This is a genomic window from Nocardioides sp. (assembly GCA_037045645.1).
Taxonomy (GTDB): Bacteria; Actinomycetota; Actinomycetes; order Propionibacteriales; family Nocardioidaceae; genus Nocardioides.
The window spans coordinates 113,312-170,982 of record JBAOIH010000004.1 but is presented as its reverse complement, the minus strand read 5'-3'; the positions used below and the strand labels follow the sequence as shown (position 1 = coordinate 170,982).

Genomic DNA, 57,671 nt, shown 5'->3' with positions numbered 1-57,671 from the left:
GCTCACGTCGATCAACAGCACCACCCGACGCGGGCGCCTGCCACGGCGCCGCCAGGCGATCCGGCCCGGCTCACCGAGATGACGCAACGAGTTGCGCAGCGTACGCGTGGCGTCGACGTCGCCGCGGTGCCAACGCTGGTGGCGAGCCGTACGCCGGCTCGGTGGCCTCAGACTGAGAGTCGCAAACATACCTGCGAGTCGCTGTTTCTCCGCCGCATCCATCGCGGCGACGTCACGCTGGCGCAGCACCTCGGCCGCCGAGGCCTGGGCTCGGATCACGTCGTCGTCGGTCTCACCCGAGCCGCTGCCCTCGTCCTCGCCAAGGGTGAGGGCACTGGGCGAGGGGGTGTGCGTACGCGGTCGAGCGCGCGGCAGGCCGTCGCGAGAGTTGAAGTACGCCTCGAAGACCTGGTCGAAGCGGATCAGGTCGTCGGGCGAAGCGCACAACGTGGCGCGCCCGGCTATCCGCACGTCGTCCGGGCTGCCCAAGCCGACGATCGAGGCTGCCTCCAGAAAGGTGTGCGCACGATCTGCCGTGACCACGACCCCGGCGGACCGCAGGGCGCCGGCGAACCCGAGGAGGATCTCGTCAGGGTCTCGACGTGGCTCGACCGATTCCATGTCAGGTGGTCAGCACTCGGTCGAGGGCGGCCTTCACCCGGTCGCTGTCCTCCCGATATTTGATCAGCGCGCCGAGGGTCGCGGAGGCGGATTCGAGGTCGAGGTCGGCCGCGCCCAGATAGGTCAGCGCCCGCGCCCAGTCGAGGGTCTCGGCGACTCCGGGCGGCTTGAGCAGGTCGTCGCGCACCCGCAGTTGCTGCACCACACCGACCACCTGGCGAGCCAGGGATTCGCTCACCTCGGGCGCACGACTTCGGACGATCTCCACCTCGCGGTCCAGGCCCGGGTGGTCGATCCAGTGATAGAGGCATCGCCGCTTCAACGCGTCGTGGAGTTCGCGGGTGCGATTGGAGGTGAGGACGACCAGCGGCGGCTCGGCGGCCTTGATCGTGCCGAGCTCGGGGATGGTCACCTGGTAGGTCGAGAGCACCTCCAACAGGAACGCCTCGAACTCGTCGTCGGCCCGGTCGACCTCGTCGATCAGCAGGACCGCACGGTCGTGCTGTAGTGCGGCCAGCACCGGACGAGCGAGCAGGAAGCGTTCGTCGTACAGGCTCTTCTCGGTCTCCTCCACGGTCCCCTCGCCACCCACGGCTTCGAGCGTGCGCAGGTGCAGGATCTGCCGGGGGAAGTCCCAGTCGTAGAGTGCCTGGGTGGCGTCGATGCCCTCATAACACTGCAGCCGGATCAGCGGTCGGCGGAGGGCTTGCGCCAGTCCTTCGGCCAGCGCGGTCTTGCCGGTGCCGGGCTCGCCCTCCAAGAGCAGCGGGCGCTCCATCCGCAGCGCCAGGTAGGTGACCGTGGCAAGCGCCTCGTCCGCGAGGTAGCCGGTCGACCCCAGCAGGTCGGCGACGTCGGCGGGCGAGGTGAGCGACATGGGTTCAGGCTACGGCTCAGCGTGTTGGTCGGCCGTAGGTTCGCCTCATAACTCGGCGATCGCCTCGTGGCGCGTGACCGCGTTCCACGGCTTCAACGAGACAACCTCGACACCCGGGGTGGAGTAGTAGGGGTCGTTCTCGACGTACGCCTGGGCCTCCCGCGCGTCGTCGGTCAGGAAGATCAACAAGGCGCCAGAGTCGTCGGCGTACGGTCCCCCGGCCAGCACCTTGCCCTCGCTCCTGAGCCCGGCCATCAACTCCCGATGCGCGGGGCGGGCGTCGAGGCGGGCCGGGTTGTCGGAGAAGGCGAGTTCGAGGACGTACATGTCCCTCACCCTAGGTGCCGTCAGGCCACCGAGAAGCCGCCGTCCACCGCGAGGAGATGACCGGTCACGAAGCCCGAGGATGGGGCCGCGATGAAGATGACCGCGCTGGCAAAGTCGGCAGGGACGCCGTTGCGCTTGACCAGATGGCGCTCGGCAAGCGCCTCTTCGCGGCCGGGCTCGGCGATCGTGGCCTGAGTCATCGGCGTGACCACGAATCCGGGGATCAGAGCGTTGCTGGTCACACCTCGGCTCGACCACGCTTCGGCCTGAGAGCGCGTGAGTCCACCAATAGCCGCCTTGGCCACGCCATAGACACCAGAGTTCCCGAACGCGCTCCACGTCTGTTGTGAGCCCACGTTGATGATCCGGCCCCAACCGCGCTCAGCCATGCGTGGGCCGGCAGCCTGCCCGAGTCGCAGGGGTGCCATCAGGTTGACGTCGAGCGTCTCCTGGATCGCGGGCTCGGTGGTGTCTTCGAGTCGCGGTCGGTGATTGACGCCCGCGCAGTTGACCAGGATGTCGGCTCGTCGCAGATCGTCGGTGGCGCACAGCTCCGCCAGTTGCGCGGCGTCGGCAAGGTCGTACGACGCGGCACTCGCCTCGACACCCAGGTCGGTCAGGTGCGCCACTGTCGCGTCGAGGTTTTCCTGGCCACGGGCGACCACATGCACGCTGGCGCCCGCGCGCCCCAAGGCCTCCGCGGCCGCGGCACCGATGCCGGATGAGCCGCCGGTGACGACGGCGTGCTTGCCGCGCAGGGAGAACAGTTCGTCGAGGTAGGACACGTGCGTCAGTGTGGCGTGTCCTGATCGGCTCCGGTCGCGAGGTCACCGCATTCGATCTCCTCGACCAGCTCATCGTGCCTGCGTAGATAGTCGCGCGCGCCCTGATCACCCTGGGCCGTCGCGATGACGCCCGCCCAGTGATCTCGGCCCAGGAGCACGGGATGGCCGGGGACGCCGTCGTACGTCGCCCTCCGCAGCGTGGCGGCCGTGATCGGCGTTCTGAGCATCCGCTGGGTCACGGCCGCATCGACGTCGGGCAGGTCGACCAGGGAGACCAGGCAGGCGGTCTCGCCATCTAAGGATTCCAGGCCGGCCTTCAGCGATGCCGCCATGCCGTCCACCCAGTCGCGCGCGAGCACCCGGCGTACGGACATCGGCAGCATCGCCGCCGCCTCGTCGGCTCCTGCACCGAGCACGACGGTGATCGCATCACAAGGCTTGAGGGCGACGACCGAACGCAGCAACCACGCCGACCCGTCGGGGTCACGGGCCAGTGCCTTGGGGCCGCCGTATCTGGTCCCCGATCCGGCCGCGAGCAGCAGACCGTGGACCGTCATCGGTCAACCCCCGAAGGCATCGACGAACATCTTGCGCTGCTTCTTGGTCGAAGGGGCACTCAGGCCACAGGGCAGCACCGTGTCGCCGTCACCGACGGCGACCAGATACTGCTTGCCCTGCTCGAACTTCACCGCGCTGATCAACGCTTGCAGGTCCGCGCTCGGTGCGGTGATGTGGACCAGGTCGGCACCATCTCCGCGATACCACTGCGCAACCTCCAAGGTGACCTGTCCGTCGGTGATGTCGAGAACGGTGCCCTCGAACGCGTAGGTCGCATTGTTGGTGAGGAACTCGGCCGTCGGCATGGCGCACCGCGAGTTGAGCTGCCCCTCATTGGGACCCTTGAACTCCACAGCGTTCGTGTCCGGCGATTCCTGGGGTTGAGTCGTCGCCTCAGCCGGTGGCGGATCGCCCACGTCGTTGCTGCCCCCCGAGTTGGAGCAGCCCGCCAGTGCGAGCACCACGGCAAGAGCAACCAAAGTGCGTTTCATGTTCATCTGACGCTCAGACCTCGTCCGTCGTTCCCGCGGGCACCTCGGCCTCGGGCACGGACCTGCGCGCGAGTCGGCGTACGACCGCCATCAGCACGCCGCCCAGGGCGACGGCACCCAGCACCGCGCCGCCCGCGATCAAACCTGAACTGCTGTCATCTGCCATGTCGATGAGCCTACGGTCTGGCGGGCTGGCCCACGTAGGTATGCCGGGCCGGCAGCCAGGTGCGTATCCGCTGACGCAACGGATCGGTCGCCGGGAGCGCCGGTGGTCGCATAAGCCAGTTGAGTTGCCGACGGTTGAGGCTCCCCTGCCGCGGGAATGCTGCCGCGATGGCGTACCCCTATCCCTCTCAGTACGCGCCCCCACCACGCAAGCCGCGCGGCGGAAAGGTCCTGCTGGTGGTGATCTTGGCTGTCGTCGGGCTCTGCGGGATGTGCGGCATCGGCCTGGTCGCTGCGGTGCTGTCGGGCGCCTTCGGGACCAGTCACGACGACCTGCGTGCGATGCGAGATCGCGACCTCGGCGGATTGCCCGACGTACGTGTCGCGCGCGAGGAAGAAGGTGGGACGGCATCCTGCTTGCCGGTGTGCGCCTTCGTGACGACGTATTACGACCTCGACTCACCCGGCGGCTTCAAGATCATGGTCGAGCAACGGTTGGAGGAGGCCGGCTTCCGCTACGTCCCCGACGAGGATCAGTGGCGACGCGAGGGGATCGGCGTGGTCGTACGCAGTTCGACCGACGGCACTGGGTCCATCCGGTACGACTCTGGCTTCGACGACTGATCCGCGCGAGTTCACGCGCACGCTCGAACTCGTACGGCTGGACGTCCCCTGGGCGCGCGAGTTCACGCGCACGCTCGAACTCGTACGGATCGAGGGCTTCAGTCGGCGATCAGTTCCTGTCCCGGATGCGCGGCCTGCCAGGCCGCGATGGCCTGGTCCCATTCGGCGCCAGAGAACTCCACCAGCGTTGCCGGGAAGATCCCGTCCTCCTCCTTGGCGATATGGACGCCCAACTCGATGACCTGCTCGCGCAGGACCGCCTGGTCCGCGGCCCGCGACAAGTCCAGCGACCGCAGGATGACCTCGAGTTCGCGGTGCTCGGCGATCAACGGCTCGATATGTTCGCGATAGGTCGGGTCGTCGATCATCAACGCGAAGACGCCCTTCTCCTCGCCCTGCCAGTGCGTACGCAACTCCTCGGCCATCGCGTCCACATGCGCAGTTGCCGCCTCGACATCACCGCGATCCAGCGCGCGTACGGCGTGGTCACCGTGCTCGGTCACCCGCTCGTGCTCGGCGATGTAGTCCCGGATCAACCGGATATGACGACAGCCGCAGTAGTGGCACACGCCTACGAGCCGACCTTGTCCCAGCCACGTCGACCCGCCGTGCTGCCGTACGCCGAGTCGTCACGCGAGCGATAGACGATGTAGGGCCGCGTCAGATAGCCCACCGGCGCGGAGAACACGTGCACCAACCGGGTGAAGGGCCAGAGCGCGAAGAGGCCGAAGGCCACCAGCGCGTGCAACTTGAACCCGATCGGCGCGACGGGGATCCCGGGGCCACCTGCCATCTTCTCCGGCATCGGCTGGAAGGCCAGGAACGAGCGGTACCACTCCGAGACGCCCGTACGGTAGTTGTACTCCTCCACGCCCGTGGCACCCAGGATCGTGTTCCACATGCCCAGCAGGATCACCAGGCCGAGGAACACGTACATCACCTTGTCCATCGGCGTCGTGGCCGAGAAGACCGGGCCGACCGTACGCCGCCGGTAGATCAAGATGAACATGCCGATCATCGCTGCGGCGCCGGCGGCGAGGCCACCGATGACCGCCGCGAGGTGGTAGGTGTGGTCGGAGATCCCTAGCCCGTCGGTCCAAGACTTCGGGACGAGCAGCCCGATGACGTGGCCGCCGACGACTCCCATCATGCCGAAGTGGAACAGCGGCGAGCCCAGCCGCAGCAGCCGGTCCTCGTACAACTGCGACGAACGGGTGGTCCAGCCGAACTTGTCGTAGCGGTAGCGCCAGATGTGGCCGACCACGAAGGTCGCCAGGCACAGGTAGGGCACGATGACCCAGAGGAAGGTGCTCATGACGGCATCCCGATGAACTCGGGGTGGTTTCGAGACGGCCGCTGCGCGGCCACCTCCACCACCGGTGGATTGAACATTGCGAGGGCAGGATCGGGGGCGGTCGGGCCGCCATAGCCGTCGAGGCCGACCTGCTCACCAGGCGGGCCTTGCTCGACGAGGCGGCGTACGGCATCGGCCTGGTCGCCTTGGAGTTCGGGCAACGTGGCACACAACGCGATCAGCGCGTGCGCCCAGGGTGAGCCGGTCGTACGGTCGTCGTTGCGCCACGAGGTCAACGCCAGGCGCAACATCTCGATGCCCGCGCGATGGTCGTTGAGCAGCTTCCAGGCACCGTCGGCGTCGAGGGTGGCGCCGAACTGGAGTACGGCGCACAGATGGTCGGGAAGTTCGCCCTCGGCCTCGTCCCACTCCACTCCCGCCTTGCGGTAGGCCTGCTTGAACTCCACCAGCGCGACACCGCGACGACGGGTGTCGCCGTAGGCGAAGTAGGTGAGATAGAGCGCGCACTTGCGGGTGTGGTCGAAGGTCTCGACATAGTCGCGTTGCAGGTCACGCAGAGGCGTACGGCGGTAGTGCTCGACGAGGGCCTCGAGGTCGGACCCCGCGGGCACCAGGCCAGCGACCTCGTCGAGATTCTCGACCAGTTCGTCGCTGGGGTAATCGAGCAACGCAGAGCAGGCCGCCCAGATCCGGCGGCGTTCCTCGACGCCGATCTTGTGGTTTCGAGACGCTCGTTCGCGCTCGCTGCGCCGCCATCTCACGACTGGCCGCCCGCGGGAGGCTGGGTCGGGTCCTCGATCACCGAAGCGTCGTCCGGAACGTCCGCCTTGGGCGGGAACAGGCCCTCCGGCGTGCCGCGGCCGTCCCAGTTGAGCAGGTTGACCCGCGAGGACTTGTCGGGCGGAGCGGCGACCGAGTCGGCCGTCTGGCGCCGACGCAGCATCTCGAAGTTCTCGACCGCGACCGGGGTCAGCGCGCCGGAGCCCTCGCCGAAGTACTGCTCGTTGTCGTCGTACGACGAGACGGGGCAGTCGGTGGCCAACTCCTCCAACGCGTGCGCCTGCTCGGCGTGCGCGGGCGGGATGACGTACCGCTCGGCGTACTTCGCGATCGCGAGCAGCCGGAACATCTCGTACATCGACTCCTCGGTCATGCCGACCGCCTCCGGGATCGAGGGGTCGCCGTCGCGGCCGAGGTTGATGTCGCGCATGTACGACCGCATCGCCGCCAGCTTGCGCAGCACGTTGTTCACCGGCTCCACATCACCGGCAGTGAACAGGTTGGCGAGGTATTCGACGGGGATCCGGAGCGCCTCGATCGCGGCGAACAGGTTGCCGCGGTCCTCGGCGTCGTGGCCGGTCTCCTTGATCACGTCGACCACCGGTGACAGGGGCGGGATGTACCAGACCATCGGCATGGTGCGGTATTCCGGGTGCAGCGGCAGCGCCACCTTGTAGTCGGTGATGAGCTTGAGTACGGGCGACTTCTTGGCCGCCTCGATCCAGTCACCGGGGATGCCGGCCTTCTCGGCCTCGCGCGCCACCGCCGGGTCACGCGGGTCGAGGAAGACCGAACGCTGGGCCTCGTACAGGTCGTGTTCGTTCTCCACCGCCGCGGCCTCGAGCACCTTGTCCGCGTCGTACAACATCAAGCCGATGTAGCGCAGTCGCCCGACGCAGGTCTCCGAGCACACGGTCGGGATGCCGACCTCGATGCGCGGATAACAGAAGGTGCACTTCTCGGCCTTGCCGGTCTTGTGGTTGAAGTAGACCTTCTTGTACGGGCACCCCGACACGCACATCCGCCAGCCGCGGCAGCGGTCCTGGTCGACCAGGACGATGCCGTCCTCCTCGCGCTTGTAGATCGCACCGCTGGGGCACGACGCCGCGCACGACGGGTTCAGGCAGTGCTCGCAGATGCGCGGCAGGTAGAACATGAAGGTCTGCTCGAACTCGAACTTGACCTTGTCCTCGATGCCCTTGAGCATCACGTCGCGCGCGGCGTGCTCCTTGGAGCCACCCAGGTCGTCGTCCCAGTTGGCCGACCACTCGACGTTCATGTCCTTGCCGGTGAGCAGGCTCTTGGGCTTGGCGACCGGGAAGTTCTCGGTCTGCGGCGACGACGTCAGCGTCTCGTAGTCGTAGGTCCAGGGCTCGTAATAGTCCTGGATCGACGGCAGCTTGGGGTTGGAGAAGATGTTCAGCAGCTTCTTGATCCGGCCACCGGCCCGCAACGCGATCCGGCCGTTGGACTTGCGGACCCAGCCGCCCTCCCACTGCTCCTGGTCCTCGTACGTACGCGGGTAACCCAGGCCAGGCCGTGTCTCCACGTTGTTGAACCAGACGTACTCGGTGCCGGCCCGGTTGGTCCACGCCTGCTTGCAGGTGACCGAGCAGGTGTGACACCCGATGCACTTGTCCAGGTTCATCACCATGGCCATCTGTGCCATCACGCGCATGTCAGATCTCCCGTCCGCTGGTTGAGGAGCGAGCGCCAGCGAGCGTCTCGAAACCAAGGACAGTCATCAGTACTCCACCTTCTGGTTGGTCCGGCGCCGGATCATCGTGACTTCGTCACGGTTGTTGCCGATCGGGCCGATGTAGTTGAAGAAGTACGCCAACTGGGCGTAGCCACCCACGATGTGGCTCGGCTTGAGCAGGATGCGCGTCAGCGAGTTGTGGATGCCACCACGCTTGCGGTCACGCTCAGTCAGGGGGACGTCGATCAACCGGTCTTGGGCGTGGTGCATGTAGACCGTGCCCTCGGGCATCCGGTGACTCACGATCGCGCGCGCCGCGACCACACCGTTGCGGTTGACCATCTCGATCCAGTCGTTGTCCTTGATCCCGACCTTCTCGGCGTCCCGATCGCTCATCCAGACCGACTGGCCACCGCGAGACAGCGACAACATGAAGAGGTTGTCCTGATATTCGGAGTGGATCGACCACTTGTTGTGCGGAGTCAGATAGCGCACCGAGACACCGAGCTCGTTCTGTTCGCCGATCGGGGCCTCCCCGAACAGGGCCGACATGTTCAACGGTGGTCGATAGACCGGCAACCCCTCTCCCATGCCGAGGAACCAGTCGTGATCGACGTAGAACTGCTGGCGGCCCGTGAGGGTGTGGAAGGGCTTGAGCCGCTCGATGTTGATGGTGAACGGCGAATAGCGCCGCCCGCCGGACTCCGAGCCGGACCACTCCGGCGACGTGATCACGGGCACCGGCTGGATCTGGGTGTCGGCGAAGGTGATCTGCTTGCCCTCGTGCTCGGCCGAGAGGTCGTGCATCTGGGTGCCGGTGCGCTTCTCCAGGAACTTGAAGCCCTGGGTGGCCAGGTGGCCGTTGGAGACGCCCGCCAGGTGCAGGATCGCATCGGCCATCTGGATGTCGGTCTCGACGAGCGGCTGACCATCCCCAGCGCCACCGCGGGCGACGCCGTTGCGGTTGCGCAGGATGTCGATCTCACGCTTGACGTCGTACGCGACCCCCTTGGTCAGCATGCCGGCCTTCTCCATCAGCGGGCCGATGGAGATCATCTTGTTGTAGATCTGGGTGTAGTCGCGCTCGGCCACGGCGATCACCGGCATCGTCTTGCCGGGCACCGGGTCACACTCGCCAAGACGCCAATCGCGCACGACCCCGTGCTCGGTCGCCATCGCCTCGGGGGTGTCGTGCCACAGCGGCTTGGCGACCACGTCCTTGCGGGTGCCGAGGTGATCCTCGGCCAACTCCGAGAAGCGCTTGGCGATCACCTTCCACGCGTCCCAGTCGGACTTGGTCTGCCACGGCGGCGCGATCGCGGGGTTGAAGGAGTGCACGAACGGGTGCATGTCGGTGGTCGAGAGGTCGTGCTTCTCGTACCACGTCGCGGCCGGGAGCACGACGTCGCTGAGAATCGTCGAACTGGTCATCCGGAAGTCGATCGTGGTGAGCAGGTCGAGCTTGCCCTCGGGCGCCTCGTCGGCCCAACGTACGGTCCGTGGACGCTGGTCCTCGCTGGCCTCGACCGCGGTCGCAGCGCTGTCGGTGCCCAGCAGGTGCCGCAGGAAGTACTCGTTGCCCTTCGCGCTGGACCCGAGCAGGTTGGAGCGCCACAGCGACAGCACCCGCGGGTGGTTCTCTTCGGCCTCGGGGTCCTCGACCGCGAACTTGAGCGAGCCCTCCTTCAGCGACTGGGCGACATAGGCAGGCACTTCCATGCCAGCCTCGGCTGCGTCGTCGGCCAGCTGCAGCGAACTGCGGTCGAAGGTGGGATAGGACGGCGACCAGCCCAGGCGTACGGATTGGGCGAGCAGGTCCATCACCGTCTTGTCCTTGAACACTCCGGTGCCCGCGTCGAGGTCGTCGGCGTCGAAGGTGTCATAGCGGTATTGGCTGGTGTTCACATACCAGTACGCCGTCTGGTTCATGTGCCGCGGCGGGCGGTGCCAGTCGAGCGCGAACGCCATGTGCTGGAAGCCCATGATCGGCCGGATCTTCTCCTGGCCCACATAGTGCGCCCAGCCGCCGCCGTTGCGGCCCTGCGTGCCCGTGATCGTGGTGAGCACCAAGATCGCGCGATAGATCTGGTCGGAGTGGAACCAGTGGTTCACGCCCGCTCCGAGCAGGATCATGCCGCGACCCTCGGTATCGATCGCGTTCTGCGCCCACTCCCGAGCCAGGCGGGTGACCTGGGCCGCGGGGACACCGGTGTGGTGCTCCTGCCAGGCCGGAGTGGCCGGCACGCGCGGGTCTTCGTACGACTCGGGCCACTCGCCGGGCAGGCCCTCGCGGCGTACGCCGTATTGGGCCAGCATCAGGTCGAAGACCGTGGTGACGAGCTTGTCGCCGACGCGCGCGACCGGGACGCCGCGGCGCTCGTACGACACCTTGTCGCCGTCGAGGTCGAAGCGCGGCAACTCGACCTCGACCGCCTCGCGGACGCCGTCGAGCATCGTCAACGCCGGGTCGATGTCGCCGAGATCGAGGTTCCACTGCCCCAGGCCCTCATCGCCGTAGCGGTGCCCGATCGAGCCCTTCGGGATGCGCACCTCACCGGTGTTGACGTCGATGACGGCCGGCTTCCACATCTGGTTCTCCGAGCCACCCTCGGGGTGGTCGATATCGCCGGCGACCAGGAACTTGCCGGGGCGATAGACGGTGCCTTGGTACAGCTCCAGCGTCACCAGGTGAGGCAGGTCGGTGAACTGCTTGTTGTAGCCCTCGAAGAAGTCGACCTTGGAGTCGACGAAGTACTCCTTGAGGATCACGTGCGCCAACGCCATCGCCAGCGCCCCGTCAGTGCCGGGAGCAACGGTGAGCCACTCGTCGGCGAACTTCACGTTCTCGGCATAGTCGGGCGCGACCGCGAGCACCTTCTGGCCGCGATAACGCGCCTCCGTCATCCAGTGCGCGTCGGGCGTACGCGTCATCGGGACGTTCGAGCCCCACATGATCAGGTAGCCCGCGTCCCACCAGTCGCCCGACTCGGGCACGTCGGTCTGGTCGCCGAACACCTGCGGCGAGGCGTTGGGCAGGTCGGCGTACCAGTCGTAGAACGACAGCATCGGCGCGCCGACGAGTTCCAAGAAGCGCGCACCCGAGGCGTACGACACCGGCGACATCGCCGGGATCGGCGAGAATCCCGCGATCCGGTCGGGACCCCAGCGCTTGACGGTGTAGACGTGGGCCGCCGCGACGATCTCGGCGACCTCCTCCCAGGTCGCGCGAACCAGGCCACCCTTGCCGCGCGCCTTCTTGTACGCCCGCGACTGCTCCTCGTCCTGCACGATCGAGCCCCAGGCCACGACGGGGTCACCGAAGCGCTGCTTGGCCGCGCGATACATGTCCAGCAGCACCCCGCGGACGTACGGATAACGCACCCGGGTCGGCGAGTAGGTGTACCAACTGAACGCCGCACCTCGCGGGCAGCCGCGAGGCTCGTACTCCGGCCGGTCGGCGCCCGCGGAGGGATAGTCCGTCTGCTGAGCCTCCCAGGTGATGATCCCGTCCTTGACATAGACCTTCCACGAGCACGAGCCGGTGCAGTTGACGCCGTGGGTGGAGCGGACGACCTTGTCATGGGCCCAGCGGTCGCGATAGAAGGAGTCGCCCTCGCGTCCGCCCTTCTTGAAGACGGCGCGATCGTCTTCGGACACCTGCACCTTGGTGAAGAACCGGCGCCCTCCGATCAGTGCCTTCTGGATGGGGCTCTCGAGGTCGGTCACGACGACTCCTCACTGGTAGGTGCTTCGGGGGACACGGAACGCAGGCGGAACGGGGTGCGGGTGCGGACATGGGCCTGGCACAGCTCGGGGCCGACGAAGGGCTCGAGCGACACCTCGGTAGCGGTCTCACCGAACTGGTGCATCGCTCCTGCGATCAGGCCACGGTGGATGCCGCAGACGACGGCTGGGTTGGTCTTGGCGAGTTCGAGGAACGGGCACCGGACCAGGTCGACGCGACAGTTGCGGCCGCCCTCGGAGGTGGTCAGGTCGGGGGTGTAGCCCCAATCGCGCAGCACGTCGATCATCCGGCCGACCTTGGTCAGCCAGGCGCCCGCAGTGTCAGCAGGCGGTGAGGTGTCGGCGGGGATGTTGCGGCGCGCCCAGTTGGCGCCCGCGTCCGCGGGGGTGATGTCAGTGCCGAACGACTCGGCGAGCAACTCGGTCAGCACCTTCAGCCCGGCCTCGGTCGGGTCCTGCTGCAGCGAGCCGGCCGCGAGCGCGTAGTGCTTGCTGGGGCGGCCCACAGCGCCGCGTACGAACTCTGCGTCGAGGAGGCCGTGCGCGACCAGTTGGTCGAGGTGGAAACGCACGGTGGTGACGTGCAGGTCGAGCATCTCCGCCAATTGTGCGGCGGTCAGCCCCTGGGGCTCGCCGGACTCGGAGAGGTGATTGGCGATCGCGTCGACGATCGCCCGGCGTACGGGTGACACCAGCAGCGCGGCACCCTCATCGGGCACCGCAAAGGCACTCGATCCGAACGACGCTCCGACTGACACGGCTCCCACTCTGGCACACCTCCTCGCCGGGCATCCTGCCGCGGCCCCCTAAGTTTAGAGGAATCTGTTCCGTGTTAACAATGCCACAACGTGTCGGTTTGCACGCCGCTGGGCCTGCGGGTATAGCGTTCTTCTGTGACTTTAACGGAAACCGCTCCCTCTAAAACGGGAGCCAACCGAGTCCTCTGGCTCTCCACGATCAGCTTCACGCTGATGTTCGCTGTCTGGCTGATGTTCGGCATTCTCGGCAAGCCGATCAGCAAGGAGTTCGACCTCTCCGAGGTGCAACTCTCGTGGATCATCGCACTGGCCGTGCTCAACGGTTCGATGTGGCGTCTGCCCGCCGGGATGATCACCGACCGCATCGGCGGTCGCAAGGTGATGACCTTCCTGCTGGCCGCCTCGGCCGTCCCGGCGTACCTGGTCTCCAAGGCGCAGTCCTACGAGATGTTGCTCGTGCTGGCCTTCTTCGTCGGCTTCGCCGGCAACGCGTTCTCGGCCGGCATCGCGTGGAACTCGGCCTGGCAGCCGCGCGAGCGCCAGGGCTTCGCGCTCGGGCTCTTCGGCGCGGGCAACGTCGGCGCCTCGGTCACCAAGTTCATCGGCCCCCCGATCATCGCGGGCACCACGGTCGGAGTCACCTACTTCGGCGTGTTCCCGGGTGGCTGGCGCTTCATCCCCGTGGTGTACGCGGTCCTGCTCGTCGTGATGGCGCTGGCCACGTGGTTCCTCACACCGAGCCAAGACCAGGCACCTGGCAAGTCGCAGCCACTCTCCGCGCAACTCGCACCACTGAAGAATGTCCGAGTGTGGCGGTTCAGCCTCTACTACGTTGCGGTCTTCGGAGCGTACGTCGCCTTGTCGGCCTGGCTGCCGCTCTACTACATGGACAACTTCGGGGTCAGCCTGCAAAGTGCGGCCTACCTGACCGCGACCTACATCTTCCCGGCGTCGCTGCTGCGGCCCCTGGGCGGTTCGCTCAGCGACCGCTTCGGCGCCCGAAGGGTGATGTATTGGACCTTCGGCGCGATGATCGTGATCAGCGGCATCTTGATGATGCCCAACGGTCACATCGTGATCTCGCAGCCCGACGGCGCGCAGAGCGAACACCTGGCGTACTCCATCGCCCTGGCGCCCTTCGCGTTCCTGGTCTTCCTGCTCGGTTGCGCGATGGGTGTGGGCAAGGCGGCGGTCTTCAAGCACATCCCCGAGTACTTCCCCGACAACGTCGGCGCGGTCGGGGGCCTGGTCGGCATGCTGGGCGGTCTGGGCGGCTTCTTCCTGCCGCCGCTGTTCGCCTACACCAAGGCCTGGTCCGGCTTCCCGTCGAGCACGTTCTTCGTGCTTTTCGTCCTCACTGTTGTCTGCGCGGTGTGGATGCACTGGACTGTCGTACGGATGCTTCACGAGCAGTCACCCGAATTGGCTCGACACATCGAGAACCCGACCGATGCCCCTGAGGAGACAATGGCATGAGTACCCAAGCGGCACGCTCCAGCGAATGGTTGGAGAGCTGGGACCCCGAGAACGAGGAGACCTGGGACTCCAAGCTGGCGTGGAAGACCCTGTGGGTCACCACGTTCTGCCTGACCCTGGCCTTCGTCGCGTGGTTCCTGCCTAGCGCGATCATCCCCAAGCTGAACCCACTGGGCTACTCGTTCACCACGACGCAGCTCTATTGGATGGCAGCCATGCCCGGCCTCTCGGCCGGTCTCTTCCGGCTGGTGTGGATGGTGCTGCCGCCGATCATGGGCACCCGCAAGATGGTGGCGCTGACCACGCTGCTGCTGATCTTCTCCACGCTCGGGTGGGGCGTACGCGTCCAGCAGCCGACCGCTCCCTACTGGGAACTGATGGTGCTGGCGTTCCTCGCCGGTGTCGGTGGTGGCGCGTTCTCGGGCTTCATGCCGAGCACGTCGTACTTCTTCCCCAAGTCCAAGCAGGGCACGGCCCTGGGTCTGCAGGCGGGCCTGGGCAACTTCGGCGTCTCGCTGGTGCAGTTGCTCACGCCGTACCTGATCGCGTTCTCCGGCCTGGCGATCTTCGGTGGCAGCCAGATGCTGTCGATGCCGGGCAAGCCGTCCAGTGAGGTCTTCTTCCAGAACGCGGCGTTCATCTGGATCCCGCTGATGGTGATCGGCGCCGCGATGGCCTGGACGATGCTGAAGTCGGTGCCGATCAAGGCCAACATCAAGCAGCAGTTCGACATCTTCGGCAACGTCGACACCTGGCTGATGACGCTGCTCTACATCATGACCTTCGGCACCTTCTCCGGTCTCGCCGCGCAGTTCGGTCTGCTGATGGCCAACCTCTATGGCATCGGCAACGCTGACATCGTGTCGGGTTCCGGCGCGGACGCGACGGTATTGATCGACGGGTACGCCGTGCCGGACGTGGTGAAGTTCGTCTTCCTCGGCCCGCTGGTCGGCGCCGGTGCGCGCGTGTTGTTCTCGCCGCTGACCGACCGGATGGGCGGTGCTATCTGGACGCTGATCTCCGGCGTCGGCCTGATCGGCTCGATCGCGTACACGATCCCGGCGCTGACCCCCGACACCACCTCGGCCGACACCTTGCACGCAGGCTTCAACCAGTTCCTCTGGGGCATGCTCGCGATCTTCCTGTTCGCCGGCATCGGCAACGCTTCGACGTTCAAGCAGATGCCGATGATCTTCGAGAAGCGGCAGGCCGGTGGCGTGATCGGGTGGACGGCGGCCATCGCGGCCTTCGGACCGTTCTTCTTCGGCGTCGGTGTGACCACGCTCGGCCCGACCACCTTCTATGCGATCGGTATCGCCTGGGCGGTCATGTGCGTGGCCCTCACCTGGTGGCGCTACGCGCGCAAGGGTGCACCCAAGCCCAGCTGAGCATCCGGTGGTTGAGGAGCGCCGAAGGCGCGTCTCGCCGGTGGTTGAGGAGCGCCGCAGGCGCGTCTCGAAACCAAGGGGCCGGTCGTCTTCGGACGGCCGGCCCCTCTGTCTCCCCCGGTGGTTGAGAAGCGCCGCAGGCGCGTCTCCCCCGGTGGTTGAGGAGCGCCGCAGGCGCGTCTCGCCGGTGGTTGAGGAGCGCCGCAGGCGCGTCTCGAAACCAAGGGGCCGGTCGTCTTCGGACGGCCGGCCCCTCTGTCTCCCCCGGTGGTTGAGGAGCGCCGCAGGCGCGTCTCGCCCGGTGGTTGAGGAGCGCCGCAGGCGCGTCTCGAAACCTCCGCCGCCTGTCTAGGCTCATCGCCGTGACCGATCTCGTCTGGCTGCGCCGTGACCTTCGGCTGCGCGACAACGCAGCGCTCGCGGCGGCCGGCGACTCCCCCGCGCTGCTTTTCGTGATCGACCCGGTCTTGTGGGCGTGCGTCGGGCCGATCCGGCGGGCCTGGCTCGGCGCGTCGTTGCGCGCACTCGAGGCCCCGCTGATCCTGCGCCTGGGCGACCCGGCCGTCGAAGTCGCGCACGTCGCGACGTCACTCAATGCCTCTCGCGTTCACGTCGCGCGCGAGTTCACGCCGTACGCGGTGCGACGCGACCGCGCCGTGGCCACCTCGCTGCGCGACGGCGGCGTCGAGCCCGTCGTGACCGGGTCGGCGTACGCCGTGGACCCCGGCACGCTGACGACCAAGTCGGACACCGCGTTCAAGGTGTTCACGCCCTTCTCCCGGCCCTGGCTCGAGTCGGCCGCCGAGGTAGTCCAGTGCGAAATGGTCGACATTCCGCCCCAACCACGACCATTTCGCACTGGACTATCGGAAGAGGCGGCCTGGCACGAGGTCGACCGAGCCATCGCCGAGTGCCCGATCGACCTCCCACCGGCAGGCGAGGAGGCAGCACACGCGCGGTGGCGCACCTTCCTCGACGAAGGGCTGAAGGCGTACGACACCGCGCGCGACCTCCCCGGAGCCGACGGCACGTCTTTCATGTCCCCCTATCTCCGGCTAGGCGTCGTGCACCCGACCACCCTGCTGCACGATCTGCGCGACCGCGAAGACGAGGCCGCACATCGCTTCCGGTTGGAGTTGGCCTGGCGGGAGTTCTATGCCGACGTGTTGTGGAACAACCCCGACTCGGCCTGGGCAGACCTCAACCGCCTCGGCGTCGCGTACGACGAGCCCGGGCCGGAGTTCGAGGCCTGGCAACGAGGAGAGACCGGATTCCCGATCGTCGACGCAGGCATGCGTCAGTTGGCCAAGACCGGCTGGATGCACAACCGGGTTCGGATGATCACCGCGTCATTCCTGACCAAGGACCTGCACGTGTGGTGGCCCCATGGCGCCCGGCACTTCCTCGATCTGCTGCTCGACGGCGACCTGGCGTCGAACAACCACGGCTGGCAGTGGGTCGCGGGGACGGGCACCGACGCCTCGCCGTACTTCCGCGTCTTCAACCCGGTGACGCAGGGACTGAAGTTCGACCCCCACGGCGCTTACGTACGCCGGTGGGTGCCCGAGTTGGCGGACCTGCCCGGCAAGACCGCCCACGAGCCATGGAAGTACGGCGGCGCTCCGGGCTATCCCGACCCCATCGTCGATCATGCCTCGGAGCGCACCGAGGCGTTGCGTCGTTATCAGGCGCGGGTGACCTGAGTTCCCGCCGTGCCCGCCACGATCTGGTCGATATCGGCCAGCGAACCGATCGCGGCCCGGCCACCGGTGTGTTCGACGAAGCGCACCGCCGCCTGCACCTTGGGACCCATCGAGCCCGCCGGCAGGTCGAGATCCACGATCTCGGCAGGCGTCACGGCACCCAGGCGTCGTTGCGTTGGGGTGCCCCAGTCGAGATAGACCCCGTCGACGTCGGTCGCGATCACCAAGAGGTCGGCCTCCAGTTCCTCGGCCAGCAACGCCGACGCGAGATCCTTGTCGATCACCGCTTCGACGCCATGCAGCCGTTGCTGCTCGTCGTACATGGTCGGGATGCCGCCGCCACCCGCGCAGATCACGATGGTGCCGAGATCCAGCAATTGCCGGATCGGCTTGATCTCGAAGATCCGTTTGGGCTGCGGGCTGGCCACGACCCGACGGAACCCGTCCCCGTCAGGCGCGATCGTCCAGCCCTTCGACACCGCCAAGGCCCGCGCGGTCTCCTCGTCATAGACCGGGCCAATCGGCTTCGTCGGCGTCAGAAACGCCGGGTCATCGCGGCTGACCTCGACCTGCGTCAACAAGGTCGCGAGTGGCTGCTCCGTCGGAAGCAGGTTGCCCAGCTCCTGCTCGATGACATAGCCGATCATCGCCTCGGTCTGGGCGCCGAGGACGTCGAGCGGATAGGGCTCGACATCGACGTACGCCGCCGCCTGCAGCGCCAGGAGACCTACCTGCGGCCCGTTGCCGTGCGCGACCACGAGCTCGTTGCCCGGTGCGACGGTGGCGATCCGCTCACACGCGACCCGGATGTTGTCACGCTGGTTGCCGGCGGTCATGGGTTGACCGCGTCGCAGCAACGCGTTGCCACCTAGGGCGATCACGATCCTCATGGCGACTCAGCCCAGCGCGGCCACGAGGACCGCCTTGATCGTGTGCATCCGGTTCTCGGCCTGCTCGAAGGCAATGTTGGCCGGGGACTCGAAGACCTCCTCGGTCACCTCGATGCCGTTGCTCAGCTGGGGGTACTGCGCCGCGATCTGGGCCCCGACCTTGGTCTCGGAGTTGTGGAACGCCGGCAGGCAGTGCATGAACCGCACGCGGGGATTGCCACTGGCAGCCATCAACTCGGGCGTCACCCGGAAGGCCATCAACTCGTCGATCCGCTCGCCCCAGCTCTCGATCGGCTCGCCCATCGACACCCAGACGTCGGTGTGGATGAAGTCGACACCCTTGACCGCTTCGAGCGGGTCGTCGGTGATCGTGATCCGCGCCCCGGACTCCTTGGCGAAGCCTCGGCACAACTCGACGTGCTCCTCGGTCGGCCACAGGTGCTTGGGTGCCCCGATGCGTACGTCCATCCCGAGCTTCGCGCCGACCAGCAGCAGCGAGTTGGCCACGTTGTTGCGCCCGTCGCCGACGAAGGCGTACGAGATCTGGTGGATCGCCTTGTCGGAGTGCTCGGTCATGGTGAGCACGTCCGCGAGCATCTGGGTGGGGTGGAACTCGTCGGTCAGGCCGTTGAAGACCGGGACCCCGGCAAACTCCGCCAGCGTCTCGACGTTCTCCTGCGCCGATCCGCGGTATTCGATGGCGTCATACATCCGCCCCAGCACCCGAGCGGTGTCCTTCATCGACTCCTTGTGCCCGATCTGCGACGACGTCGGGTCGATATAGGTGACGTGCGCGCCCTCGTCGTACGCCGCGACCTCGAAGGCGCAGCGCGTGCGGGTCGAGGTCTTCTCGAAGATCAGCGCGATGTTCTTGCCTTCGAGCGTACGCCGGGAGTTGCCGGAGTATTTCGCACGCTTGAGGTCGCGGGAGAGTTCGAGCAGATAGCGCAGGTCGCGCTCGGAGTGGTGCACCAGGCTGAGCAGGCTGCGGTTGTGGTTGTTGAAAGGCATGGTCGTGTCCTTACGAAAGAGAGTGTGTGGTCAGTAGTCGAGGGAGTCGCGGACGACGGGGCAGGTCATGCAACGCCCGCCGCCACGTCCGCGGCCGAGCTCGGAGGCGTCGATCGTGATGACCTCGACGCCCGCCTTACGCAGCGCGGTGTTGGTCTGGGTGTTGCGGTCGTAGCCGACCACCACGCCCGGCTCTAGGGCGACGACGTTGTTGCCGTCGTCCCACTGCTCGCGTTCGATGCCGTAGAGGTCGCCGCCGGTGTTGACCTCACGGAACTTCACGCCGAGTGCCTCGCTGAGGGTGTCGACCAGTCCGCCCTTGTCGGCGCGTACGTCCAACCCACCGTCGCCGTCGGGTCGGATGCTGAAGGGCTTGATGCCGTGCGTGACCGGGGCGTACGCCGTCACGACGTCGCGGTCGCAGAAGGTGAAGACCGTGTCGAGGTGCATCGCCGACCTGATCCGTGGCAGCGCGGCCACGATGACCCGCTCCGCGGCGCCCGCATCGAAGAGGTTGCTGGCCAACTGCGTGATCGCCTGCTGCGAGGTGCGTTGGCTCATCCCGATCAACACGATGCCCTTGCCCAGCGGCATGATGTCGCCGCCTTCCAGGGTGGCCAGGCCATGATCCTCCGGCACCAGGCCGGGGTCGAGGTCACCGAACCAGACGGGGAACTTCGCGCCCGCGAACGTCGGGTGGAATTTGTAGATCGCGGTCGTCAGCAGAGTCTCCTGGCGTCGCGCGGGCATGTACATCGGGTTGAGCGCGACCCCTCCGAAGATCCACGCGCTGTTGTCACGCATGAAGAGCGTATTGGGCAGCGGGCGTACGACGAACCCAGCTGGTTCGAGGTCGCGCAGCGTGGCCAGCAACGAGCCGCCGACCGACTTGGGCACGTCCTGGTAGGAGATGCCGCCCACGAGGAACTCCGCAAGGTGCAGCGCAGGGAGTTCATCGAGCCAGCCGCGGATCTCGCCCGCCAAGCCGTCGCCGACGAGATCGGGGATGATCTTGCGATCGAGCAACCAGGCACGACCGGCCTCGTCTTCCAACACCTGGGTCAACGACTCGTGCAACTCCAAGACCTCGATGCCGCGCTCTCGCAACTTGGCGGTGAAGTCGAAGTGGTCGCGCTTGGCCTGCTGGACCCAGATCACGTCGTCGAAGAGCAACTTGTCCGACGTCTCCGGGGTGAGTCGCTGGTGCGCGAGCCCGGGGCTCGCCACCAGCACGGTTCGCAGTCTTCCTGCCTCGGACCAGACACCGGGGGTGATGGGGGTGGTCATCTGAGGTTCCTTCTCTCTTTGCTGGTAAGCGGTTCGATCAGGGTGGGTGCTGACTCAGATCACGCTGAGCCAGCCAGCGGCGATGCCGATCACGGCGATCACCGAAGTGATGGCGACGACGCTCACGGCGCCGACTTCGACCGGAGTGAAGACGGTCTGCTTGCTCTCCTTGCGCGCCCATACATAGGCGGCGGTACCGATCAGGTAGAACAGCGCAGCGACCAGGACGTACTGCCAGCCGCCCGCGTAGACCAGCCACACGGCGTACACGAGAGCGACGCCACCGATCAGCAGGTCGCGGGCGCTGCTCTGCCCTTCGTACGTCTCGCCGGTCGCGGCGAGCTTGACTTGATACAGCGCCGACCACAGGTAGGGCAGCAGGATCAGCGAGGTCGCAAGGTAGACCAGGTTGTTGTACGTCGACGCGTTGACCAGCGTCCACAACAACATCGCTTGGACGCAGGCGTTCGTCACCCAGAGCGCGTTGACAGGGGCGCCGTGGGCGTTCTCTTTGGCCAAGAACTTGGGCATCACGCCTTCGTGAGCGGGCAGGCGCAGGATCTCGACGCAGAGCAGCACCCAACTCAGCAGCGCGCCGAGCACGGAGACCAGCACGCCGATCGAGATGAAGGTCGCGCCCCAGGCGCCGACCTGGTGCTTCATCAGTTGCGCCATCGACGGGTCCGCGAGACCGGCGATCTTGGCTTGAGCCATCAGGCCGTACGACAACAGGTTGACCGCCATCAGCAGCGCCAGCACGCCGACGAATCCGAGCACGGTGGCCTTGCCGACGTCCGTACGCGACTTGGCGCGCTGGGAGTAGACGGCCGCACCCTCGATGCCGATGAAGACCCAGACGGTCACCAGCATCATCGACTTGACCTGGGTCAGAGTGCTGCCGAGGTCGGCCTGGCCGCCCCAGACGTCAGCGGTGAAGATGCCAGCCTTGAAACCGACTGCGGCGATCGCGACGAAGGTCAGGATCGGCACGACCTTGGCGACTGTGACGATGGCATTGATAACGGCCGCACCTTGGATGCCGCGCAACGTGAGCACGTGGATCGCCCAGAGGATCACCGAGGCGCCGATGATCGCGGGCACGGTGTTGCCGCCCTCGAAGGTGGGGAACCACACGCCGAGGGTGGCCATCACGAGCACGAGGTACGACACGTTGCCGACCCAGGCGGAGACCCAGTAACCCCAGGCCGAACTGAAGCCGATGTAGTTGCCGAAGCCCGCGCGGGCGTACCCGTAGACGCCGCCGTCGACCTCGGGTTTGCGGACCGCCAGGGTCTGGAATACGAACGCCAGCATCAGCATGCCGACGCCGGTGATCAGCCAGCCGATCAACAACGGACCGGGGGCGGCACTCCCGGCCATCTGCGAGGGCAGCGCGAAGATTCCGCTGCCGATCATGGAGCCGACCACCAGGGCCGTGAGCGCGGCGAGGGAGAGCCCCTTCATCGCGGTGCGCGGACTCGGGGTGGAGGGCGATTCGATGTCCTGCACTGACATGACGATCCCTCTTGTCCCTGTTTTTGCAACGTCGTCGTTGCGTTACTACTGATTGTAGTAGGCAGGAACTGTCAGAGTGACTAAATCCCCCTGCTGGAGGTGTCGATCCGGTCACAACGTCCGGGCTGGACTGGCTAGCGGGCCGGGTCGGGCGAGCACGCCGAACACGCTCAGCGCAGCGGGTCGAACGGCCGCAACGGCTCCGGCAGCGTGCCCGTGATCATCCGCTCGGCGAGCAACCTGCCCGTCGCGGGACCTAGCGTGATGCCCCACATGCCGTGACCGCCCGCGACAAAGACGTTGCTCGACTTGGTCGGGCCGATCAGCGGCAGCCCGTCAGGCGTACACGGACGCGCGCCAACCCACTCGTCACGTCGGGAGCCGAGTTCCGCACCTCGCAGCAGCGGCCGGGCGGCATCGACGATCGCCTCGATCCGACGCGTGTCGAGCCCCGCGTCCGCGGGGCGGAACTCCATCATCCCGGCGACGCGGAGCCGGTCACCGACGGGCGTACACGCCACGCGTTGCGCCGGGAAATAAACCGGACCCGTCGGCACCTGCTCGATCGGGATCGTGAAGCTGTAGCCGCGCCCGGCCTGCACCGGCGTCTTCACACCGAACGGCCGCGCGAGCTTGCTCAGCCAAGCACCGCTCGCGATCACGACCGCGTCGTAGTCCTCGCCCGCGACGCTGACACTGCGGCCACGATCCTTGATCGAGCTGACCTGGACGCCGCTGACGATCCGGGCGCCGCGCTCCCCCACCGCCTCGGCGAGCGAGGCGACGTACTCACTCGGGGTGATGTAGCGCTGGCCGTGCAGCCGCAGCGCCGCCCCGATCGCGGGCGAGAGCGAGGGCTCGATCGCGCGCGCCTGGTTGCCGTCGAGGACGTCGTACTCCAACTCCTGACCGCTCGCGCGGATGTGCTCGATCTCTTCGAGCAGCACCTTGCGCTCCTCGGGTGAGTGATAGGCGGCGATGAAGGAGTGGGCGTCGTACGTCGGCGCCTTCACGCCGCCGTCATGCAAGACGTCAAACGACTCCAGCGCCAGGCCGTTGATCGGCACTAGCGCCTTCATCGCGACACGCCATTGGGCCATCGTGGAGTTCTTAGCGAACTTCACCAGGAACTGAAGCAGCCGACGATCAGCCGTGACGGGGACATAGACCGGCGACTTCGGCGAGATGACCGCGCGTACGCCGTACTTCAACACCGCAGGCTCGGGCAGCGGCGTTGCCAGTCCCGGCGTCAACCAGCCGGCGTTGCCCCACGAGGAGCCCGCCGCGACGCCCGTACGATCCAGCACCGTGACCTGGACCCCGTGTTCCTGGAGGAACCACGCTGTTGACAGGCCGACCATGCCGGCCCCGACGATCGCCACCTTCTCCATATTCGGACCGTAGCCCTTCCGGCGCTCGTCCGCATATGGATGCGCTAGCCGTCGCGATACATCGCAGCGTTTTCTCCGTACGCCACCTGGCGCACCTGATCGGGCATCGCCTCGGCCAACGCCTTCGCAGCCGCTGCCGAGCACCCCACGCTGAACTCGACCTCCTCATCGACCTCGCACGCCATGCTCCACGCCTTATCCTCCGGCCAGGCCAGATGGGGCGGCATGGAGCCATCCGCGGTGCCATGCCACGCGAGTTCAGCGGCATCACGCAGCACCGAGACGGGGCCGGTGAACAGCAACATCGTCCGGTGCGGAATCGGCACTCGCGGGGCTTCTCGCTGCGCAGCAACCATCGCGCTGGCCCGGCGTCCGATGCAGGCAGGAGAGCTGTCACCTGACGAGTGTGGCTCACGCGTCGGCCACAATGGTCGATCATGGCCACGCTGTCGCTCATCCATCCCTATCCCGCAACCGGGTACGCCGATCGGATCACGGGCGATGACCATGTGTGTGATGTCGCCATTCGCGGCTGCCGCTCGATTGCGGAGTTGTATACCGAAGCCCTGGGCAAACTCGAACTGGCCAACCGGGTCACTGAACTGCGGTTGTTCACCCGCCACGGACCAGATCTCGACCGGGTGCTCGCCCAGGTGCAATTGGATCGCCCCGAGGGGTTCGAGATGGCCCACGCGCACCTGCCCACGGGATTCGTCGATCGCTCGATCCCCACGCGGGCCGAGATGCTGCTCGATGTGGTGCATGGTCTGGTGAGTCGCCTTGCGCTCGCACGCGGTTGGGATCCCACGGTGCTCGAAGCGTGTCGCCAGCACGTGGTGGACAACGCCTTCGAATACCGGTGGAGCTCACCACCCAAATCATCGCCGGACCGCAAGCACACCGCGCACGCAGAGTTTCGACTCCCGCCGGACGGCTATGGCCGGGCCCGCCTCGTGGTGACTCGCCGCGACGACGACACAGTCGTCGCCACGTCGGGAGAGGCCCTGGCGTTCTGCACGAGCCAGGGCTTCGCAAGGGCAGCGAAGTCTCTGCGATGGTCCGACAAGCACGAGGTGTCTTTCGTGCCCTATGACTTCGTGCGGGCGGTGCGAGGTGGCCTGGTGCGGCTGTCGTACGAACGCCAGGCTTGGAGCAGCACCGTCGAGGACTATCTGACCGTGCGCCCAATCCCCGCCGGCGACGAGTCGCTACCCGCGTTTCGCGTCGAGATCCAGGGTCGAGGCGCAGCGGCTCCGGAGCTGCCCTCGGAGCTGCGTTTCGTCGGCGGAGGACCCATCCAGAGCGAGCAAATCACGCGGTTCCACCACGCCTTCAACCACGAGATGGAGCGGTTCGCCGGTCCTGCTGGTCAGGACTGGTGGCGGCAGTCGGGGATCCGACTACTGGACGTACAGATCAGCTATGAGACCGACAAGCCAGGCGTACGCGCGCGGCGCAGCGGCGAGCGACTGCGAGTGACTGTCGACCGACCCGATGCCTCACTGGCCACGGGCGACCCAACCCCCGCGGCGCGGGAGGCCGCACTCGAAGTCGTCGACCTGGTGCGACGCCGTACGGGCCTGGGTCCGCACCCGGAGTACGACGACTGAGCTCGCGCGCCTCACCACCCCTGCTGTGCGAGTTCACGCGTACGCTCGAACTCCACCGGTTTGAACGCTCCAAGCGGCGCGAGTTCACGCGTACGCTCGAACTCTCACCGGGCAGCAGCTGCACTCTCACCCTTGCCCGAAATGGCCGAAACCCCGGCCTCCCGTACGGGAAGCCGGGGCCTCGAGTGACTCTGTGCGACGGACGACTCGGTTTCGAGACGCGTCGCTCCCCCTCGCTTCGCTCGGGCGAGCCGACGCTCCTCAACCTGCTGTCTTGAACCGGACTTCTTCACCGCCACTCGTCGGTCGCACCCGGCTACGCCGGGGCTCCCTCCTCGCTCTGGCTCAGAAATCCATCCATATTGGACTTCTTCACCGCCACTCGTCGGTCGCACCCGGCTACGCCGGGGCTCCCTCCTCGTTCTGGCTCAGAAATCCATCGATATTGGACTTCTTCACCGCCACTCGTCGGTCGCACCCGGCTACGCCGGGGCTCCCTCCTCGTTCTGGCTCAGAAGTCCATCCCACCCATGCCGCCCATGTCGCCGCCGCCCGGCATGGCCGGGGCCTTCTCGGGCTTGTCGGCGACAACGGCCTCGGTGGTGAGGAACAGCGCGGCGATCGACGCGGCGTTCTGCAGTGCCGAGCGGGTCACCTTGGCGGGGTCGAGGATGCCAGCGGCGATCATGTCGACGTACTCGCCGGTCGCGGCGTTCAGGCCGAAGCCCGACTCCAGACCGCGCACCTTCTCCGCGATGACGCCACCCTCGAGACCGGCGTTGGCCGCGATCTGCTTGAGCGGCGCCTCGGTCGCCTTGCGGACGATCTCGGCACCAGTGGCCTCGTCACCCTCAAGGTCGAGCTTGTCGAACGCGGTCGCGGCGGCCTGCAGCAGAGCCACGCCACCACCGGCGACGATGCCCTCCTCGACCGCAGCCTTGGCGTTGCGTACGGCGTCCTCGATGCGGTGCTTGCGCTCCTTGAGCTCAACCTCGGTGGCCGCGCCGACCTTGATGACGGCGACGCCGCCGGCCAGCTTGGCGAGGCGCTCCTGGAGCTTCTCGCGGTCATAGTCGGAGTCCGACTTGTCGATCTCGGCGCGGATCTGGTTGACGCGACCAGCGATCTGGTCGGCGTCGCCCGAGCCCTCGACGATGGTCGTCTCGTCCTTGGTGATGACGACCTTGCGGGCCTGGCCGAGCAACTCGACACCGGCGTTCTCCAGCTTGAGGCCGACCTCCTCGGAGATGACCTGACCACCGGTGAGGATCGCGATGTCCTGCAGCATGGCCTTGCGACGGTCACCGAAGCCGGGAGCCTTGACGGCGACCGACTTGAAGGTGCCACGGATCTTGTTGACCACCAGGGTCGACAGCGCCTCGCCGTCGACGTCCTCGGCGATGATCACCAGCGGCTTGCCCGACTGCATGACCTTCTCCAGCAGCGGCAACAGGTCCTTGACCGAGCTGATCTTGGAGTTGGCGATCAGGACGTACGGGTCCTCGAGCACGGTCTCCATGCGCTCGGGGTCGGTCACGAAGTAGGCCGAGATGTAGCCCTTGTCGAACCGCATGCCCTCGGTCAACTCCAGGTCGAGGCCGAACGTGTTCGACTCCTCGACCGTGATGACGCCTTCCTTGCCGACCTTGTCCATCGCCTCGGCGATGATCTCGCCGACGGTGGTGTCCGCGGCGGAGATCGACGCGGTCGCGGCGATCTGCTCCTTGGTCTCGACGTCCTTGGCCATGCCGAGAAGCTGCTCGGAGACCGCGTCGACGGCAGCCTCGATGCCCCGCTTGAGGCTCATCGGGTTGGCGCCGGCGGCCACGTTGCGCAGGCCCTCGCGGACCATCGCCTGGGCGAGCACGGTCGCGGTGGTCGTACCGTCACCAGCAACGTCGTCGGTCTTCTTGGCGACCTCCTTGACGAGCTCGGCACCGATCTTCTCGTACGGGTCCTCGAGCTCGATCTCCTTGGCGATCGAGACACCGTCGTTGGTGATGGTGGGGGCGCCCCACTTCTTCTCCAGGACGACGTTGCGGCCCTTGGGTCCGAGGGTCACCTTGACCGCGTCGGCCAGGGTGTTCATGCCCTTTTCGAGCCCGCGGCGGGCTTCCTCGTTGAAAGCAATCAGCTTCGCCATGTTGTGAGCGATTCCTTCTGGTCTTTGGTGTACGACAGCCAGCGGGTCGCCCGCGACGGACGATCGACCCTGGTCCTGACGGTCCCTTCCCGGCAGGGGGTCGACCTCGACTGACGCCGGTGTCGGATTGGCACTCTCAGGTCGAGACTGCCAGCGTCATGTTTAGCACTCGCCATGGTCGAGTGCAAACAGATCGCGAAGTTTTCGAGCAAAGCGCCTGTGACCGGTTCGCGAACCGGTTGACACAGTCCTGACATGCAGCGGCCCGAGGCTTCAGGCCATGACCACCGCACTCCTCGTCGAACCCGCGAGCACTCACTCGTACGGCATCCGTCGCCGCTGGCTCGACAACCTCCCAGCCGGTCGCATCGTGGCGATCGACGTCGCCCGCTTCTTCGCCCTGATCGGCATGGTCTTCGCGCACACCGCGACGCCGTACGCCCCCAATGGCGACTATCTGTGGTGGGGCGAACTGACGACCGGGCGCCCGTCGGTCCTCTTCGCGACGCTGGCCGGCGTCTCCCTGGCCCTGATGACCGGTGGCACGAAGCCACTAAAGGACGCCACGAGTCGATACGTCGGCCTGGCCGTGCGCGCGGTGCTCGTCTTCGTGATCGGCCTGGCGCTGGCGATGGCCAACACCGGCATCCTGATCATCTTGCCGGTCTACGCGACACTCTTCTTGCTGCTGATCCCGTTCCTGCGCTGGCGCGCTCGTACGCTCTTCGCACTTGGCGGCGCCTGGCTGGTGATCGGGCCCGTCCTCTTCTTCTTGGCCAATCGGGCTCAGTTGGGCTTCAGCCAGACCGCCGACGTCGCGGCGGGCTCCAACCTCACCTTCCAAAGCGTCTGGGACTACCCCGTCAGCGCGGTCTACAGCATCTTCTTGACCGGCACCTATCCAGCGCTGGTGTGGTTCGGCTACATGTTGATCGGCGCGGGAGTCGGCCGCTGCGACCTGCGCTCGTGGCGCCCAGCCGCCTGGCTGACTGGTGTTGGCGCCGCGATGACGGGACTCTCCCTCTATTGCGCCCGGTTCGCTCAAGCGGCGTACGACACCGCGCTGGACCAAGGCGACAAGGTGGCGGGCAGCTTGATGAAGTACGACGCCCAGGGCGCGATCCCCAAGGACAAGCTCAAGGAGGCGTCCGAGCAGATCTCGCAATCGATGTACGGCGACTGGCGGACCCTGCTCGGCATCCACCCGCACAGCGGCACTATCGGCGAGGCGGTCGGCTCCATCGGCTCGGCGCTGCTTGTGATCGGGCTGTGCCTGCTGGTCGTACGCACCGGGTTCCGGCTGTGGTCGGTGCTCTTCGGTGCGGGCGCGATGACCTTGACGCTCTATGCGGTGCACATCGTCTTCACGACGTACGGCCCGACGATCGAGCACCCGTTGCGCTACAACCTGCTGCTGCTGGTCCCGGTCGGCATGGTGTTCGGCCTGCTCGGTCGCTCCGGACCGCTGGAGAAGATCGTGGCCTGGACATCCGCCAGGGTCAGCCGAGCAGTCGTACGCGGGTGACAAAGGCGAGCCGCCGGGCTCATGCGGGCCGGCCGTCGATCCGAAAGACTCAGCACATGACCACCTCAACCCCCGGAGCAACTCGGACCGCTGTCTCCGCGTCGCATTACGTCTGGCTGCAAGACCAGGCCGCTCGTTGGGAGGCCGAGGGGGTGATCACCCCCGAGCAGAGCACCCGGATCGTCGGCTCGTACGCCCCGACCCCCGCGCGCTTCTCGCTCACCTACCTGCTCCTCGGACTCGGCGCGACGTTCGTCGGCATCGGGCTGATCTGGCTGGTGGCTGCCAACCTCGATCAACTCTCGCCACTCCTCCGCTTCGCGCTCGTGGTCGTCTGCTGGCTCGGCGCGACATTCGGCTCGCACCTGCTGGCGACTCGACTCGGCCAAAGCAACCCAGTGGTCGCCGCTGCTCGCCTGGTGGCAGCGCTGCTGATCGGTGCGGTGATCTTCCAGGCCGCGCAGAGCCTGCAAGTGGCGGCGTACGAACCCAAACTCGTCGGCCTGTGGGCGGTCGGCGCACTGGCTCTCGCGTACGCAACCCGCTCGCTCTGGCCGCTCATCGTGGGCGTCGGCGCGGGCGCGGTGTGGTTCGTGTGGCAGACCACCTGGGAGACCACTGAGGTGACCTCGATCGTGTTGGCCCTGGGCGCCGCCGGTCTTCTCGCCGTGAGCTTGGGCGTGCTCCACGGACAGTGGGAGCCGCGCTTCGCGGACCTGTGGCGCGAGGTCGGCGCCGCGTTCGTGCTGGTCACGATGTTCTTCGCGGCTCTGCCGTTCGTGGAGCCGGAGTCCTTCGACCCGCACTGGTCGCTGCTGCTCGGTGTCGCGCTTGCCGGCCTCGCGCTCACCGCGGCCCTCTGGCGAGGTCAGGGTTGGGAACGGTTCGAACCGCTGATCGCGCTCGCCGTGGCCGTGGTCAGCCTCGGCCTGGTCCGCTGGGTGACCGACACCGATCTGGAGCACGTCAACGCCGGCGACTGGGCACACGTGATTATCGCGGTGGTCCTCTATGTGGCGCTCGCCGTCGCGGTGGCGGTCGCGGGGATCCTGCACGACTCGTGGCGCCTGACCCTGCTCGCGACGGGTGCGCTGGTGATCTTCACGACCTTCCAGAGCTTCGCGGTCTTCGGCCAGATCATCACCGGAGCCTGGCTCTTCCTGCTGCTGGGAGCGGTGTTGGTCGGCACCGGGTGGGGCTTTGATCGTGCGCGGCGCCGACTCGCCGCCACACTCGACGAGGAGGTCGTCCGATGAAGCGCCTGATCGCAGCGGTCGCTGTTCAACTGGCCTGCGTCGGCCTCGCTGTCGCACCGCAGTTGTCGGCGCGTACGACCGGCGATGTCTACGAATTCACGGTCGGACCGGTCGATCCGATCGACCCGTTCCGCGGGGCGTACGTCGCACTCAGCTACCCCGACCTTCGCCGCGGCGACGACGGCGCCTCTCTCGGTGTCCTCGATGACGGCCATCGTGGCGACGTCTTCGTCTCGTTGACCAAGCAGGGCGACGTCTGGGCAGCAAGTGACTGGTCACGCACCCGACCTGCGCAAGGCCCCTATCTGGCGTGCGACGACCACGGCTGGCAGATCGACTGCGGTATCGAGAGCTGGTTCCTGCCCCAGGGCAAGGCGATCGAGGTCGAGAAGGCGGTGCTGGATGAGACCGCGATCGCGCGGGTCAAGATCGACTCACGCGGCAACGCGGCTCTCCTCGACGTCACCACAGACTAGGGGCGCCACCCGTGGGCATCGCGTGCGTCACGACCGCGAACCCTTCGATGGCGACCGCCCGCCCAGCCGTCACGACCACGATCCGCACCTTGCCGGTCACAGGTCGCTTCAGGCGCGGCAACATCTTCACCTGCGAGTGCCGCGACTTCTTGGACGCCAGCGACACGGTGCCGATCTTCTTCTTGCCTAGATAGACAGCAACCTTGCCCTGCCTAGGTCCGACGGTGGCCACGACGGCCACCTGACCGGCCCGCTGGACCTTGGTCGACAGCGTTGCGCCACGACGTGAGGCTGTCGCGACGCGGCCCGCGTACGCCCACCGTTTGCGCGCCAGCGTCCACCCGGAGGCCCGCTGCAAGCGTTTCGCGCCCAGTGGAGTCGTCCAGGTCGTGGTCGCAGGGGTGGCGTCGCGGTCACCCTCGGCGTCGATGCCCGCGACGCTGAACGTGTGCGTCCCCGGCCGCGGCTTGAGACGAGACAGGCACGGCGTCGCGCTCCCGTCGAGCTGACAGGCGTACGAGACCGCGCCCTCGGCGCGCCACCGCATCGGCAGCGAGGTCCGCGCTACGACTCCCGACGGGGGCTTGATGAGCGTCGTCTCCGGGCCGATCGCGGTCGGCGTCACCGATGCCGTCGCAGCGCTGGCCGGTCCGGCGCCGACACCGTTGTAGGCCGTCACGGTGAACGAGACCGGCACTCCCCCGGCCAGGTCCTTGACCTGCGCCGAGGTGGCGGGCGCGGTGACCGCGATCGTACGCCCGCTGCCGACCTGGGTGATCAGATAACGCGTGAGCGGTGCTCCGTTGTCGGACGGAGGCGTCCACGACACGGTCGCGCTGTGCTCGCCCGCGACGGCCTTGACGTCCGTCGGGGCGGCGGGGACCTGGGCAGTCTCCCCGGTCACGTTCAGGTTGGCGGCGTAGGGAGCGGCCATCGGGCGGGCGGCATAGTCGGTGACGCCGTCGACGACGAGCCTCAGCACCGCACTGGCGGCGAATGTCGAGCTCGGGACGAACCTGGCCCCGCTCGCCAGATCGTCGCCAGCCTCGCTGGTCGCTTCGCCGAGGGGCGTCCAGTTTCCGGGGATCCGGTTGCCACTGGCGGTCAGCGAGATCCCGGACGCGAACGAGTCGGCGCGCATCAGCCGGTCGAAGGTCACCTCGACGCCACCGTCGGCGAGTTCGGCCGACGTGACCTCTGCCAGCGCCGTACGCACCATCGGCACGTCGACGTCCAAGTGCGGCGGCAGGACCCGCAGCACGCGACTGCGCGAGGTCTCGTACCCGTCCTTGGTGAACGCGACCTGCCACCAGCCCTCGGGCACGTCCCAGCCATAACGTCCGCGACCGTCGGTGATCTGCGGGTTGACCTGGTCGTACTCCTCGGCATTCCACACATGCCAGGGACCGTCTGCGGTGTCACCTTGCAGCAAGGTCGCCGTCACACCTTCCAGGCGTTGGGTGCGCGCTCCCTCGAACGCATAGCCGCTGGGGTCATAGATCCACTTCGGTGTGGCCACCGGCTGGCGCTTGCGTTCAGGCTGCTCGCGCTTCTTGCAGTCGGGGGTTGACGTCCATGTCATGACGCAGTTGCTCGGTCATGGCGTCGATGTGCTGCCCCGAGGCCTTGTCGATCGCCCAGGCCGTGACGCCGAGCGCGATCGCGCCCAGGGGGCCGAGGAAGAGTCCCCCAACCGTCATCGCGGCTCCGAGCACGTCGAAGGCGGCGGCCTGGTTGGCGATCGCGCGAGCCCGGTTGGTGAAGTTGCCGCCGGATGCGGGTCCACAGTCGTACGCGTCGAGCAGGTCGCCGAGCTTTTCGTACTTCTCTCCAGAGCCGAAGGCCGACAGCACCGAGTCGAGGTTGCTGGCTCCGTCGAAGGCCAGCTTGATGCTGGCGCGTACGACCGTGTCACCCGCCGCGCTCGGCGTGCGTGAGCCGGTGGCAGTGGCGGGCATCAGCCAGGTGTAGGTGATGTCCGAGGTGCCGATGCGGGCGTCGAGACCCCAGATCGGAGCGCCGCTCTTGCGCTGCGCGGCGAGATCGGCTGCTGACGGGGTGAAGCCTTCCACCTGCTGGGTCAAGAACGTGGCGCGCACGTTGGCGCCACCCGCGCTCGGGAGGCGCAGGTCGTACGACGCCACCTGCCCACCGCTCCCGTCGGGCGCGAAGTCCGAGACATTGCTGGTCGTGTAGCCGGTCAGCTGTGGTGCCAACGTCCCGGCGACCGCTGCTCTGGTGGGTGAACTGAGGTCCAGACGCATCGGAACGCGGTCGGCGTCGTACTCCACCGAGATCGGACCCACCGCCCACCCCGCGCCGCTGGCAAAGCCCGCGTTGTCGCCGATCCTGACGACGGTGTTGCTGACGAGTTCGGGATGGGTGAAGTTCTGCGTGACCGACATCGGCTGGCCAGGCACGTAGACGAACGGGAAGCTGGCCAGGCCGTCCTGGGTGTCCCAACTCGCCGTGCGCCCCGTCGGCAGCTCGCGGTCGAACTGGGTGATGGTGCCGCCCGACGGCACCGGATAACTGTCGTCGATGGTGACGGAATGGGCGGCGAAGTAGGTCTCGCCCGCCACGGTCGTGCTGGCCGACAACTGATGCTCCGCGCCAAGCTCGGCGCGCTCGGGTGGAGTGACCACGACCGACCAGAACCCACCGGCACCGGCGACCGTACGCCCGATCTCGGCTCCCGCATCGGCGATGACGACGGTATTGCCCGCGGGCGCGCGCCCGTTGAGCCTGACGCGGTTGGAGTTGACCGCCGCAGGACCCGAGATCGTGACGCCGCTGACCTCGACCGAGGCCGGCGAGAGCGGCTCGGTGGTGCTGCCCGACCTGATGTCCACCCGTCCAGCGATCGCTCCGATCGCCTCCGGCGAGAGCCGCAGCCAATAGCGCAGCGTCCCCGTGCCGTCGGTCGGCACAGCCCCGACGGCAACATCGACAAACCCGTCACGCGTGGTCGCAACCACGGGTCTCCCGTCGAGCAGGATGCTGTCCGGGTCCAAGGTGGTGCCTGCGGGGACGGCGATGCGGGCCGTCACGCCGGTCAAGGCCGAGCCCTGGTTTCGCCACGTCGCGCGGAACTCGACGTTGCCTCGGGGCGGGGCCGACAGCACCGGCGCGGTCACCACGTTGTCGACTCCCCCGAAGTGCGGCAAGGCGGCCAGCAGCATCGGCTGGAGCGTGATCGCGTCATCGCTGGGCGCGACCGTGAAGCTGCGGCGTCCACTGAGCGAGCCCGACGTGACCAGGAGTTCATAGTCGCCAGGGCTGGTCGCGAGATCCTCGACGCTCGCCCACCCGTTGCGCCTCGACACGACGTCCCAGCCGTCGCTCTGGTGACGCGACAGAGTCCACGAAATGCCCCCCACGGCGGCGCCCGAAGCGTCCTGCACAGGCATCGTGATCGCCTTGGCGCCCACCGCGTGGACGGCCAGGTCGACATCGTGCGAGACCGGCAACACCACGGAGGCACAGGTCGGCACGAGTTGAGGTTCGTACGACGTCAGGCACCACTCATAGGTCTGGCCGGGGCGGCCGTACACATTGATCACGCTGGCTCCCGCGCCATCGGTGACCTGCGAGCTGGCCATCGCCGAGACACCGTCGAGGGTCGCGCGGGCGCCGTAGTGCACGGCCGTGCGCCAATCCATGACGATCGGGCCGACTTCGGGGGTGGAGCCGGTCTGGGTGAAGAGCGAGAAGTGGATCCGATAAGGGATCGGCCCGTCGAGTTGCAGATCCGCCGTCGCTGGCCCGTCGGTCAGATCGACGTCAGCACGCGCACTTCCCCAGCCTTCGGTGACGCGTACGCGGCCACGGCGCAGCAGCCCGGAGATCTGATAGCGACCTGCGGCATCGGTGGTGTCGGTGAAGGTGTGCGAGCCACCTCCGGGCCTGGCCTGGTCGAGCGAGACGACCAGTCCGTCGGCCGCATCACCGGCGCTGTCGGTGACCGTGCCGGACACCGTGGTCCGCGGCAGGTTGGCAGGCGCCAGGTCGATCGAGTTCGCACCGGCCGTGAGCGTCACCGTGCGCGCAGCCGTGACCAGCAGGTCGTCGGGGTCGTACGTCGGCTCCAATCGGGAGCTGATCGCCAGCACGCAGACCGGAGACAGTCATGGGGAGAGCACCCAAGGCTCCGCCGGCTCGGAACTCGTCGTTGCTGGAGTCGTAGACCGCCAGGCTGCCCTGGGCGGCTTGGCCTCCCGGCTTCTTCGCGATCACGCTCAGGCTCGCGGGCGCTCGCAGCGCCACCACGACATCGCTGACCAGCCCGCCGCGCAGCGCGATGGCGCTGTCTTTGGCAGCCACCCGGCGCGAGGAGTCGTACGCCGTGACGACATAGTCATCGGCGCCACTGAAGCCGTCGAAGATGGCTGCCTCGCCACCGTTGGTGGCCTGGGTCGCGTATTGCGACGTCGTCACGCTGCCGACGTTGACGGTGCCACCGACGAGCGAGCCGGCCGCGCCGACCGTCACCGTCGCCTTGGCGGAGACTTGGAGCGCGGGTGAGCCCGAGGTGCGGTCGAGAGTGGTGCCGTGACCGTCGGAGACCGTGGCCTTGACCTGGTCCACTCCGGCGACACCGTCCACGAGGTTGAAGGCGCCTCGATAGCTGCCTTCACCGTGTTCTGACAGAGGTACGACGCTGGTCATCTCGCGGGGCGCGTCGAGGAGGTGGTGGGCGTCGTCGTACCAGGATCGATAGGTCACCGTCGCGGTGACCTCACGCCCGGGCTCGGCGGTCGCGGCCAGGTCGATCGCGGTGCCGTAGCGCGCGGTGTTGCCCGAGACCCGATCGGCGGGAGTCATGCTGACTGCGGCCAAGCTCAGCGCTGCGGTCTTGACCGTCCCGATCTGGGTGTACGGCGCGACGGTGGAGCCGGTCTTCTTGAAGACCTGCACGGTGAAGGTCGTGTTCGCGGCAAGTCCGGCGGCACGGAAGCTGGTGGCGGTGGCTGACAGGGTCTGCTCCTCGACCAGGGTCTCGCCGAGGAAGGTGCGTACGACCATCGCGTCGGCGCCGCTGGCGGCCTCCCAGTTGCCGCTGATCACCCCGCCTCCCGACGTGGTCAGGTCGAGGGTGCGCAGAGTCGTGGTGGTGTCGTCCAAAGTGCGGGTGTCGACGGTGGGGCCGGTCGTACTCTCATTGCCGACGGCATCGACGGCTTCGACCTTGAAGTGATAGTCGGTGTCGGCGGTCAGGCCGGTGACACGAAGTTGGCGGTTGCTCGTCGAGCCGACCAGGGTGCTGCCCTGATAGACGTGATAGCCCGCGACCGCGACGTTGTCGGTGGCCGCCGGCCAGGTGAGGCGTGCGTCTGTCACTCCCGGTTCGGCCGCCAGCGCGGCACCACTGGGCCAGGTGGGGGCCGTCTTGTCGGCATCGCCAACGACCAGTTCGCTGGTCGGGTTGTCCTCGATCCGCCAGGAGGCCCGCTGGCCGTCTGCGGTGATGGAGAAGTTCTGGGGCTGGTGGTCGAGGTCGCGCCGTCCATTGGGTAGCGCATTGACCAGAACGTGCGAGTTGTCCGCCAGGTTGAGTCGCCACAGTTGGCGATCACTCTCCCCGGCCTTGGGGCCGTCTGCTTGCGTGAAGAGGTGGCTGCCGTCGCCTGCGAGGGTGAAGTCGAGGGCGCCGGAGTTGCCCGGGACGGGTTGCAAGAAGTCGGGGACCACGTCCGCACCAGTGGTGCGGTTGAGCACGTGCACGGTGCGGAAGTTGGTCACGTCATCGACCACGCCAAAGGCGATGATGTTGCCGTTGCTCGACAGGCTGGGCGCCTCGAAGGTGTCGCCTGGCAGGGTGCGTACGGGGTCCTCGACGCCGGTCGCCAGATTGAGCACGTGCAGCCGCCAGGGCGGGCTGTCTTCGACCAGTTCCAGCCAGGCCAGCGTGCTCCCGTCGGCCGAGAGTGCGAACTGCGGAGTCTCCGTCCGCGAGCCCACGGTGATGACGCGTCTGCTCGACTCGACTCCCCCGGCACCGGTCACCACGAGGATCTGCGACAACGTGCCGCCGCTGGCGGGGTACCTGCGTTGGACGACCGCGAAGACGCTGCCATCAGCAGACAGCGCGGGCCGCGGGCCGAGGTCAGGTGGTGCGTTGTCGTCTGATGCGGCCGGATCGGGCTTGATCCGCCAGATGTTCCCGTTCTGCTGATCGAAGACGAAGCCGTCCCAGCCCCATTCGGTGTCCCCGGCCACGACTCCGGGCTGCTGGGTCGAGAAGGCCGCATACCTCCCGGTGGCGGACAGCGCAGGTCGGGCGGCGTACTGGAAGCGCACCGGCTGACCCGACGAGTCGAGCAGCGGCTTGTCGTCGCCGGTCGCCAGGTTGTGCAGCACCCAGCCGTCCGCGCCCGAGCAGCCTTCGGTACACAAACTGCCGTCGGTGGCCAACGCCATCACCTGACTGCCGTCGGCACTCAAGACCGAGTCGAGAACACGTACGGCCGGCGCACCGCCGGTCTGAATCTCCACCGGCCGCGTGGCGTAGGTCGGTGCTGCCGGTCGATCCATCGTGAACGTCCGGCTCAGGGCGCCGGTTGCTGGCACGGTGATGTCGAAGAACGATCGCTCCGCGTCGAAGGCCCAATCCGGCGGCCGGATCACCAACCGCTGTGCGCCCGCCGCGATCCGCAACCCGAAGACTCCGTCATCGTCGGTATACGCCGATGCCACCAGGTCGTCGCCGGAGCCGACATCGGGGCCGTACGCGTTGACGTACGCATTGGCGACCGGCAGCCCGTCGGCCGTCACCACGGTGCCGACCACGTTCGGCTTGGCCAGGGTCAGATCGACGACCTTGGGGAGCGCCTCGACCGTCACGGTGCGATAGAGATCGAGATCCTCGGCATGCGACCTGGACGAATAGGCCCCGACACCATAGGTGCCCGGAGGCAGATTGAAGGCGTATTGCCCGGCGGAGTTCGTACGCGTGGTGGACGCCACGAAGTCGGCATGCGAGACGAACACGACCTGAGCACGGTTGAGCGGTGTGCCGTCGGCACTGCGTACGGTGCCGGTGACGGTGGCGTTGGAGAGTTCGACGTCCTTGGTCAGCGGGGTGTTGGTCGCGGTGACGTCGAACGTCGCGGTCTTGCCGTCGGTCCACAGGTTGGCGTTGGGGTCGGGAGGTTGCGCCGTCAGCACATAGCTGCCCGGGGCTGGGGCGAAGCCGAAACTGCCGTCGCTGCGCGAGATCGCCACATCGGCCACCCCGCCCGCCGCCGGCTTGAGTTGCACCTGGGCGCCCGCCACGACAGGACCGCCGCCGGGGGCACGGACCACGCCGCGCACCGTGGGTTGCGACAACGCGAAGTCGAGGGTGAGCACGCCGGTCTCCGGGACGACTGCCTCCTTGGTGCGGGCGGCGTCGAGTGTGGGCGCGGCAACCGACGGCACGGCGGTGGCGGTATAGGTCTCCGGTTGCAACCAAGCCCGATAGGTGCCGTCGGGATAGGTCAATGCCCAGGGGTAGGAACTCTCGAACTGCCGGACGACAGCCCCCGCGCTCGGCGTGCCGTCCGAGGCGGTCACGGTGCCGCGCACGTTGCTGGGCGGCAACTGGACGTTGCGTACGACCGGTGTGGCCTTGGGCTTGTAGAGGCCCCCCGCCGCGCCCATTGCCGGCGCCTTGGGGTCGGCCTGCGGGGAACGGGCCATCACCAGATAACCCACCGGGTCGGTGGGCGCGGTGAGGAACTCGTACGCACCACTGGCGTCGGCCGTCACCGACGCAACCGGCTCTCGTCCGGCGAGCGGGATCAAGAAGACCTGGGCTCCCCCGACCGGGTTGGCGTCGGTGTCGGTGACGGTGCCGCTGAGCGGGGCGGTCGAGGCGGCGTACGCGGGAGTGGTCGCCAGCGCGACCACCTGCAGGGCGGCGGCGAGGAGCACCAGCGGCACCGCGCGCGCGAGCGTCTTGATGAGTCGGTTGACCGGCACTGGAATGACCTCCCTCGATGCGATCGCGTACGACCGCCTGTCGACGCTAGAGGTCAGCGCGCGCCGCGGGATATGCCCAGGTCGAACTTTGTGGCCCGACTGCACAAATCACCCATACGGGTGACGCTGCGAAGGTCAGCGCTCAGCCGCCCGCGACAGCGGGGATCACCGAGATCTGGACGCCGTCGGGCGTCGGCGTCTCCAAGTTGTCGAGGAAACGTACGTCGTCATTGCCGACATAGACGTTGACGAACCTGCGCAGATTGCCCGCCTCGTCGAGGATCCGGCCCTTGACGCCCTCGTAGTTGCGGTCGAGGTCGTCCAACACTTCGGCCAGGTTGGCGCCCTCGGCGCTCACCTCGGACTCACCACCGGTATAGCTGCGCAAGATGGTGGGGATTCGCACTGAAACGCTCATCGGGGTTCCTTTCGACGGCTGAGGACGTGGTCGGTATTCGGTGGAGCGAACGCAGTGAGCGTCTCGAAACCACCGGTCGGTATTCGATGGTTGAGGAGCGAACGCAGTGAGCGTCTCGAAACCACCCAGGCCCCACCGCGGAAGTCAACTGCCGAGGTCGGTGGCGGCGAAGGCGGCGTACGTCGGGGCGATGGTCGCGGCCGGTCCGACGCGGTCGGCGACCGCATCGAGGGTCTTCAGGCCCATCCCGGTGTTGATCACGACCGTCTCGGCGTCGGGGTCGAGCTTGCCGGTCTCGACGAGCTTCTTGAGGACGCCGACCGTGGTGCCGCCCGCCGTCTCGGTGAAGATGCCTTCCGTACGCGCGAGCAGGATGATCCCGTCGCGGACCTCGTCGTCGGTGATGTCCTCGACGGCCCCGCCCGTACGCCGGCAGATGTCGAGCACGTAGATGCCGTCGGCCGGGTTGCCGATGGCCAGCGACTTGGCAATCGTGTCGGGCTTGACCGGCCGGATCGCGTCGGTGTCGGCCTTGAAGGCGGTGCTCACCGGCGAGCAGCCGGTCGCCTGCGCGCCGAAGATCTTGTAGGGCTTGTCCTCGACCAGACCGAGCGTGATCAGTTCCTGGAACGCCTTGTCCACCTTGGTCAACTGGGAGCCGGAGGCGACCGGAATGACGATCTGGTCGGGCAGCCGCCACCCGAGTTGTTCGGCGATCTCATAGCCCAGCGTCTTGGAGCCCTCGGCGTAGAAGGGGCGCACGTTGACGTTGACGAACGCCCAGCCCTCCTCCTCACCCGCGATCTCCGAGGCGAGTTTGTTGACGTCGTCGTAGTTGCCGTCGACCGCCACCAACTGCTCGGTGTAGACCGCGCTGTTGACCTGCTTGGCGTGTTCGAGGTTGCTGGGGATGAAGACGACCGTACGAATCCCGGCGCGCGCACCAGCCGCAGCGACGGCGTTGGCCAGGTTGCCGGTGCTCGGGCAGGCGAAGACCTTGGCGTCGAGCTCGCGAGCCGCACTCAGGGCACAGGCGACGACGCGGTCCTTGAAGGAGTGGGTCGGGTTGGTGGAGTCGTCCTTGACCCAGAGCTTGGTCAGGCCGAGTTCCGTGGCCAGGTTGTCGGCCAGGAGCAGCCGGGTGAAGCCCGGCTCGGTGTTGGGGCTGGACTCGATATCGGTGGGCACCGGCAGCAGCGCCTTGTAGCGCCAGATGTTGCGGGGGCCGGCTTCGATCTCCGCGCGGGTGATGGCCGGGAAGTCGTACGCCACCTCAAGTGGACCGAAACACTCCGGACAGGCATAGAACGGACCGAGGGCGACCTCGGTGCCGCATTCGCGACAGGCCAGCGTACGGGCGTTGCCGAAGGCTCCCTCGCGCAGACCAGACGTCGTCCGACAGTCTTCTCGCTCGATGGTGGCGGCGCTCATGGAAGTCCTCCTTCTCATCTGCCCCGGCGACTCTCACCGGGTCGGATTTGGCACCGTTTCCGCGACCGCACCGTGGTGCGGGAGGCTCGCGGCGGTTGCCGGGACTTCGTCGGGCCGTTCCCTCAGTCCCTCTGGATGAGCTGGTCAGAACTCTAGGGACGCGAGCCGGGTGGCTCCTAATCGTGATCTCATTCCTTGGGATATGCATCCATACTTTGAGATGCGTAGTTCAGTGCGAAATGGTCGGGATTCCGCCCCGCGGACAACCATTTCGCACTGGACTACCTCGAAAGGTCGTTCAGGAAATCCAGCACACCGTCGGGGCCAGGGACGACCAGGTCGGCGTACGCCTGGAGTTCGGTGTGGTCAGCTGACACCGAACAGACCCGCAGTGTCGGCAGGCCGTCTTGAGCCAGGCGCTCGAGGGATGCGTACGCAGGGAGGTCGCCGAGGTCGTCGCCTGCGAAGACGAACGCGGTCGGGTCGAGTTCGGCGACCAACCGGTCGACCACCTTGCCTTTGTCCATGTCGCCCGAGCGGATCTCGATCACGAACTTCCCGGGTTCCACGTCGAGACCGGCGTCCAGCGCCGCCGCCGACAACAGCGGGAACAACCGCTCGAACGCGTCCTTGGGGTCGGGCAGGCGGCGGGTGTGGATCGCGACCGCCAACCCCTTCTCCTCGATCGTCGCGTCGGCCGCGTCAGCCTGACGGAGCAGTCGCGGCAGATTCGCGATCAGCGTCGAGAGACCGTACGGCGGTCGCGGCGAGACGATCCTGGAGTCGGAAGAAGACCAGTGCTCGTTGCCGTACTGCCCGAAGACCTGCAGTTCGCGACCGATCCGCTCGAATTCAGTGCCCAGGTCGTCGAGACCACCCAGACTGATCGCCTGGCGCGCGGGGCGCCCGGTGATCACGGCGACGGCACGCACCCGTCGAGCCAGGGGCACCAGGACCTGATGCGCGCGCGGGTGAATCCGCGCACGGGCCGGGTCCTCGACGATAGGCGCCAGCACCCCGTCGAAGTCGAGCCCGATCACCGCCCCACCCAGGTGCTCACGAACCGAGTCGAAGCGTTCGCGAGCATCAGTCGTCGTGAACTCCACGCCACCAGCCAAGCATGCTGGACACGCGTTGTGTCCGCTAAGCCCCCGGTTCTCCAGGGGTTGAGCGGACCAGGGTCCGCTCGACCACGGCCGATCAGCCCAGATCCGCGGCCAAAATCACCGTAAGCCGATCAAACTTCATCGGGGCCACCGCGGGCTGCACCCGGGCGATGCCGAGGTCGAGCGCCAATTGCCGACCCGCCCGGCGCAGATTGGGCGGAAAGTAGACGGTGTTGGCGGGAATGGTGCCCACCCAGTTGTCGGAGCCGACCACCTGCCAGCCGGCGTCGGAGGCCTTGGTGCTGACCCGACCGGCCAGGCCGGTGATCCCGGTGTTGTTGTAAACCTCGACGAAGATCTTGCCGCGCTCAAGGGCCGGCTTCTTCGGCTTCGGCTTGACCGACTTGGTCGCCGAGGCAGTCGGGGACGACGACGCGGTCGAGGCTGCGGCCGGCGTGATCTCGCGCTCGGTGGGCTCGGCCCCGCGGGTGGCGACGTAGGCCAGGCCGGCCATGAAGATCGCGATGATCGACAGCATCACCACGGGCGACGGATACGCGACCCCCCGCTCGTTGCGCACCTGATTGCGTACGAACATCAGACCTCGAACCCGAGCCGACGAGCCGAGCGCTGACGCTGACGTGTGGCCCGCAGGCGACGCAGTCGGCGTACGAGCAACGGGTCGGCGGCCAGGGCCTCCGACTTGTCGATCAGGGCGTTGAGCACCTGGTAATAGCGCGTGGGCGACATGTCGAACTTCTCGCGAATCGCCTGCTCCTTCGCGCCGGCGTACTTCCACCAATGCCGCTCCAACTCCAAGATGTCCAGGTCACGCTCGCTGAGCGTCGGCTGCTCCGCGGAGGCAGTGGTGTGCGCATTAGCGGCGGTCATGGAGTGGCTCCCATGGGACGAGATCAGGTGGAGGGAAGTGCTCCCACTTTAGGCCAGGAATCACACGCATGTCATTCGCTGCCCCGCGCGTCGTGCGCGACACGCCGAGGAATGACGGCGCGGCGTACGGCACCATGGCCCGGGTGATCGAAACCGTTCGCTGGGGAATCCTCGCTCCTGGCCAAATCGCCCGAGCCTTCGCCGCCGATCTGCGCCACGTGCCGGGCGCCGAGGTGGGCGCGGTCGCCTCTCGTGACCCGAGCCGCGCGGCGGCGTTCGCGTCTGAGTTCGGGGGTCGCGCCCACGCGTCGTACGACGCCCTCGTCGCCGACTCGGAGGTGGATGTCGTCTATGTCGCCTCGCCACACCCCCTTCATCTGGAGCAGGCCAGGTCGGCGCTCGAGGCCGGCAAGCCCGTCCTGGTCGAGAAGCCGATCACCCTCACCCGAGCGGGCGCGCAGGAACTGGTCGACCTGGCTCGTGAGCGCGGCGTCTTCTTGATGGAGGCGATGTGGATGGCCTGCCATCCACTGATCCGCGAACTGCAAGCCGGTCTACGCGACGGCCGGTGGGGCACCCCGCGGCAGGTGCACGCCGACCTCGGCTTCATCGCCGACCGTCGAGAGCACGAGCGACTCTTCGATCCGGCGCTGGGGGCCAGCGCCCTGCTGGACATGGGCATCTACCCGGTCACGTTCGCGCACCTGATGCTGGGTGCGGGCGAACGGTGGACCGCGGTGGCCGACGTGACCGACAGCGGGTACGACCTCGACATCGCGATCGCCGGACGCCACGTTGGCGGTGGTCTCAGTGCACTCACCGCGAGTACGACCTCGCAGTCACCGCGCTCGGCCACCATCGCCACGACCGAGGGCCTGATCGACATTCCAGCGAACGCCCACCACCCGGCGTACGCCGTGTTCACCGACCGCGACGGCGTACCTCACCGCATCGATCCGCCCACACCGGTGCTCGGCCGGGGGCTGGGCAACGAGGCGGTCGAGGTGCAGCGCTGCCTGGCCGAGGGGCTGTTGGAGAGTCCGCTCGTGCCACACGAACAGAGCCTGCACCTGATGGGAGTCCTCGACGATCTACGCGCGCAGGTCGGCGTCCGCGTCACCGGAGGGTGAGCACAGTACGCGGACCCGATGTCTACTCTGGGCGGGTGAGCCCGAGACGTACGACCGACCAGGCCGACCTCGTGATCGTGGCGAATCGGCTGCCCGTGGACCGGATCACCGACAGCGACGGCAACCCCGGGTGGCGACGCTCCCCCGGAGGCCTGGTCACCGCCCTGGAGCCGGTCCTGCGCGCCAACGACGGGGCCTGGATCGGCTGGCCCGGTGGCACCGAGCAGGATCTGGACCCGTTCGAGGAGGACGGCCTGTCCCTGATCCCGATCACGTTGGCCGAGGACGAGGTCGAGGAGTTCTACGAGGGCTTCTCCAACGCCACCTTGTGGCCGCTCTATCACGACCTCGTCGCCAAGCCGGAGTTCCACCGCGAGTGGTGGGACAGTTACGTACGCGTCAACCGGCGCTTCGCCGAGGCAGCAGCCCAGACGGCCGCCGAGGGCGCCCGGGTCTGGGTGCAGGACTACCAGCTCTCGTTGGTGCCGCAGATGTTGCGCGACCTGCGACCCGATCTGCGGATCGGCTTCTATCTGCACATCCCCTTCCCGCCCAGCGAACTGTTCGTCCAACTCCCCTGGCGTCGCCGGATCCTCGAAGGGATGCTCGGCGCCGATCTGATCGGCTTCCAACTCCCCGGCGGTGCGGCGAATTTCGTACGCCTGGTCAAGCAGCGCGTCGGCCACAAGACCGCCCGCGACGTCGTCCACATGCCCGACGGGCGCGACGTGCGGGTCAGCGCGTTCCCGATCTCGATCGATGCGCGCGGTTTCGAGAGCCTGGCCCGCTCGCAGAAGGTCAGCGACCGCGCTGCCGAGATTCGCGACGCTCTGGGCAACCCGAAGACGATCTTCTTGGGCATCGACCGACTCGACTACACCAAGGGCATCTTCGCTCGGCTGCGCGCCTTCGGAGAGCTGGTCGCCTCGGGCGACCTGCACGTCGGCGAAGCGGTCTTCGTCCAGGTGGCGACGCCGTCTCGTGAGCGGGTCGAGCAATACCGCCGCCTGCGTGACGAGATCGACCGTCTGGTGGGACGTCTCAACGGTGACCTGGGCAGGATCGGTCAGCCGGTGATCTCCTACCTCCACTCTTCCTACGGTCGCGACGAGATGGCCGCGCTCTATCGCGCCGCCGACGTGATGGTGGTGACGCCCTACCGTGACGGCATGAACCTGGTGGCCAAGGAGTACGTCGCCTGTCGCTATGACGACGACGGGGCGTTGGTGCTCTCGGAGTTCGCCGGTGCCGCCACCGAGTTGCGGCAGGCCTGGACCGTCAATCCGTACGACCTCAACGGCATGAAGACGACTCTGATGACGGCGGCGAGCGCCGAGCCGCGAGAGAAGACCAAACGGATGCGTGCGATGCGCCGTCAGGTGAGAGAACACGACGTGGCCGCCTGGGCCGACAACTTCCTCGGCGCGCTTTCCGGCGACTGAGCGAACCGGTGGGCTGCTAGTCGAGTTGCTCCATCAGGTGGTCGATCTCCCGGGCCAGTTCGACACCCAGCACGCCGCAACGCCGGTCGTAGCCATAGACCTCGTGCAGTTTCTTGGTCGACTGCTGGGCCACCACGATCTCGACGTCGTTGGGCGTGATCAGCCCGGGGTGGCGTACACCGACGGCCTCGGACACCTTCAGCAGGTCACGGCGCAAGGAGGTGATGTAGTTCGCCAGGCGTACGGACTTCAGGTCCGGATCGAGACCGCGCACGAGCCAGTCATTCTGGGTGGCAACACCGGTCGGGCAATGGTCGGTGTGGCACTTCTGCGCCTGGATGCACCCGATCGCCATCATCGCCTCACGCGCGACGTTGATCATGTCGACTCCCAAGGCGAACGCGACCACAGCGTTCTCCGGGACCCCCAACTTGCCCGAGCCGATGAAGACCACGTCGTCGGCCAGTCCGGCGTCGGTGAAGATCCGGTGCACCTTGGAGAAGCCGATCCGGAACGGGAAGGCGACCGAATCCGAGAACACCAGCGGCGCCGCACCGGTGCCACCCTCGCCGCCGTCGACGGTGATGAAGTCCACGCCCCGCTGACGATCGGCCATGCCCTCGGCGAGCAGGTGCCAGAACTCGAGGTTGCCGACGGCGGACTTGATCCCGACCGGCAATCCGGTCCCCTCGGCCACCATCTCGACGAAGTCGAGCATGGAGTCGGTGTTGTGGAACGCCGTGTGCCGCGACGGTGAGGCGCAGTCCTTGCCCTCCGGGATGCCGCGGATCTGCGCGATCTCGGCCGAAACCTTGGCGCCGGGCAGCATGCCGCCCAGCCCCGGTTTGGCGCCCTGGGAGAGCTTGATCTCGATCGCCTTGACCGGCGCGTCCGCGATGCGCTCCACCAGCCTGTCGAGCGAGAAGCGTCCCTGCTCGTCACGGCAGCCGAAGTACGCCGTCCCGATCTGATACACCAGACCGCCGCCCTGCTGGTGGTGGTTGGACATGCCTCCCTCGCCCGTGTTGTGCATCGCTCCGGCGAGTTTGACGCCCTTGTTGAGGGCCTCGATCGCGGCCGAGGACATCGACCCGAACGACATGGCGGACACGTTGATGACCGACTCCGGGCGGAACGCCTTCGCGCGACCGCGCGGACCTCCGAGCACCTTGGCCGCAGGGATCGGCACGCTGCCATGCAGTTGCCGACCGAGCGTGACGCCCTCACCGATGAACGTGCGATGTTTGATGATCGGGTAGCCGTCGAGGTGTTCGATGTCGTTGTCGGTGCCGAAGCCGACGTAGTTGTCCAACCGCTTGGCCGATTGGTAGATCCACGCGCGTTGGTCGCGGCTGAACGGTCGCTCCTCGTCGTTGCTGGTCACGATGTATTGGCGCAACTCCGGACCCACCCGCTCCAGCAGGTAGCGCAGGTTGCCCACCACGGGGAAGTTGCGTCTGATCGCATGCTTCTTCTGCGTGAGGTCCCGTACGGCAATAGCACCCAGCGCGGCAGCACCGCTCGCAGCGGCAGTGGTCCACTTCATGAGGACTCTCTAGCAGGCTTCGGCGGGCACGGGAAGGCCACCCCTCGGGGTGGCACCGAACCCCGGATAGATTGCTGACATGGATCTGATCCCCAAGCCCGATCAGGTCGTCGCTGCCGCCGGCAACATCGCACACACGCTCCTGTACGGCGGACTCGCCGATCTGCGTCCGATGCCGCGGACCCTGATCGAGGACGGCGACCTCTGGGAGGCCTACCACTACCGCCCGCTCGCGGAGGTGGAGAGCCACGGCGATCCGGTCCTGCTGGTGACGCCGCTGGCCGCCCCGTCGCTCTGCTTCGACCTGCGCCGCGGCTGCTCCCTGGTCGAACACCTGGTGCAGGGTGGCCGTCCGACCTACCTCGTGGAATATGGCGAGGTCGCCTTCCGCAACCGGTCGCTGGGCATGGAGCACTGGATCGACGAGGTGGTGCCGAACGCCATCCGTACGGCCTCCGCGCATGCGGGCGGACGACCCGTGCACGTGGTCGGCTGGTCGCTGGGCGGCATCTTCTCGATGCTCACCGCAGCCGATGACCCGAGCCTGCCGATCGCGTCAGTCAGCCTGGTGGGGTCGCCGTTCGATGTCACGAAGGTGCCGATGATGGCGCCAGTCCGGCCGCTGCTCAACCTCACCGACGGCCGTGGCGCGCTGACGGCTGCGTACCGACTTCTCGGCGGGATCCCCAAACCCTTGGTACGGGTGGCCTTCCAGACTGCGTCGATCCACAAGGTGGTGATGAAGCCGCTCGCCAAACTGCAGAATCTCGACGATCGAGAGTTCCTGGCTCAGATCGAGGCGGTCGAGCGCTTCACCGACAACATGCTCGCCTATCCGGGTCGCAGTTTCGGGCAGGTCTATCACCGGTTCGTGAAGAAGAACGCCCTCGCGGGCGGTTCCTTCGACCTCGGCGATCGGACGATCTCGCTGGCCCGGGTCAAGGTCCCCGTGCTGGTCTTCGGCGGAGCCCACGACGGCATCGCACCACTCGCCTCCGTGAAGGCCGTCGTGCCGCTGCTGACGGGATCTGCGGACGTACGGTTCGAGGTGGTGCCGGGTGGCCACCTGGGCATGCTGACCGGGCGCGGGGCGCGTACGACGACCTGGGTGACGCTCGACGAGTGGCTCGACGAGTGGAGTGGTCGCGACTTCGCTGGACCGCCGAAGAAGACTGCTCGGCCCACGAAGAAGGCGCCGACAAAGAAGCCCGCTGCAAAGAAGACCGCCGGGAAGAAGACCGCCGGGAAGTCCTCCCCTCGCAAGCGAACGGCCGCATCGGCGCAGTCGATCGGCGCGAATCCGACACGACGCTACGGTTCTTTCACGCGCCCTCTCCCGCTGACGCCGAGGTTGTCCTAGGGTCCGGACATGAGTGAGCCCGACCCGTCGTCTCAGCAGTCGAGGCTGGGCACTGGGATCAGGGCGGGCTACGCCTCCGGCTCGGTGGCGACCGGTGCCTTCGGCACGGTGCCGGGCCTGATGCTGCTGCCGTACCTCACCGACTCCCTGGGGATCGCCGCCGCGCTCGCGGGGCTGATCGTGTTCTTGCCCAAGGCCTGGGACGTCATCCTCAATCCCATCGCCGGGCGCATCTCCGATCAGACCGTAGATCCGCGCGGCCCGCGTCGGCCGTGGCTGCTGCGCGCGGGCATCATGCTGGCTGGCGCCTTCGCGTTGATCTTCGCGGCCCCGGAGATGGGGTCGAAGGTCTTCGAGGCCTCGTGGGTGCTGCTGTTCTTCTTGCTGGCCGCCACGGCGTACGCGTTCTTTCAGGTGCCGTTCGTCGCGATGCCGGCCGAGATCACCGGCTCGTACCACGAACGCACCCGCCTGATGTCGTGGCGCGTCGCGTTTCTGGCGCTGACGATCATGATCGCCGGGGCCACGGCTCCGATGATCCGCAACGCCGTCGGCGGTCGAGACGGCTATCGCGTGATGGGCGTCGCGATGTCGCTGCTGATCCTGCTCGGCGTCATCTTGGCGTACGTCGGCACGCGACGCGCCCCGGTGGGCACAGTCGAACCCGGACCGGGCACGCTGCGCGACCAACTGCGGATCGTCGCGCGGGCTGAGGACTTCCGTTGGCTGCTGACGACGTACGTGATCCAGGCGCTGGCCACCGGGTGCATGCTCGCGGGGGTCGACTATCTGGCGACCGACGTGCTGGACAGCAAGGGCGCCTCGACGATCCTGTTCGTCTGCTTCGTCGGTCCCGCACTGTTGCTGACGCCACTGTGGGCGCGGGTCGGCGAACGCATCGGCAAGAGGCAGGGCTACGTCATCTCCTCGCTGATCTTGGCCGTGGGCGCGCTGGCCGCACTGACCGCCGTCTCCGGATCGGCGCCGCTGGTCTTCGCCGCCACCGCGATCGTGGGCGTCGGCTATGCCGGGTGCCAGGTCTTCCCGCTGTCGATGCTTCCCGACGCGGCCGCGGTCGATGCGGCGCGCACGGGGAGCAACCGCGTGGGCGTCTATACCGGCGTGTGGACCGCGGCCGAGACGTTCGGGCTGGCGTTGGGGCCGTTCGTCTTCGCGCTCGTCTTGGCGCTGGGTGGGTACGAATCCACGACCGGTGCTGCGATCGACCAGAGCGAGGCGGCACAGCGGGCGATCGTGTTGGGCTTCTCGTTGCTTCCGGCGGTGCTGACGGTCGGGTCGCTGCTCTGGCTGCGTCGCTATCGACTCGATGCGGCGACGGTCGCACAAGGGGGACTTCGATGACCTCGGCTCTGGACGCCTTGCGCGCACTGCAAGGTCAGGATCTGCCGGTACAGGGTGGGCGCACCCTGGCGTACGTCTATGACTCCGGCCTCGACGAAGTCGATCTCCTCGGCCGCGAGGCGGTCGCCCTCTACGCCGGATCCAACGGACTGGATCCGACGGCGTTCCCGTCGTTGCTCGCGATGGAGAACGACCTGGTCGGTTTCGCCGCCCGACTCCTCGACGCGCCTTCGACGGTGGTCGGGTCCGTGACGTCGGGTGGAACGGAGTCGGTTCTACTGGCCGTCCAGACTGCTCGCGACGCGTATCCGACTATCGAGTCACCCGAGATGGTGCTGCCGGACACCGCACACGCTGCGTTCCACAAGGCCGCCCACTACTTCGGCGTCCGCCCGGTGATCGTGCCGGTCGGCACGGACTTCCGAGCCGACGCGTCAGCGATGGCCGCAGCAGTCGGACCACGGACCGTGCTGGTGGTCGGATCCGCTCCGTCGTACGCCCACGGTGTCGTCGACCCGATCCCGGCCCTGGCTGCTACCGCCGCCCGCGCCGGGGTGCGGTGTCACGTGGACGCCTGCATCGGGGGGTGGGTGCTGCCGTACGCAACCCGGCTCGGGCGGTCCGTGCCCCCTTGGACCTTCGCGGTAGAGGGGGTCACTTCGATGTCGGTCGACACTCACAAGTACGCGTACGCCCCGAAGGGCACCTCTCTGCTGCTGCATCGTGAGGCTGCCCTGCGGGCCCCGCAGTTCTTCTCCTCGGCGCAGTGGCCGGGCTACACGATGCTCAACTCGACGATGCAGTCGACTCGTTCGGGAGGTCCGGTGGCCGGGGCGTGGGCGGTCGTACGCCACCTCGGCGACGAGGGCTACCTCGCCGTGGCGCGCGATGTCTTCGCAGCCGTGGATCAGTTGGTCGCCGGCATCGCGGCCCAGCCCGGCCTGTCGCTCCTCGCCAGACCCGACTCGACACTGCTCGCGGTGACGACCGATGCCTCGTGCGACCCGTTCACGATCTGCGACGAGATGAAGTTGCGGGGTTGGTATGTCCAGCCACAAATGACGTACGCCCACTCCGCCACCCTCACCACACCTGCGAACCTCCATCTATCGGTCAGCGCAGCCACACTGGCTCACGTGGACGACTTCTTGTCGGCCTTGGCCGACTCGGTCTCGACGGCCCAGAACGCCGGACCGGTTCAGGTGGACGCAGACGTGGTGGCCTTCATCGAGGCGTTGGACCCCGTCGCACTGAGCGACGCAGACTTCGACGGCTTGCTTTCCGCCTCCGGGTTGGTGACAGCGGGCGGAGCTGACCTGGCATTGCCGGAGGCGATGGCGGACGTCAACGCACTGCTCGACGTGGCAGCCCCGGCGATGCGCGAGGCCCTGCTGAAGGCCTTCCTGGACCGGCTCTCCCGCCCGGCTTCGGGGCTGCTATGAGTTCGCTCGCGCGATTGGTCGAGCGAGGCCTGATGGCGCCCGACTGGGCGCAAGTGCTCGCTCCGGTCGACGAGCGGATCGCGATGCTCGGCGACTTCTTGCGAACGGAGTCCGCTGCTGGTCGCGGCTACCTGCCCGCGGGCGATGCCGTCTTCCGTGCGTTCCGGCGTCCGCTGGCCGAAGTACGCGTCTTGATCGTCGGCCAGGACCCTTACCCCAACCCGTCGCACCCGATCGGACTTTCGTTCGCAGTGGCTCCGGACGTGTGGCCGCTGCCGCGATCGCTGCTCAACATCTATGTCGAGTTGCGCGATGACCTCGGTGTCACACCGCCGCGACACGGGGACCTGAGCGCCTGGTCGGATGCTGGCGTGATGATGCTCAACCGAGTGCTCACCGTGCGTCCGGGGGATTCCGGCTCGCACCGCGGTCAAGGCTGGGAAGACGTGACGGCTTGCGCCATCGCCGCGCTCGCCGCCCGCGGCGGTCCCTGCGCAGCGATCCTGTGGGGCCGTGACGCGCAATCCCTCAAGCCCATGCTGGGTCCGATCCCGTGGGTCGAGTCGGCTCACCCCTCCCCCCTGTCCGCGTCGCGCGGCTTCTTCGGCTCGCGACCCTTCTCCCGAGTGAATCGGCTCCTGGTCGAGCAGGGTGGCCAGCCGGTCGACTGGACGCTTCCGCCCGGCGACGCGTCAGCCGCCCTCGTTGAGGAATAGAATTGAAACTTCAACCATTAATTGGAGTATGACGATGTCCGATCCCCTTGCCAACGGCCCGGCCACCTCCGACCGGATGCCGGCGCTCTACATCGGCCACGGGGCACCGCCCCTGCTCGACGACCCCGTCTGGTCCGGCCAGCTCGCGGCGTGGGCATCAAACCTGCCGAGACCCTCGGCGATCCTGATCGTGTCGGCGCACTGGGAAGCCGCGCCGGTGATGCTCAGCGCTTCCGAGGCGCCGCTGGTCTATGACTTCGGCGGCTTCGCGCCTCGCTACTACCAGATGACCTACGAGACCCCCGACTCGACCGCACTGGCAACCCGCCTCACAAAGATGCTCTCCGGCCTGCCCGGCGGCGTGCACCAGCACCCAACGCGCGGTCTGGACCACGGCGCTTGGGTGCCGTTGAAGATCATGTATCCCGATGCCTCGATCCCCGTCGTGCAGATGTCACTCCCGACCCAGGACCCGACCGCCCTGCTCGCGATCGGCGAGATGCTGCGCCCTCTGCGCGACGAAGGCGTGCTCATCATCGGGTCCGGCTTCCTGACCCACGGCCTTCCCTTCCTCACAGAATGGAAGATCGACGCGGCCGTGCCTGGTTGGTCGGCCGAATTCGATGCCTGGGCCGGCGAGGCGATGGCCCGCGGCGACGTCTCGACACTGGCCGACTACGCAGCCCAGGCGCCCGGAATGCCCTACGCCCACCCGACCGTCGAGCACTACACCCCGCTGTTCGTCACTCTCGGCGCAGCCGAGAACCCCGAGGCGGCTGGCATCCAGGTGATCGACGGATTCTGGATGGGCTTGTCGAAGCGGTCCCTCCAGGTTGCCTGAGCGAGAGGGCCTCCCGCCAGACTCCCCTGGCGGCCGGGACGCCTTGCGGCGGCCTGGTTTCGCTGGGCTCCGCTTTGAGTCTTCTCCGGACTCAAAGCGGAGCCTCGGAAGAGCGCCCTGTCCCGCGCCGCCTAGCGCCAGCGGACTTGATTGGCGACCAGCCATTCCAGTTCGCCGGTCCGGGCCCAGATGGGGAGCATCTTGGCTCGGTAGGCTCGGCCGATCTCATAGCGTTCCTGCAGCCGTGGCGACAGTTCTGCGGCCAACTCTGCTCTCGTCGGCTGGTGGTCGCTGGCACGCCACGGGTCGCCGGGCGGCGGACGCACACGACTGAACTCGGGCCGCGGAACCCCCCAACGCAACTCTTTGTTCATGTTGGTTGAAGCGCACGGATCCTCCATGTCCCAGGTGCGGTGCGCAATGACGTCCGCGTAGGCCGGGAAGCGCCGCCAGGCGCGGTCACGCTCCGCATCAAAGGACATCGGCGGTGCCGGGGCGCCGGATTCGGTCTGCGGCACGAGGACGAGTCCGGCCATGTGGAGCAGATCGACAAGTCTCTCGCCGGCGATCACGTTGCGCCCGGTCTCCCATTTGGCGACCGCAGACTGAGAGACCCCGAGCAACAGCGCCAACTCTCGCTGCGACACCGACAGCAGTCTGCGCACGCGTCTGACCATGCCCGGCAGATCGTCCGGCGTGAGGACGACGTGGGACGGCGTGTCACCTCGCGCCTGTGCTGCGTGCTTGCGGCGACGCCGCTGTCCGTCCCACCACAACTCATTGATGAATGTGCTCATCGCCTGACCTCTTTCCCGAGGCGAGCGATTCAACCTGTGCCTACCGACACTCGCGCGGCGTTATCAACAGGCAACCTCAGCAGATGGCCAGTGGAATCGCCGAGGTCAGAGCCAAGCAGTCAGACGCGGGTCGAGATCTGCGAGTCGAAATCTTGGAAGGTGCGGACGTCGTTTCTCCACCTCCGAGAGTCGCACTTCCCGTCTACTCAGCGGATGCCCAACTTCCGCATCACCTTCAAGCCCTGCAGCATCTGCTTGACGTGGTCGGCGTACTCGACCCCGGGGCGGGCGCCCATCGCGCCGGCCTTCTTGAGCACGCCGATCTGCTGGCAGTCGGTGTACTTCAACAGTCCCTGGTCACCGTGCCGGGCTCCGACTCCGGATTGCTTGACGCCGCCGGAGGGGGTGCCCTTGGAGGCGTACGCGGTGGCGAGCGAGTCGTTGACGTTGACGTTGCCCGAATGGATCCGTCGTGCGACGCGTTCGGCCGCGGCAAGGTCGGTGCCCCATACGGAGGCGTTCAGGCCGTAGTCGGTGTCGTTGGCCAAGTCGACGGCCTGGTCTACCGAGTTATAGCGATGCAACGCCACGACCGGACCGAAGGTCTCGCACGAGCCCGCGAGCATGTCCTGAGTGACGCCTTCGAGGATCGTGGGCTCGAAGAAGGCAGGGCCCAGGTCGGGGCGCGAGCGGCCCCCGCACAACACACTCGCTCCACGAGCAACCGCATCGTCCACGTGCGCGGCCACACGATCGCGATGATCCGGAGAGATCAGCGAGCCGACCTCCATGTCGAAGTCGTACGACGCCCCCACCTTCAGCGCCGAGGCGCGCGCCACGAACTTGTCCCGGAATGCCGCGTACAACGAGTCCGGGAGATAGATCCGCTCGATGTGCATGCAGATCTGCCCGGTGTTTCCGAAGACTCCGAAGAGCGCACCCTCCACGGCCTCATCGAGGTTCGCGTCCGGCAGCACGATCATCGGGTTCTTGCCCCCGAGTTCGAGGGTGCAGCCGATCAGGTTGTGTCCGGCTCGGGCACCGACGAAGCGCCCGGTCGCGGTGGATCCGGTGAACATCACGAAGTTCGCGTTGTCGATCAGCGTCGGTCCGACGTCAGGACCCTCACCGCACACGACCTGGAACAGCCCGCGAGGAAGCCCCGCCTGCTCCAGCAATGACACCCCATAGAGGGGGGACAAGGCCGTCTTGTTGTCCGGCTTCAACACGATGCCGTTGCCCGCCATGAGGGCCGGAATCGCATCGGAGATCCCGCACGCGAACGGGAAGTTCCACGGCGCAATGATCCCGATGATGCCCTTGGGCTGGCGGATCTCGGTCGAAGTCGTGATCACCGGCACCGGGCCGCCACGCTTGACCGGGCGCAGCAAAGACGCAGCGCGCTTGAGGTAGTGCGACATCACCATGACGGGGTCGCACGTCTCCTCGATCGCCATCCGGCGGTTCTTGCCCGACTCGGCCTGGATCAGGTCCGCGGTGATGTGGGCGTTGTCGACGAAGAGCGAATGCGCCTTCTTGAAGACCTTCAGCCGTTTCGCGACCGACCACTGCGACCATTCGGCCTGCGCCTCGCGCGCCCGGGCGTACGCCGCCGAGATGTCCTCGGGAGTCGACTGCGGCAACTCCACCAGAAGGTCACCGGTGTAGACCTCGGTCAGTTTCCAGGTGCCGCCCGCTGTCGACGGCACCCGCGCAACGAGCGACTGCAAGAAGGCATCGGTCAAGGACGCGGGTCGGGTCAGAGTCGTCACAGGTCAGCCCTCCAGGATGAGCTCGGCGCACTTTTCGCCGATCATGATCGATGGCGCGTTGGTGTTGCCGCTGATGATCGTCGGCATGATGGAGGCATCTGCCACGCGCAGGCCCTCGACACCTCGTACGCGCAACTGCGGGTCGACCACGGCGAGGTCATCGACACCCATCCGACACGAGCCCACCGGGTGGTAGACGGTCGTGGCGCGATTGAGCACTTCGTCGCGCAGTGCCTGCCCCTTGAACGATGGGCCGAATTCGATCTCGAGCTTCACGTGCCGCGCGATCGACGGCTGCGCCATGATCTCGCGGATCATCTCCAGCCCCTCGATCAGCACGTCGAGATCAGCGGACTCGGACAAATAGCCCGGGTCCAGGATCGGCGCGTCCGTCGGGTCGGCTGAGGCGAGACGTACGGTCCCGCGCGAGCGCGGCTGGACCAGCGTCGAGAAGACCGACAGGGCCGGGCGCTGGTCGGGCTTGTAGCGGATCGGCTTGTCCTGGTTGGGCGCTGGATAGGCCCACGGGAGGGCCAGGAACTGCATGTCCGCCGGGGCGTCGGGCGCGGCGAGTGACGTACGTGTGAAGCCACCGGCCTCGAAGACGCTGTGAGCCATGAAGGTGTTGCCACCTCCGAATCGCTTGGGCGCCATCTCACGAGCCAACTGCCTCGCGAAGTAGATCGGGTTGCCCTTATGCGGCACGTTGTCCATCGCATAGGTCATCGGTACGAACAGGTGGTCGTGGTAGTTGTCGCCGACCGGTAGGTCCGCGACGACGTCGATGCCGTGGTCGCGCAGATGCTGGGCGTTGCCGACTCCGGAGAGCATCAGCAGGTGCGGGGAGCCGTACGCGCCTGCGGAGAGCACCACTTCGCGAGACGCCTTGATGACCCGTCGCTGACCGTTCTCGATCACCTCGACGCCCACCGCGCGGCCACCTTCGATGACGATGCGAGCAGCCGTGGCGCCGGTGACGATCGTCAGGTTGGCGGGGGCGTCGGTGAGGTACGCCTGGGCGGTCGAGTAGCGCACGCCGTCGCGAGTCGACTCCTGGATGATGTGCATGCCCTCCTGGCGCTCCCCGTTGTAGTCGGGGTTCACGTCCAAGCCGATGGCCGACTTGCCCGCCTCGGCGAACTGGCGGGCCGCGTCGCACACGTCGTGGTTCTCGATCACCGACACGGGTCCAGAACCACCGCGATAGTCGCTGGCGCCGGACTCCCACGACTCGAGCTTCTTGTAGGTCTTGAGGACGTCGTCATAACCCCAGCCGGCGTTGCCCTCGGCCTCCCAGGAGTCGAAGTTGCGACGGTCGCCGCGTACGAAGATCATCCCGTTGACGCTGGAGGAGCCACCGAGCAGTTTGCCGCGGGTGGCGGGGATCTTGCGGTCGAGCATGTGCTTTTGCGGCGCGTGGTAGTAGCCCCAGTCAAAGCGGGACTTGAGCTTGGGATCGCTGTGAACGACCGCGATCATGCCGGGCTTCTTGAACATGATGCTCTTGGCCGAGCCCCCAGCCTCCAGGAGCACGACTTGATGACCGGCATCGGCCAACCGTCGAGCGACGGGCGCGCCCGCGCTTCCGGCTCCGACAACGACGTACTCGGCTTCCTTCTGCGCATTCACGCCGAAACTGTAACGTGTTCTACTTTTTCTCGGAAGATGTTCCCGAGAAGCAGTGCGACCCTGGAACCGGGAAGGTGGGAGGATCAGGGTGTGCGCATCCTGTCCATCCAGTCCCATGTCGCCTACGGCCATGTCGGGAACTCCGCAGCCGTCTTCCCGTTGCAGCGCCTCGGGCACGAGGTGTGGCCGGTCCTGACCGTGAACTTCTCCAACCACACCGGGTACGGCGCGTGGCGCGGGCCGCTGATCGACCCGGCCGACGTGGCGGCCGTGATCACGGGGATCGAGGAGCGCGAACAATTCGGCCGGATCGACGCCGTGCTGTCGGGCTACCAGGGCTCCCCCGCGATCTCCGACGTGATCGTCGACGCGGTGGCGCGGGTCAAGGCCGCCAACCCGAACGCGACCTACACCTGCGACCCGGTCATGGGCAACGCCACGAGCGGATGCTTCGTCAATCCCGAGATCCCGCCGGAGTACCGCGACACCGTGATCCCGGTGGCCGACATCGTGACACCCAACCAGTTCGAACTCGGGTTCATCACCGACCGCCCCGAACTGTCGCAGGCGTCCTCGCTCGCGCAGATCCTGGAAGGGGTGGACGCCGTTCGCGCGCTCGGCCCTTCCACCGTCCTGGTCACGTCGGTCCTGCGCGAGGGCGCTGCCGAGGACACGATCGAGATGATCGCCGTGACCGCCGAGGGCTCGTGGCTGGTCAGCACGCCGCGCCTGCCGATGAAGGCCAACGGCTCCGGAGACATCACGGCTGCGCTGTTCACCGCCCACTTGCACGAGACCGGGTCGGCCGCGGAGGCCCTCGGGCGTACCGCCTCTTCGGTCTTCGCGGTCTTGACGGCGACCCTCGACTCGGGTGAGCGCGAACTTCGACTCGTCCAGTCACAAGAGGCCATCGCGAACCCGGCCAACGAGTTCGACGTCACCCAGGTCCGCTAGGGCACACGCCGCGTGAGCCGCGTGTCAGGATTGAACTGACGACCGTCCGCTTACAAGGCGGGAGCTCTACCACTGAGCTAACGCGGCGATGCGCTCGAAGCGCGCGTTCATCGTAACCAGCGTCAGTACGCTGCGCCTCATGGCCTTGCGCTTCATCGCCAACCGAATGGATCCGGGATTCGTCACGCTGCCTTGGACCAATCCTCTGGACGAGTGGTCGGACGAGTACGTCGTGCCGCTGCCTCGCGGCCTGTCTCGCCACATTGTGCGGATCATCAGCTTGGACGGGCAGACGTACGCCTTGAAGGAGACCACCGAAGAGATGGCGATGCGGGAGTACCGCCTCCTGCGCGACCTGCAGCGGATCCCACTGCCTTCGGTGCTCGCCCAGGGCGTCGTGACAGGACGCACGGATGCCGAAGGGGAGCCCCTACCGGCCATCTTGATCACCGAGCAC

Annotated in this window: 48 protein-coding genes, 1 tRNA gene and 1 riboswitch (2 of these 50 running past the window's edge); of the genes, 17 read left to right on the top strand and 32 right to left on the bottom strand. The window is 67.2% G+C overall.

Going from position 1 to position 57,671, the window contains the following annotated elements; genetic code table 11:
* The 7 genes in view from V9G04_14015 to V9G04_13985 are tightly spaced (at most 45 nt apart) and all read right to left on the bottom strand, a layout consistent with a single transcriptional unit that may run on beyond the window.
* On the bottom strand, positions 1-621 hold the 5' portion of the coding sequence (locus V9G04_14015) for a VWA domain-containing protein (protein MEI2714369.1). Its footprint begins 507 nt before the window's first position; the window shows 621 of its 1,128 coding nt (coding positions 1-621); the start codon lies at positions 619-621; its stop codon lies off the left edge, out of view.
* Position 622: 1 nt separating this feature from the next.
* Positions 623-1,498, bottom strand: coding sequence for a MoxR family ATPase (locus tag V9G04_14010; GenBank protein MEI2714368.1), 876 nt, complete (start codon positions 1,496-1,498; stop codon positions 623-625).
* A gap of 45 nt (positions 1,499-1,543) precedes the next feature.
* A complete protein-coding gene (locus V9G04_14005) occupies positions 1,544-1,825 on the bottom strand; it encodes a YciI family protein (protein ID MEI2714367.1) in 282 nt (93 codons plus the stop codon).
* A gap of 20 nt (positions 1,826-1,845) precedes the next feature.
* Positions 1,846-2,610, bottom strand: a complete 765-nt coding sequence (locus V9G04_14000; protein ID MEI2714366.1) for an SDR family oxidoreductase — start codon at positions 2,608-2,610, stop codon at positions 1,846-1,848.
* A gap of 5 nt (positions 2,611-2,615) precedes the next feature.
* Complete coding sequence (locus tag V9G04_13995; protein ID MEI2714365.1) at positions 2,616-3,167, bottom strand: nucleotidyltransferase family protein; 552 nt, start codon at positions 3,165-3,167, stop codon at positions 2,616-2,618.
* 3 nt (positions 3,168-3,170) lie between these two features.
* A complete protein-coding gene (locus tag V9G04_13990; GenBank protein MEI2714364.1) occupies positions 3,171-3,659 on the bottom strand; it encodes a hypothetical protein in 489 nt (162 codons plus the stop codon).
* A gap of 13 nt (positions 3,660-3,672) precedes the next feature.
* Positions 3,673-3,825, bottom strand: a complete 153-nt coding sequence (locus tag V9G04_13985; protein ID MEI2714363.1) for a hypothetical protein — start codon at positions 3,823-3,825, stop codon at positions 3,673-3,675.
* Between the two features lie 167 nt (positions 3,826-3,992).
* Between V9G04_13985 and V9G04_13980 the strand changes: the two genes are divergently transcribed.
* On the top strand, positions 3,993-4,448 hold the full coding sequence (locus V9G04_13980) for a hypothetical protein (GenBank protein MEI2714362.1): 456 nt from the start codon (positions 3,993-3,995) through the stop codon (positions 4,446-4,448).
* Between the two features lie 98 nt (positions 4,449-4,546).
* Here the strand turns inward: V9G04_13980 and V9G04_13975 are convergent, their stop codons facing one another.
* From V9G04_13975 to V9G04_13950, 6 genes are all read right to left on the bottom strand, one after another.
* Positions 4,547-5,017 carry a hemerythrin domain-containing protein gene (locus V9G04_13975; protein ID MEI2714361.1) on the bottom strand — a complete coding sequence of 157 codons (471 nt, stop codon included), beginning with the start codon at positions 5,015-5,017 and terminating at the stop codon, positions 4,547-4,549.
* A 2-nt stretch (positions 5,018-5,019) separates the two neighbouring features.
* Entirely contained in the window at positions 5,020-5,763 is a 744-nt protein-coding gene (gene narI, locus V9G04_13970) for a respiratory nitrate reductase subunit gamma (GenBank protein ID MEI2714360.1), read from the bottom strand.
* Positions 5,760-6,524 (bottom strand): nitrate reductase molybdenum cofactor assembly chaperone, encoded by a 765-nt coding sequence (gene narJ / locus V9G04_13965; protein MEI2714359.1) that lies wholly within the window; start codon positions 6,522-6,524, stop codon positions 5,760-5,762. Before narJ ends, narI begins: the two co-directional genes overlap by 4 nt.
* Positions 6,521-8,221, bottom strand: coding sequence for a nitrate reductase subunit beta (gene narH, locus V9G04_13960; GenBank protein MEI2714358.1), 1,701 nt, complete (start codon positions 8,219-8,221; stop codon positions 6,521-6,523). The genes narJ and narH overlap by 4 nt, the downstream gene beginning before the upstream one ends.
* A gap of 66 nt (positions 8,222-8,287) precedes the next feature.
* Positions 8,288-11,935, bottom strand: a complete 3,648-nt coding sequence (locus tag V9G04_13955) for a nitrate reductase subunit alpha (protein ID MEI2714357.1) — start codon at positions 11,933-11,935, stop codon at positions 8,288-8,290.
* A gap of 29 nt (positions 11,936-11,964) precedes the next feature.
* On the bottom strand, positions 11,965-12,744 hold the full coding sequence (locus tag V9G04_13950; protein ID MEI2714356.1) for a helix-turn-helix domain-containing protein: 780 nt from the start codon (positions 12,742-12,744) through the stop codon (positions 11,965-11,967).
* A 135-nt stretch (positions 12,745-12,879) separates the two neighbouring features.
* Here V9G04_13950 and V9G04_13945 point away from each other — a divergent pair, with 135 nt between their 5' ends.
* From V9G04_13945 to V9G04_13935, 3 genes are all read left to right on the top strand, one after another.
* Entirely contained in the window at positions 12,880-14,220 is a 1,341-nt protein-coding gene (locus V9G04_13945) for a nitrate/nitrite transporter (protein MEI2714355.1), read from the top strand.
* Positions 14,217-15,608 (top strand): MFS transporter, encoded by a 1,392-nt coding sequence (locus tag V9G04_13940; protein MEI2714354.1) that lies wholly within the window; start codon positions 14,217-14,219, stop codon positions 15,606-15,608. The genes V9G04_13945 and V9G04_13940 overlap by 4 nt, the downstream gene beginning before the upstream one ends.
* Positions 15,609-15,970: 362 nt before the next feature.
* Positions 15,971-17,311, top strand: a complete 1,341-nt coding sequence (locus V9G04_13935; GenBank protein ID MEI2714353.1) for a deoxyribodipyrimidine photo-lyase — start codon at positions 15,971-15,973, stop codon at positions 17,309-17,311.
* On the opposite strand, the gene arcC is transcribed toward V9G04_13935, so the two are convergent.
* The 6 genes from arcC to V9G04_13905 all read right to left on the bottom strand — a co-directional run bounded on the left by arcC (position 17,293) and on the right by V9G04_13905 (position 23,731).
* Positions 17,293-18,201: a carbamate kinase gene (gene arcC, locus V9G04_13930; protein MEI2714352.1), complete on the bottom strand. Its 909-nt coding sequence runs from the start codon at positions 18,199-18,201 to the stop codon at positions 17,293-17,295. The two genes, V9G04_13935 and arcC, sit on opposite strands and share 19 nt — an antisense overlap.
* 6 nt (positions 18,202-18,207) lie before the next feature.
* Positions 18,208-19,212 (bottom strand): ornithine carbamoyltransferase, encoded by a 1,005-nt coding sequence (locus V9G04_13925; protein MEI2714351.1) that lies wholly within the window; start codon positions 19,210-19,212, stop codon positions 18,208-18,210.
* Positions 19,213-19,242: 30 nt separating this feature from the next.
* Positions 19,243-20,499, bottom strand: coding sequence for an arginine deiminase (locus V9G04_13920; protein MEI2714350.1), 1,257 nt, complete (start codon positions 20,497-20,499; stop codon positions 19,243-19,245).
* 54 nt (positions 20,500-20,553) lie between these two features.
* Positions 20,554-22,014, bottom strand: a complete 1,461-nt coding sequence (gene arcD / locus V9G04_13915) for an arginine-ornithine antiporter (protein MEI2714349.1) — start codon at positions 22,012-22,014, stop codon at positions 20,554-20,556.
* Between the two features lie 170 nt (positions 22,015-22,184).
* Positions 22,185-23,405: an FAD-dependent oxidoreductase gene (locus V9G04_13910; GenBank protein MEI2714348.1), complete on the bottom strand. Its 1,221-nt coding sequence runs from the start codon at positions 23,403-23,405 to the stop codon at positions 22,185-22,187.
* 44 nt (positions 23,406-23,449) lie between these two features.
* Positions 23,450-23,731, bottom strand: a complete 282-nt coding sequence (locus V9G04_13905; protein ID MEI2714347.1) for a hypothetical protein — start codon at positions 23,729-23,731, stop codon at positions 23,450-23,452.
* Between the two features lie 111 nt (positions 23,732-23,842).
* Here V9G04_13905 and V9G04_13900 point away from each other — a divergent pair, with 111 nt between their 5' ends.
* The gene (locus V9G04_13900) at positions 23,843-25,015 is read left to right on the top strand and encodes a hypothetical protein (GenBank protein MEI2714346.1); all 1,173 of its coding nucleotides are present in this window, start codon (positions 23,843-23,845) and stop codon (positions 25,013-25,015) included.
* A 511-nt stretch (positions 25,016-25,526) separates the two neighbouring features.
* On the opposite strand, the gene groL is transcribed toward V9G04_13900, so the two are convergent.
* Positions 25,527-27,158 (bottom strand): chaperonin GroEL, encoded by a 1,632-nt coding sequence (gene groL / locus V9G04_13895; GenBank protein ID MEI2714345.1) that lies wholly within the window; start codon positions 27,156-27,158, stop codon positions 25,527-25,529.
* 280 nt (positions 27,159-27,438) lie between these two features.
* Here groL and V9G04_13890 point away from each other — a divergent pair, with 280 nt between their 5' ends.
* From V9G04_13890 to V9G04_13880, 3 genes are read left to right on the top strand one after another with little or no spacing between them, the layout of a single operon-like run.
* Positions 27,439-28,683, top strand: a complete 1,245-nt coding sequence (locus V9G04_13890; protein ID MEI2714344.1) for a heparan-alpha-glucosaminide N-acetyltransferase domain-containing protein — start codon at positions 27,439-27,441, stop codon at positions 28,681-28,683.
* Between the two features lie 56 nt (positions 28,684-28,739).
* The gene (locus V9G04_13885; GenBank protein ID MEI2714343.1) at positions 28,740-29,939 is read left to right on the top strand and encodes a DUF2157 domain-containing protein; all 1,200 of its coding nucleotides are present in this window, start codon (positions 28,740-28,742) and stop codon (positions 29,937-29,939) included.
* Positions 29,936-30,415, top strand: a complete 480-nt coding sequence (locus V9G04_13880; GenBank protein ID MEI2714342.1) for a GDYXXLXY domain-containing protein — start codon at positions 29,936-29,938, stop codon at positions 30,413-30,415. Before V9G04_13885 ends, V9G04_13880 begins: the two co-directional genes overlap by 4 nt.
* On the opposite strand, the gene V9G04_13875 is transcribed toward V9G04_13880, so the two are convergent.
* The 7 genes from V9G04_13875 to V9G04_13845 form a co-directional block, all read right to left on the bottom strand.
* A complete protein-coding gene (locus V9G04_13875; protein ID MEI2714341.1) occupies positions 30,402-31,997 on the bottom strand; it encodes a fibronectin type III domain-containing protein in 1,596 nt (531 codons plus the stop codon). The two genes, V9G04_13880 and V9G04_13875, sit on opposite strands and share 14 nt — an antisense overlap.
* A gap of 2,363 nt (positions 31,998-34,360) precedes the next feature.
* Positions 34,361-38,377 (bottom strand): carboxypeptidase regulatory-like domain-containing protein, encoded by a 4,017-nt coding sequence (locus V9G04_13870; protein MEI2714340.1) that lies wholly within the window; start codon positions 38,375-38,377, stop codon positions 34,361-34,363.
* Positions 38,378-38,519: 142 nt separating this feature from the next.
* Positions 38,520-38,795 (bottom strand): MoaD/ThiS family protein, encoded by a 276-nt coding sequence (locus tag V9G04_13865; GenBank protein ID MEI2714339.1) that lies wholly within the window; start codon positions 38,793-38,795, stop codon positions 38,520-38,522.
* 144 nt (positions 38,796-38,939) lie between these two features.
* A complete protein-coding gene (gene thrC / locus V9G04_13860) occupies positions 38,940-40,226 on the bottom strand; it encodes a threonine synthase (protein MEI2714338.1) in 1,287 nt (428 codons plus the stop codon).
* Between the two features lie 11 nt (positions 40,227-40,237).
* A riboswitch (SAM riboswitch) is annotated at positions 40,238-40,368 on the bottom strand.
* Between the two features lie 139 nt (positions 40,369-40,507).
* Positions 40,508-41,332 carry a trehalose-phosphatase gene (gene otsB / locus V9G04_13855; protein ID MEI2714337.1) on the bottom strand — a complete coding sequence of 275 codons (825 nt, stop codon included), beginning with the start codon at positions 41,330-41,332 and terminating at the stop codon, positions 40,508-40,510.
* 94 nt (positions 41,333-41,426) lie between these two features.
* Positions 41,427-41,930, bottom strand: coding sequence for a LytR C-terminal domain-containing protein (locus V9G04_13850; GenBank protein MEI2714336.1), 504 nt, complete (start codon positions 41,928-41,930; stop codon positions 41,427-41,429).
* Complete coding sequence (locus V9G04_13845) at positions 41,930-42,223, bottom strand: DUF3263 domain-containing protein (protein ID MEI2714335.1); 294 nt, start codon at positions 42,221-42,223, stop codon at positions 41,930-41,932. Before V9G04_13845 ends, V9G04_13850 begins: the two co-directional genes overlap by 1 nt.
* A gap of 68 nt (positions 42,224-42,291) precedes the next feature.
* On the opposite strand from V9G04_13845, the gene V9G04_13840 reads away from it, so the two are divergent.
* Positions 42,292-43,353 carry a Gfo/Idh/MocA family oxidoreductase gene (locus V9G04_13840; protein MEI2714334.1) on the top strand — a complete coding sequence of 354 codons (1,062 nt, stop codon included), beginning with the start codon at positions 42,292-42,294 and terminating at the stop codon, positions 43,351-43,353.
* A 35-nt stretch (positions 43,354-43,388) separates the two neighbouring features.
* Positions 43,389-44,795 carry a trehalose-6-phosphate synthase gene (locus tag V9G04_13835; protein MEI2714333.1) on the top strand — a complete coding sequence of 469 codons (1,407 nt, stop codon included), beginning with the start codon at positions 43,389-43,391 and terminating at the stop codon, positions 44,793-44,795.
* A gap of 16 nt (positions 44,796-44,811) precedes the next feature.
* Here V9G04_13835 and V9G04_13830 read toward each other — a convergent pair whose 3' ends face one another.
* The gene (locus V9G04_13830) at positions 44,812-46,341 is read right to left on the bottom strand and encodes an FMN-binding glutamate synthase family protein (protein MEI2714332.1); all 1,530 of its coding nucleotides are present in this window, start codon (positions 46,339-46,341) and stop codon (positions 44,812-44,814) included.
* A gap of 79 nt (positions 46,342-46,420) precedes the next feature.
* On the opposite strand from V9G04_13830, the gene V9G04_13825 reads away from it, so the two are divergent.
* Genes V9G04_13825 through V9G04_13805 form a run of 5 tightly spaced genes read left to right on the top strand, consistent with a single transcriptional unit; the run spans position 46,421 to position 52,062 of the window.
* Positions 46,421-47,701 carry an alpha/beta fold hydrolase gene (locus V9G04_13825; GenBank protein MEI2714331.1) on the top strand — a complete coding sequence of 427 codons (1,281 nt, stop codon included), beginning with the start codon at positions 46,421-46,423 and terminating at the stop codon, positions 47,699-47,701.
* Between the two features lie 9 nt (positions 47,702-47,710).
* Positions 47,711-49,063 carry an MFS transporter gene (locus tag V9G04_13820; protein MEI2714330.1) on the top strand — a complete coding sequence of 451 codons (1,353 nt, stop codon included), beginning with the start codon at positions 47,711-47,713 and terminating at the stop codon, positions 49,061-49,063.
* Positions 49,060-50,505, top strand: coding sequence for an aminotransferase class V-fold PLP-dependent enzyme (locus V9G04_13815; GenBank protein MEI2714329.1), 1,446 nt, complete (start codon positions 49,060-49,062; stop codon positions 50,503-50,505). Before V9G04_13820 ends, V9G04_13815 begins: the two co-directional genes overlap by 4 nt.
* Entirely contained in the window at positions 50,502-51,221 is a 720-nt protein-coding gene (locus V9G04_13810; protein ID MEI2714328.1) for a uracil-DNA glycosylase, read from the top strand. Before V9G04_13815 ends, V9G04_13810 begins: the two co-directional genes overlap by 4 nt.
* A 34-nt stretch (positions 51,222-51,255) precedes the next feature.
* Positions 51,256-52,062 carry a class III extradiol ring-cleavage dioxygenase gene (locus V9G04_13805; protein ID MEI2714327.1) on the top strand — a complete coding sequence of 269 codons (807 nt, stop codon included), beginning with the start codon at positions 51,256-51,258 and terminating at the stop codon, positions 52,060-52,062.
* A 131-nt stretch (positions 52,063-52,193) separates the two neighbouring features.
* Here the strand turns inward: V9G04_13805 and V9G04_13800 are convergent, their stop codons facing one another.
* The 3 genes from V9G04_13800 to V9G04_13790 all read right to left on the bottom strand — a co-directional run bounded on the left by V9G04_13800 (position 52,194) and on the right by V9G04_13790 (position 56,260).
* Positions 52,194-52,859 (bottom strand): helix-turn-helix transcriptional regulator, encoded by a 666-nt coding sequence (locus V9G04_13800; protein MEI2714326.1) that lies wholly within the window; start codon positions 52,857-52,859, stop codon positions 52,194-52,196.
* 206 nt (positions 52,860-53,065) lie between these two features.
* Positions 53,066-54,631, bottom strand: coding sequence for a succinic semialdehyde dehydrogenase (locus V9G04_13795; GenBank protein ID MEI2714325.1), 1,566 nt, complete (start codon positions 54,629-54,631; stop codon positions 53,066-53,068).
* Positions 54,632-54,634: 3 nt separating this feature from the next.
* Positions 54,635-56,260 carry a GMC family oxidoreductase N-terminal domain-containing protein gene (locus tag V9G04_13790; GenBank protein ID MEI2714324.1) on the bottom strand — a complete coding sequence of 542 codons (1,626 nt, stop codon included), beginning with the start codon at positions 56,258-56,260 and terminating at the stop codon, positions 54,635-54,637.
* 90 nt (positions 56,261-56,350) lie between these two features.
* Here V9G04_13790 and pdxY point away from each other — a divergent pair, with 90 nt between their 5' ends.
* The gene (gene pdxY / locus V9G04_13785; GenBank protein ID MEI2714323.1) at positions 56,351-57,214 is read left to right on the top strand and encodes a pyridoxal kinase PdxY; all 864 of its coding nucleotides are present in this window, start codon (positions 56,351-56,353) and stop codon (positions 57,212-57,214) included.
* A 15-nt stretch (positions 57,215-57,229) separates the two neighbouring features.
* Here the strand turns inward: pdxY and V9G04_13780 are convergent.
* Positions 57,230-57,301, bottom strand: a tRNA-Thr gene (locus V9G04_13780).
* Between the two features lie 52 nt (positions 57,302-57,353).
* Here V9G04_13780 and V9G04_13775 point away from each other — a divergent pair.
* Positions 57,354-57,671: the 5' portion of a DUF4032 domain-containing protein gene (locus V9G04_13775; protein MEI2714322.1), read on the top strand. It continues 918 nt past the right edge of the window; only the first 318 of its 1,236 coding nucleotides appear in the window; its start codon is at positions 57,354-57,356; the stop codon falls past the right edge of the window.

What these genes read in the sequence shown, in the direction of transcription:
- V9G04_14010 (MEI2714368.1), bottom strand. Translation starts at nt 1,498, where the DNA reads ATGTCGCTCACCTCGCCCGCCGACGTCGCCGACCTGCTGGGGTCGACC.
- V9G04_14005 (MEI2714367.1), bottom strand. Translation starts at nt 1,825, where the DNA reads ATGTACGTCCTCGAACTCGCCTTCTCCGACAACCCGGCCCGCCTCGAC.
- V9G04_13995 (MEI2714365.1), bottom strand. Translation starts at nt 3,167, where the DNA reads ATGACGGTCCACGGTCTGCTGCTCGCGGCCGGATCGGGGACCAGATAC.
- V9G04_13990 (MEI2714364.1), bottom strand. Translation starts at nt 3,659, where the DNA reads ATGAAACGCACTTTGGTTGCTCTTGCCGTGGTGCTCGCACTGGCGGGC.
- V9G04_13985 (MEI2714363.1), bottom strand. Translation starts at nt 3,825, where the DNA reads ATGGCAGATGACAGCAGTTCAGGTTTGATCGCGGGCGGCGCGGTGCTG.
- V9G04_13980 (MEI2714362.1), top strand. Translation starts at nt 3,993, where the DNA reads ATGGCGTACCCCTATCCCTCTCAGTACGCGCCCCCACCACGCAAGCCG.
- narI (MEI2714360.1), bottom strand. Translation starts at nt 5,763, where the DNA reads ATGAGCACCTTCCTCTGGGTCATCGTGCCCTACCTGTGCCTGGCGACC.
- narH (MEI2714358.1), bottom strand. Translation starts at nt 8,221, where the DNA reads ATGCGCGTGATGGCACAGATGGCCATGGTGATGAACCTGGACAAGTGC.
- V9G04_13940 (MEI2714354.1), top strand. Translation starts at nt 14,217, where the DNA reads ATGAGTACCCAAGCGGCACGCTCCAGCGAATGGTTGGAGAGCTGGGAC.
- arcC (MEI2714352.1), bottom strand. Translation starts at nt 18,201, where the DNA reads ATGAGGATCGTGATCGCCCTAGGTGGCAACGCGTTGCTGCGACGCGGT.
- V9G04_13925 (MEI2714351.1), bottom strand. Translation starts at nt 19,212, where the DNA reads ATGCCTTTCAACAACCACAACCGCAGCCTGCTCAGCCTGGTGCACCAC.
- V9G04_13920 (MEI2714350.1), bottom strand. Translation starts at nt 20,499, where the DNA reads ATGACCACCCCCATCACCCCCGGTGTCTGGTCCGAGGCAGGAAGACTG.
- arcD (MEI2714349.1), bottom strand. Translation starts at nt 22,014, where the DNA reads ATGTCAGTGCAGGACATCGAATCGCCCTCCACCCCGAGTCCGCGCACC.
- V9G04_13910 (MEI2714348.1), bottom strand. Translation starts at nt 23,405, where the DNA reads ATGGAGAAGGTGGCGATCGTCGGGGCCGGCATGGTCGGCCTGTCAACA.
- V9G04_13900 (MEI2714346.1), top strand. Translation starts at nt 23,843, where the DNA reads ATGGCCACGCTGTCGCTCATCCATCCCTATCCCGCAACCGGGTACGCC.
- groL (MEI2714345.1), bottom strand. Translation starts at nt 27,158, where the DNA reads ATGGCGAAGCTGATTGCTTTCAACGAGGAAGCCCGCCGCGGGCTCGAA.
- V9G04_13890 (MEI2714344.1), top strand. Translation starts at nt 27,439, where the DNA reads ATGACCACCGCACTCCTCGTCGAACCCGCGAGCACTCACTCGTACGGC.
- V9G04_13885 (MEI2714343.1), top strand. Translation starts at nt 28,740, where the DNA reads ATGACCACCTCAACCCCCGGAGCAACTCGGACCGCTGTCTCCGCGTCG.
- V9G04_13880 (MEI2714342.1), top strand. Translation starts at nt 29,936, where the DNA reads ATGAAGCGCCTGATCGCAGCGGTCGCTGTTCAACTGGCCTGCGTCGGC.
- V9G04_13875 (MEI2714341.1), bottom strand. Translation starts at nt 31,997, where the DNA reads ATGACATGGACGTCAACCCCCGACTGCAAGAAGCGCGAGCAGCCTGAA.
- V9G04_13865 (MEI2714339.1), bottom strand. Translation starts at nt 38,795, where the DNA reads ATGAGCGTTTCAGTGCGAATCCCCACCATCTTGCGCAGCTATACCGGT.
- thrC (MEI2714338.1), bottom strand. Translation starts at nt 40,226, where the DNA reads ATGAGCGCCGCCACCATCGAGCGAGAAGACTGTCGGACGACGTCTGGT.
- V9G04_13850 (MEI2714336.1), bottom strand. Translation starts at nt 41,930, where the DNA reads ATGTTCGTACGCAATCAGGTGCGCAACGAGCGGGGGGTCGCGTATCCG.
- V9G04_13845 (MEI2714335.1), bottom strand. Translation starts at nt 42,223, where the DNA reads ATGACCGCCGCTAATGCGCACACCACTGCCTCCGCGGAGCAGCCGACG.
- V9G04_13840 (MEI2714334.1), top strand. Translation starts at nt 42,292, where the DNA reads ATGTCATTCGCTGCCCCGCGCGTCGTGCGCGACACGCCGAGGAATGAC.
- V9G04_13830 (MEI2714332.1), bottom strand. Translation starts at nt 46,341, where the DNA reads ATGAAGTGGACCACTGCCGCTGCGAGCGGTGCTGCCGCGCTGGGTGCT.
- V9G04_13825 (MEI2714331.1), top strand. Translation starts at nt 46,421, where the DNA reads ATGGATCTGATCCCCAAGCCCGATCAGGTCGTCGCTGCCGCCGGCAAC.
- V9G04_13820 (MEI2714330.1), top strand. Translation starts at nt 47,711, where the DNA reads ATGAGTGAGCCCGACCCGTCGTCTCAGCAGTCGAGGCTGGGCACTGGG.
- V9G04_13815 (MEI2714329.1), top strand. Translation starts at nt 49,060, where the DNA reads ATGACCTCGGCTCTGGACGCCTTGCGCGCACTGCAAGGTCAGGATCTG.
- V9G04_13810 (MEI2714328.1), top strand. Translation starts at nt 50,502, where the DNA reads ATGAGTTCGCTCGCGCGATTGGTCGAGCGAGGCCTGATGGCGCCCGAC.
- V9G04_13805 (MEI2714327.1), top strand. Translation starts at nt 51,256, where the DNA reads ATGTCCGATCCCCTTGCCAACGGCCCGGCCACCTCCGACCGGATGCCG.
- V9G04_13800 (MEI2714326.1), bottom strand. Translation starts at nt 52,859, where the DNA reads ATGAGCACATTCATCAATGAGTTGTGGTGGGACGGACAGCGGCGTCGC.